The organism is Novosphingobium sp. BL-S-32 (assembly GCF_056857055.1).
Map to the genome: position 1 here is coordinate 2988767 of NZ_CM166476.1, position 56762 is coordinate 3045528.

Below are 56762 nucleotides of genomic sequence, written 5' to 3' on the forward strand. Positions count from 1 at the left end.
CTTCGGGCTTCATCATGGAGTTGCCGAAGTACCAGATGCCCCGGATCAAGGACATGGCGATCGGCCTGTGGCAGCGCGCGTGGATCTTCCTGCGCCGGGCGGGCACGATCATCTTCACGGTCACCGTGGTGCTCTGGGTCCTGCTCAACTTTCCGCAGGCCAAGCCGGGCGAGAGCCAGGTGGACGTCTCGATCGCGGGCAAGATCGCCAATGGCCTTGCCGTGGTGGTGGAGCCGATCGGCTTCAACCGCGACATGGCGCTGGCGCTGATCCCGGCAATGGCCGCGCGCGAAGTGGCCGTCTCCTCGCTGGCGACGACTTACGCGGTCGACGCGGGCGACGACGAGAACGCGCAGGCCGTCGAACTGGGTGACCGGCTGAAGGGCCGCTGGACGCTGCCGATGGCGCTGGCGTTCCTGGCATGGTTCGTCTTCGCGCCGCAATGCATGTCGACCATCGCCGTGACCCGGCGCGAGACCAATGGCTGGAAGTGGCCGGCCTTCATGCTCGCGTACCTGTTCGGCCTTGCTTACGTGGCGGCGGGGGCGACTTACTGGATTGCCGTGGGCGCGGGGCTTTAGCGTTTCCCGGCTTCGAGTCGGAGAGCTGAAAGAGAGCAGGGGAATCGCGCAAAGGCGCGAAGGCGCAAAGATGCCGAACCGCGCCGCATGCTCTCTCCAACCGGCCTTTCGACCGATGCCTTTTATGAGGTAAGCGCGCCTGCGCCGCGAGCGCTTCATCTTCGCGCCTTTGCGCCTTTGCGCGAAATCTATTTTCCAGTTTCGCGCGGAGGCGCGGAGACGCGGAGAAATTCTAGCCGGACGCTGCCGCATTTTGCCCTCGAACCTTGCCGCAGCTGCTCCTATCTAGAACAGGACGGAAGGCCGCCACGCGGCGCGACATTCCTCCGCGTCTCCGCGCCTCCGCGTGAAATCCATTTTCGATTGGGGAAACGCGGCGCATCAGACTCGCGCCCGGGCGCCCCATTCGCTACCCCATTCGCCAAGATTCAGAAGAAAGCGATTCCATCATGGCAGGCAGTGTCAACAAGGTCATTCTGATCGGCAACCTGGGTGCCGATCCCGAGGTGAAGTCGTTCCAGAACGGCGGCCGCATCGCCAACCTGCGCATCGCGACCTCCGAAAACTGGAAAGACCGTGCAACCGGCGAACGCAAGGAGCGTACCGAGTGGCACTCCGTCGTGATCCAGAGCGAAGGTCTCGTCGGCGTGGTCGAGCGGTTCCTGCGCAAGGGCTCGAAGATCTACATCGAAGGCCAGCTGCGCACCCGCAAGTGGCAGGACCAGAACGGTAACGACCGCTACACCACCGAAGTCTCGGTCGGCGGCGTCGGCGGTGTGCTGACCATGCTTGACGGCGCCCAGGGCGGTGCCGGTGGCGGCGGCGCACGCAGCGGCGGTGGCGGCTGGAACGAAGGCGGCAGCAGCGGCGGCGCGTCGGGCGGCTTCGGCGGCGGCCGCTCGGGCGGCGGCGCGCGCAGCGGCGGCGGTGACGACTGGGGCCGTTCGGGCGGTTCCACCGGCGGTGCTACGGGCGGCGGCGACGATTGGGGCCGCACGCCCTCCTCGTCGGGCGGCGGCTTCGGCGACGATCTCGACGACGATATCCCGTTCTGAGATCGCCCTGCATTGCAGACATGAAAAAGGCCCGCATTCGCAAGAATGCGGGCCTTTTCACTGCCCGTGCTGCTATCGCTGACGGGTTATTGCCGCGTCAGGGGCACTTGGCGAACTTGCCCTTGTTCGGGCCGGAGGTGTAACGGCACTTGCCGTCCTTGCCCTTGGCCGTTGCGGCGGCGGGCGGCGCCTTTTGGGCGGAGGCAGTCGGGCACTTGACGAACTTGCCATGGGCATCCCGGCAACTGCTGGCGGCCATCGCCGGGGATGCGCCCAACAGTCCTGCAACAACGGCGATCGCGAATATCTTGCGAATCATAGCTGCTCTCCTTCGGCCGCACCCGTCGTGCGGCAGACGGTGCCCCCCGCCGGCTTTCGGCTTCCTGAACTGCCGCTGCGGGGTTTCCCGCGCGTGAAACGTCAGGAAGGGGCGTGCAGTTCCCTGATAAGACGCTCGATCTCGTCCAGGCTGGCGTCGATTTCGGCAACGCTGCGCCCGATCAGCGCGCGGCGCTGTCCGCTTATCAGGCTTGAGTAGATCGCAGTGTCGAGCGGCGATAGCTGATCGCCCATCGCGCCAAGCCGGGCTGCCAGTTGCAGGCCGCTGGTGCGGCCGCGCAAGTAGCGCAGCTGCGGCCCGAACGCGATCAGCGCGGGATCGCGCGCAACGGCCAGCGTCAGTTCCTCGATCGCGAAAATCCCGCGCGGCTGCGAGGGAAAATCGCGCCATGACGCAATGATTTCGTCGCGCGCGGGTGCCGGGTGCACGCTTTCGCGCACGACCTCGGTGATGCCGAGGTAAATGGTTTCGAAGGCCGCTTCCGCCAGATCGGAACTGGTGCGGAAATTGTAGGAGACAACGCCCAGCGTCACCCCCGCGCGCGCGGCAACGGCCCGATGGGTGAGGGCGGACACTCCGCCATCCTCGACAACGGCGGCGGCCGCCCGGGCAATGGCGGCGGCAGTGGCGCTGCGGCTCGGCGCCGCAGGCGTGGCTTCGGCAGCGGTTTCGCGCGCGAGGCGGCGCCACGGCGTTTCGGCGGTCAGTTTTCCGTTCAGCCAGTGGCCCCAGCCGTGGCACAGTTCGCCAAGCGCGGCACGGTCGATGGTCGGATGCCAGCGGATCAGGTGGAGCTGCGCGGTGCCTTCGAACATGTGGCCGGTGACCGCGCCAAACGCCGCGAGCCCGGCGCGATGGCAGATCTCGCGCCAGAAATGGCTCCAGATATCGCGCCATCCTTCGAGCGCGGGCAAATAGGCGGCATCGTCATAAGCGAGCAGGTGACACTGCGCCCAGGCGAAGGCGAGCGGGCGCGAATCGCGCGCCCAATCGTCGATGAGCAAGGCCATCATGGCCGCCAGCGCCTCTGGCCCGCCACCTTCGGGCCAGCGGGCCAGATCGTCGAGGCGATGTGAACACCAGTTACGCGCGGCCTTCAGGGCATGGTCTTGCGCGGAGTGGAACAAGTGTTCCATTGATCCGAAGTGATGGTAGATGCTGGAAGTCGGCAACCCGGTTGCACGGGACAAGTTGCGCGCGGAAATCGCGGCATGACCTTGCGTGGCCCACATATCGAGGACCGTCCCGATCAGGCGCTCCTGCGTCGAAAAATCTTGGAAAACAGCATCCATGACGTGAAGTGGCTCGTCGTCTCTTTCATGCGCGGCCTGTATCGGCGCTACAGGGTGTACCATGCCACACGTGACAGCCGTGCGACAACCGTAACTGCCAGAGTGTCTTCAAACCTCAATACAAGTGTAACGGCAGCGCCATACAGGCGTTCTAGAGGCCCCCTCGACAACAGCTCAGGGGCTTGCACATGTCCGTTCGTATTTCGCATTCCTTCCGTTCCGCCGCGCTTGCCGGTACCGCGCTTTCGGCACTCCTTCTCGGCGGCGCCGCGCATGCTGCGGACGTTCCGGCTGATGCTGCCGCTTCTGCCGCAGCCGATGCCGCACCCGCAGCTGAGGGCGCCGACGGTGAAGGCGGTTCGGGCCTTACCGACATCGTCGTCACCGCGCAGAAGCGTCAGACGAACCTCCAGACCACGCCGATCTCGATCTCTGTCGTCAATTCGCAAGATCTTCAGAACCGCCACGTCGTCAGCCTCGAATCGCTGGGCGATGGTTCGATCCCCTCGCTGCGCATCGCGCCGATGTTCTCGCGCAGCTCGGCCCTGACCGTGGGCATGCGCGGCGTCGGCACGCTGGGCGATGCCAACCAGCCCGCCCGTGACCAGGGCGTGGGCGTCTACATCGACGGCGTGTTCCAGGGCCGTGCGCAGGGCCTGGGCTCGGCGCTCTACGACGTCGAGCGTATCGAAGTGCTCAAGGGCCCGCAGGGCACCCTGTTCGGCCGCAACACCGAAGGCGGCGCGATCAGCATCGTCACCAAGAAGCCCAGCGGCGAATTCGCGGCGCGCGGCAGCGTCGGCGTGGGCAACTACGATTCGCGTGAAGCCAGCCTGCACGTCGATCTGCCGAGCTTCGCCAATATCTCCGTCAAGCTGGACGGCGTGATCAACACGCGCGGCGGCACGGTGGACAACCCGCTCGCCAGCGCGCGCGATTTCAACGCCTACAACAAGAAGGGCGCACACGCGGCTGTTTACTGGGAGCCCAGCAGCAACTTCAACGCGCTCTATTCGTTCGACATTTCGCGCGACGAGACCACGCCGTACTACCTCCAGCTGCTGAGCAAGACCACCGGCCCGCTGCTGCAGATGCAGGACGAACGCGCCGATACCGCCAACATCGGCGTGCCGCAGCCCTGGGCGCTCGGCAAGACGCACGGCCACCTGCTGACGCTGGACTGGACGATTTCGCCCGAACTGGAAGTGAAGTCGATCAGCTCCTACCGCCAGCTCAGCCAGACCCAGAACGACAACGGTTCGAGCAACCTTGGCGTCTTCATCAAGGGCTACAGCAACAACACCGCGTTCAGCCGCTTCAGCCTCGCCGATACGTGGCAGAAGCAGTACAGCCAGGAACTCCAGCTGATAGGCACGCTGAAGGAGCTGACCTTCGTGACCGGCGCCTTCTATTACCACGAGAAGGTCAACGACAACGCCTGGACGCCCTACACCAACCAGTGGAACGCGGACGGCACGGCCTATACCATTCTCGCCACGCCGACCTCGTCGATCCCGTTCCCCGACCGTGCCAGCCACGCGAAGACGGAAAGCGTCGGCGTGTTCGGTCAGGCGACCTGGACGCCCGAGATGCTGAATGAGATCGTCCACCTCACTGCCGGCGGCCGCTATACGCATGACGCCAAGACCGGCGGTCTGGACGAAGTGAACGGCGTTGCCACCGACTACACGCTCGACAAGTCGTGGGATCATTTCGACCCGATGGTGAACCTTGCGGTCGACGTGGCGCCGGACGTGCACGTCTACGGCAAATACAGCACCGGCTATAAGGCCGGCGGCGCCAACAGCCGCTCGCTCACCTATCGCGCCTTCAACCCGGAATCGGTTGCGACCTTCGAAATCGGCGCGAAGACCGAGTTCCTCGACAACCACGCCCGCTTCAACATCGCTGCCTATACCTCGGCCTACAAGGATATGCAGATCGACTTCAACGCGCCGGTCGCCAACACCACGCGCGGCACGATCGAGACCACCAATGCCGATGGCAACGGCCGCATCAAGGGTATTGAAGCCGACCTGACCGTCACGCCGCTGGAAGGCCTGACGCTGAGCGGCTCCTATGCCTATACCGACGTGCACCTGCCGCCCGCGCCGAACCCGTTCATGGGCAATGTGCTGACGCCGGTCTACGCCGTCTACACGCCTGACCATGCCGCCAGCGGCGCCGTCGATTACCAGCTGCCGGTGGACAACGCCTCGCTGCACTTCCACCTCGACGGCAACTATTCCTCGGGTCAGTACTCGATGGCCAACGATCCGACGAAGACCGGTTCCTCGTTCGTCGTCAACGGCCGCATCGCGCTGGGCGACATGGAAATGCCCGGCACCGGCGCCAAGCTGGAACTGGCGGTCTGGGCCCGCAATCTCTTCAACGAACAGCATACTTTCGTGAAGGCCAACGGCGGTGCGTCGCTCGGCTACTACGGCATCTTCAACGACCCGCGCACCTTCGGCGTGCAGGCGACCATCCAATACTGAGCCTGAGAGAACATAAGGAAAAACAATGAAGATCCGTCAGATCGCCATCCTCGGGGCAGCGCTTGTCGCGCTGTCCACCCCGGCTTTCTTCGCCGTCCAGGCCGCTGGTGAAGCACCCGTCACCGCTGCTGCTCCTGCAGCGCACCAGCGCCTGCTGCCGCTCGAAGGCGGCCGCAACTTCCGTGACCTTGGTGGCTATCGCACCGCCAACGGCCACACCGTGAAGTGGGGCCTGTTGTTCCGCTCGGGCTCGATGGTGGATCTGACGGCGGGCGATCTTGCCTACCTCAACAAGCTGGGCCTCAAGACCGTCTGCGACTACCGCGACAAGAACGAGCGCAAGGCCGAGCCGATGCCGTGGGCGGCCGGAACCGGCCCGACCATCTTCGCCGATGATTACGACGGCATGGCAATTGGCCTGATGCCCAAGGACATGGGCAAGATCACGCCGGAAGGCGCGACCGGGATGATGGCCAAGAGCTATCCGATGATGCTCAAGACTTTCGGGCCGCAGTACAAGCGCATGTTTGCGCAGTTGCTGGCGGGACAGGCGCCGCTGGCCTTCAACTGCTCGGCCGGCAAGGACCGCACCGGCGTTTCCGCCGCGCTGCTGCTCACCGCGCTGGGCGTGCCGCGCGAGACGGTGATCCAGGACTACCTGCTCACCAACCAATATCTCCCGGCGGCGATGGCCAAGGCGAAGACTTCGCCGAATGCTGCCACCGGACAGGCCTTCCTGTCGCTGCCGCCTGCCGTGCAATCGGCGTTCATGAAGGCAGACCGCAGCTATATCGAGGCCGCGCTCAGCCAGCTCGACGCGCACCCGGGCGGCGCCATGGGCTACTTCAAGGACGAGATGGGCATGGATCAGGCGCAGATCGAAAAGCTGCGCGCGATGTACCTCGACTGATCGAGGGGAACTTCCCGGGCGGGCTTTCGCATGGGGGCAGGGGAATGATTACCTTGCGGGGCCTGCCCGGGAAGTTTCAGCAGATGCACGACCTTTCCAGCGAGACTTCCCGCCCACACACCGCTCATCCTGAGCTTGTCGAAGGATAGGAGCTTCAGCGCCACGCCGCAGGAGGCTTCGACACGCTCAGCCTGAGCGGGATTGGGCGCAGGTCGGAAAAAGCAAATCGGATCACGCGGAGACGCGGGGGCGCAGAGATGTCGCTCCGGGCCGCGATCTCTCCTTCTTCACCCGACACTGCGGCAACCGCAGCCTTGCAGCGCAAAACGACTTCTCCCGAAGCGCTACACCTTTGCGCCTCTGCGTGAACCCGTTTTTCTTTTGCGCAGCGTTCGATGAACGGAGAAAACTGCCTCACTTTCTCACGCACCGCTCATCCTGAGCTTGTCGAAGGATAGGAGCCACAGCGCCACGCCGCAGAGGGCTTCGACAAGCTCAGCCTGAGCGGGATCGAAACGATGGTCGGGAGGAGAGGAAAGCAGTGATGTCCGCTTTTGAAGCATTGCGGCACCGTGCCGAAGGGCTGATGTGTTGGGGAAGCAGACATAATCAGGAGTGGCACGCCCAAGCTGATTTAAACCCGCCGTGGGCGGAGCTTACGCAAAAGGCGTCGAACTAGGTCTCGCTCGTATTCGCTGATGTAGAACGAACTTTCGGCAATCGCGAGGCAGCGGAGTGCTGCCTGCACGTCGCGCCTGACGCCGCGCCCTCGAAAGTAACACTTCGCCATTTCCAATTGAGAGCTTCCATCACCGGTTTCCGCAACCCGCTGCCACCATCGGAACATGGACCGCCACTCTTTTCGTTCACGATATAGTATGGCGATGTTCGAGCCCGCCACGATATTATGCTCCTTGCGCCAAGCACGTTGGTAGAGCCGCATTGCGGTAGATTTGTCCGCTTCGACGCCAGTTCCAGTTTCGAAAAGGTAAGCGAGGCGTGTGAGACAATCTCCGTCGCCGAGAATAGCGCCGCGTTCAAAGGCTGCACGAGCGTGTGCGAAGTTTCCGGCCTCTTCAGCGGCGTCTCCGATTTGGAAAAGGGCTCTGGTGTTTACCATTGGCTGAGAATGCCACTCGCCTACCGAAATGCCAACGTCCGCTTTGGTTGGCGATCCGGAACAGCAGTTATCCGGCAGAAAGTCCGCATCCCGGACATAATCCGATCCGCCTCGCACCTACCGCAACAGCCCGGTCGTCCTGCCGTTGCTCCCGCCCGAAAAGCATCATCGCCCCGGCGCCCCGGCGCCTGATGTTCCGTGCGCTCGCCGCACGCTAGGCTCTCCCCGACTACAGGAGAGTATCAGTGCGCGAATTGGGCTTCGGTTACCTCTACGACATGCGCAACCCGGCGCCCTGGCGCCGCTCGTCCGAGGTGCTTCATGCTGAAGTGCTCGACGTGGTTGCCGAAACCGAGGCGCTTGGCTTCGATGGTGCGTGGGTGCCTGAGCATCACCTTGCCGAGGACGGCTACATGACCTCGCCGATGGTCATGCTGGCAGCGATTGCCGCGCGTACGAAGCGGATGGCGCTGGGGGCGGGGATCGCGCTTGGCCCGCTTTATGAACCGTTGCGCTTTGCCGAGGACTGCGCGGTGCTCGATGCGATCTCGGGCGGACGGCTCAGGATGGGCCTCGCCATCGGGTACCGGGCGCGCGAATATGCGGCGCACGGGCTCGACTTCCGCAAGCGCGGCGCGCGGTTCGATGAGTTCCTGCACGTGGTGCGCCGCCTCTGGGCGGGCGAGACGGTCGATTTTTCGGGCGATCACTTCCGGCTGGAAGGCGCGCGGGTTGCTGCGCTCTCAAGCCGGGGGCAGGTGCCGCTCTACATCGGCGGCTTCGCGCCCAAGGCGATGGAGCGCGTGGCGAAGTATGGCGACGGCTACTTCGGCAATGCCGATGTCTGGCCGCTCTATCGCCAGAAGCTGGAGGCGCAGGGCAAGGACCCGGCCGAGGCGAAAGTCTGGGTGCAGGAACTGATGCTGGTGGTGGCGCATGACAAGGCGGCGGCCATGGACGAACTGGCCCCGCATTTCCTGCACGTCGCCAATTCCTACGCCGCGTGGATGGCCGAGGACGGGGCGATCGGCATCGACGATCCGCTGTTCAAGCCGTTGACGCTCGATGCCTTCAAGGCCAGCGGCACGCTGCGCATCCTTACCCCCGCCGAGGCGGTCGATCATTTTCGTGGGCTGCGCGAAGCCGCCCCGATCGAACATGCCACGATGATGATGCCGCCCGGGCTTCCTGCCGAGCGCTTCCTTGCCTATGCGAAACTATTCGCGGACGAAGTGATCCCGGCGTTTCGGTAGGACCAGATGAGCGACACGGTGCAGGAGGGAGAGCGACGGGCGGCATCGCCGCAGTCGGTGACGCGGGTGATCCGCCTGCTCGAAGTGCTTTGCGCCAGCAGCGAGCCGGTCTCGCTGGCCGATCTCAGCCGCCGCCTCGCCACGCCCAAGAGCAGTCTGGCGGCGCTGTTGCGGGGGCTTGCGGACGAGGGGTTCGTGACTGGTCTGGACGGCGCATGGCGGCTCGGGCCCGGTGCCTTCGGGCTGGGCAGCGCGCTGACCGAGGCGCGGCGGCGGCTGCAAAGTTCCGACCTCATCCGCGACGGCATGCGCCGCCTCAGCCGCGCCAGCGGCGAGACGGTGCTGCTCGGCGTCGGTGAGCCGCAGGGCGACAGCATGACCTATGTCGACCTTGTCGAGAGCAGCCATGTCGTCCGCTACCTCGTCAGTATCGGTGACCGACGGCCGTTCTACGCCACGGCGGGCGGGCGGGCGCTCTTGGCCACGTGTTCGCCCGAGGCGGTGGACAGCTATCTCAAGCGGCTGGTCGCCCAGCGGCTGGCACCGGCCACGCAGGTCGACCGGGCGGCGCTCAGGGCGGAGATCGGCATCGCGCGAGAGCAGGGTTTTGCGCAGACCGTCGATCAGGCGGCCGAGGGCGTCACCGGCACGGCGGCCGTGATCCGGGATGCGGCGAGGCAGGTCGTCGGCGCACTGGTGATCGCCGCACCGACCGCGCGGGCACGGGATCGGCTTTCCGAACTGGCGCAGATGGTGGTGGCGGAAGCGGCGCTGATCTCGCGCAGTCTGGGGTTCCGGTAGCGCATCAGCGGCAAGGTCGGGTGAAATCAGTTCGCTCTAACCCCGTCGTCCCCGCGAAGGCGGGGACCCCGCTTTTCTCGGCGAGCGAGGCGAAAAGGTAGCGGGGCTCCCGCCTTCGCGGGGGCGACGGAGTAATGAATCGGAAAGTCCTGATCCGCCCCTTCAAGCCGCGCTGAGCAGCCCGCGATCGCCTTCCAGCGCCGCCGTCAGCGCCGCGAGGAACTGGTCGGTCGCGCGTTCCCATGAGAACTGTGCACCCAAAGCCGCAGCGTCCACCCGGTTGATGCGCAGCGCCTTGCGGATCGCGACGGCAAGGTCATCGTCCACCGCTCCGGCGGGCCGATCCAGCGGCTCGTCGACGCCGCAGCCATGATGGCCGAGGATGTCGACCGGGCCCGTCACCGGGAAGGCGGCGACCGGGGTGCCGCAGGCCAGTGCCTCGATCACTACGAGGCCGAAAGTGTCGGTGAGGCTTGGAAACACGAAGCAGTCGGCAGTGCGATAGGCGCTCGCCAGTTCCTCTCCGCCGAGGGCGCCGAGGAACAGCACGTGCGGATAGCGGCGGCGCAGGCTTTCCAGCGCGGGGCCGTCTCCCACCACAACCTTGCTGCCGGGCACGTCCGCGTCGAGGAACGCCTCAAGGTTCTTCTCGGGCGCGACGCGGCCGACGTTGAGCAGGACCGGGCCGGGCAGGGCACCCATCGCCGGGTGGCGCGGGCCGTGGGGGCGGAACTGGCCGTGGTCGATGCCCCGGCTCCAGCGCCGGGTATGGCCGATGCCGCGCTCGCTCAGTTCCTTGGCAAGGCTGGCGGTGGAGACCAGGACGGCCTGGCTCGGCGCGTGGAAGCGCTGCATGATGGGCCAGAAGCGTTCGGCGCTGATCCCGGTGCGCACGGCGGCATATTCGGGAAAGCGGGTATGGAAGGCCGAAGTGAACGGCACCCCGCGGGCAAGGCACCAGCCGCGCGCGGCCCAGCCGATCGGGCCTTCGGTGGCGATATGGACGATGTCCGGCCGGGTCCGGTCGAGCATCCGGCGCACCCCGAAGCGCGGCGCCATGGCCAGACGGATCGAGGGATAGCCGGGCATCGGCACGGTCAGGAACTGTTCGGGCGTCAGCGTTTCGACCTGATGACCGCGCCGGACCAGCTCATCCAGCGTGGCCGAGAGCGAGCGGACGACGCCGTTGACTTGGGGAAGCCAGGCGTCGGTCGCCAGCGTCAGCTTCACTCGGCGGCCTCCGCCAGCGCATCGGCTGAAACGGTGTGGCCTCCCGTCTCGGCAATCCAGTCGATGATCGAGATATGGCCGCTGGCATCCTCGACCAGCGCGGTGCAGCTTTCCACCCAGTCGCCGTCGTTATAGTAAGTGATGCCGCCGAACTGGCGGATCTCGGCGCAGTGAATGTGGCCGCAGACCACGCCGTCGAACCCGCGCGAGATCGCCTCGTTTGCAACAGCTTCCTCGTAGCTGCACACGTACTGGACGGCGTTCTTGACCTTCTTCTTCATGTAGGCCGAGAGCGACCAGTACGGCAGCTTCAGGCGGCGGCGCACCGCGTTGAACACGATGTTGGCGCGCAGCAGCATGCCGTATGCCTTGTCGCCCAGAAACGCGAGCCAGCGGGCATAGAGCACCACGCCGTCGAAAGCATCGCCGTGGGTGACCAGCAGGCGGCGACCGTCCTTGGTTTCGTGGACCGCTTCCAGCACCAGTTCAACGCCGCCGAAGGTGAGGCCCGCGTAATCGCGCAGCATCTCGTCATGGTTGCCCGCGACGAAGACCACGCGGGTACCGCGATGGGCCATCTTGAGGATGCGGCGGATCACTTCGTTGTGGGCGTCGGGCCAGTACCAGCCCTTGCGCAGGCGCCAGCCGTCGACAATGTCGCCAACGAGGTAGAGCGTCTTGCATTCGATGGAGCGCAGGAAATCGACCAGCATCTCGGCATTGCAGCCGCGTGTGCCGAGGTGGACGTCGGAGATCCACACGGTGTCGTACTTGCGCTTGGGGCGGAAGCCCTTGGGATCGGGCAAATCGAGCCAGGCGGGAATCTTGCCGCCGGGTTCGTCGCCGCTGTCGTTGCCGACAGCAAGGCCCGTGGTGCGTTCGAAGAGTGCCTGCACGTCGTTGCGCATCGTTCCAAAACCCCCGTTTCGCTGTGTCATATTTGGCATCTTCGCGTTGCGCGGGCGTGACGGTTGCGGGTCAATTCGATGACAGGAAATTTGTGTCTCTGTGCCAACTGTCGGCAGGCTTCTGTTTTGACGGCAGTATTGTCCGAATTGTCACGTGATCGTCACAGTCACCGGGCAATTAGCCGCGCGTGCCCCTGAACATCGGGGCAAAAAGGCGCGGGGGCCATGCAGCGGATCGACATCTTCCTGACCAGCGAACTCTCCGGGGGGCTCGCCGCCTTCCGGCATGACGACTTCGATGTCGTGCTGCACCGCTGGAGCGACTTTGCCGAGCTTCCGCTGCTGGAAGGCGCGCTCTGGCTCTTTATCGACTGGGTGCTGCCGGAAATGTCGGGCCTTGAACTGTGCCGCCGCCTGCGCGCCGATCCGCTGACGCAGACCGCGCACGTGACCATGGTGCTTGAGGAAGACAACCAGGAGGATCGCAAGCGCGCGCTGCGCATGGGCGCGGACGACTATATCGTCGGCCCGCTAACCCGCGCGACGCTGCTGGATCGCGTGCTGGGCGCCAATATCGGCGAACAGGAAAGCACCGGCCTGCGCGTGCTGGCGCAAGGCGAACTGACGGTGGACGTGGCTGCGTTCCAGGCCCGCTGGCAGGGCAAGCCGATCTCGCTGATGCCCAACGAACTGCGCTTGCTGCGCTATTTCATCGAGCATCCCGGCCGCGTGTTCACCCGCACCCAGCTGATCGCCGCGCTCGGCAAGCAGGAACCGGCGGTGGACGAGCGCACCGTGGACGTCTGGATCGGCCGCCTGCGCCGCGCGCTCAAGGGCGTGGGTGCCGGCAATCCGCTGCGCACCGTGCGCTCGTTGGGGTACGTCTTCGACACGGTGTGAGCGGGGCTCACGCGCCGAGCTTGATCTTGCCCCGCGCTATCTTGCGGAAGACCTCGGCCGGATAGAACTCCTGATTGTCGCCCCAGTAGGTTTCGCCGGCGACATCCCATTTTTCGAGCGACCAGATCACGGTGTGATCGGTGTAGCCGGTGAACACCAGACCGGGTTCGATGGTCCCGGTCGCGGTGATCCGGCGGCCCATGGTATCGGTGCCTTCGAAGATCACGCGGCTGGGTCCGAAGTGGCCGTATTCGAGCACGGTGCGCTTGCCCGATGCGAGTGACGCCATGACGCCGTCCCGCATCAGAAAGCCGCCCATGGTCTGCACTTCGCGGGCCTTGCCGATACAGAGCGTCAGGAAGCTGCCGCTCTCGCCGATGCCCCAGAAATAACCGCCGGTCGGCCAGTGCTCGGTGTCGTAGGGGCCGGACGAACAGTCCCGCATGGACCAGCAATCGATCGGATAGAGTTCGCCGCCCCGCCGGATCGTGCCGGTCATCCGGCCCGGCTGCTCGATATGATAGGCGGCGGTCTTCGCCTGATCGGGATCGCCGGTTTCCATCCGGTGATGCCGGCCCACGGCTTCCCACAGCAGGTCCATCCGGAACCCGTCGCGGTCGTAATCGATCTTGTACCGGTTGAGCGGTTCCAGAACCCTGACGGAGAGCGAATTGCGGGCCGTCACGTCGAACTTCCCGGCGCCCTCCGGGATCGCCTGCAAATGGCTCCAGTTGTAGTAGAGGCAGTTCCACTGCGTGGTTCCGGTGCGATCCCACAGCACCGGGCCGCCGTTCAGCAGGCCCATATTGGGCCGGAAGAAATGCTGGATCAGGCCGTGAATGCCGCGTTCGGGGATCGAGACGGAGAACCAGCTGTTCTCGTTCCAGTAGGGATTGTCGTCAGCGCCGTCGCTGAAGCGGTCGGCGGCGGGGAATTCGGTCACCTGTCACATTCTCCGGTCTCGAATGGCGAGCAGGATCTCTCTGTGCGCATTGGCCGGTCAGGCGAACGCATGCCCGGGAAGGCTGTCTTGACCATGCGGGCAGCGCCGCCGGATCGGGCTCGACCTGCCGGAAGGCGCGTTCGTACTGCGGATCCCGTGAGGACGGAGGCAATCTTGGACAGAATAGCAAGGCTGGAAGCCATCGAGGACATCCGCGCCCTCAAGGCGAAGTACTTCCGGTGCATGGACTGCAAGCTGTGGGACGAGCTGGCCTCCGTTTTCACCCGCGACATGACCGTCGTGACCCCGGCGGGGGACATCTATTCGGAAGGCGGGGCGAACTATGCCGCCAGTCTTCGGCACAGTCTGGAGCACGCAGTGTCGTGCCATCAGGGGCTGACGGCCGAGATCGAGATCGTCGATGCGGCGAATGCCCGCGCGATCTGGGCGATGCAGGACGTGATCGAATGGGAGGATCGCCATCCCCGGCAGGGCTGGAAGCGCATCCTCGGGCGCGGTCATTATCACGAGACCTACCGCCGCGAAGACGGTGCGTGGCGCATAGCGACCCTGAGCCTGACGCGGCTGCGGCTCGATATCGAATGGCCGGAAGACGGCGCTCCTCTGCGCGGGGAATAAACGGGCGCTTATTTCTTCTTTTTCGTCGTCGCTGCGGCGGCTGGTTTCGCGCCGGGGCAGGCCCATGCCTTGCGCGTTGCTGCATAGACTTGCGAGGAGGCGGAGGCGTTGCGGGTCTCCGGATTGTCGCGCAAGTAGGCGACCGTGACATCCTTGAGCTGGCTGATCGTCACGTCCGGCGGGATGCAGCTCTTGAGCTTGGCGGCCTCCCGCGTGGTGTTGAAGGCATCGACCGCGCCGGTGATATAGGCGAGGCACTGATAGGCGCTCTCGACATAGCCCTTGTCGCCCTTTTCGGCGGTGCAGACGTCGTAGAGTTCATTGCCGCTGTAAAACCCCGCATCGGCGGCCACGGGGATCAGCCCGAAAGGCACCACGGCGGCGATGCAGGCCAGGTATCTGGGTTTCATGCGCGAGTCTCTCCAGCCAAGGTGCAAACACTTGAGGCAAATGGAGAGCCCGTCAATAACCGCTCTGCGGCGATGGCATCCGACGGCGCGGAAAATGCGGCCACCGAATGATAGACAGAGCATGATCCGCTTCCGTTTGAACGGATCATGCTCTGCTTGCACCTCACGGCGCGGGTGGACCTGTCAGCCGCCCAGCAGGCCGGAAGTCTGGGCCAGCAGCCAGAGGCCGATCACCAGGAACAGCAGCGCGGCCACCGTGCGGACCATGCCCAGCGGAACGCGTTTGATAAGCGCATCGCCAAGGAACACGGCGGGCACATTGGCGATCATCATGCCCAGCGTGGTGCCGGCCATGACCGGCAGAACGCTCTGGAATCGGGCGCCCAGTGCGATCGTGGCGATCTGCGTCTTGTCGCCCATTTCGACCAGAAAGAAGGCGATCGCGGTCGTCAGGAAGGGGCCGAAGCGGCTGGGCTTGGGCGCTTCGTCATCGTCGAATTTGTCGGGAACCAGCGTCCAGGCGGCCATGGCGATGAAGCTGAAGGCAATCAGGTAGCGGAACCAGTGGCCCTGAAGGAAGGCAGCGGCCTGTTCGCCGACCAGCGCGGCGAGGAAGTGATTGGCCAGCGTCGCCACGAAAATGCCGCCGACAATTGGCCAGGGCCGCTTGAAACGCGTGGCAAGGAGGATGGCGAGCAACTGGGTCTTGTCGCCGATCTCGGCGAGTGCGACGACGGCGGTCGACGTGAGCAGGGCTTCCAAGGCGAATTCTCCGGGCCGGGCGACAGACAAGACAATAGCGCGGCAGAACCCGCCCGGCCGGACGGAGCTGCAACGCCATTGGTCTCGCCCGGACTGGTCCGAAATCGTTCGGTCCGTCCTCCTGTGCGCCACGGTCTCTCGACCAAGTATGTTGACGACAGGTCCCGCGCGGGAAACGCGGGCGGCTACTCCCCAGATGACGCCCCGCCCTTACCCGGGGGCGGGCGTGGAGGCAAAAGAAAAAAGAGGGCGGGAAAAAGAGGGCCCGGTCGCGATGCTCGCGGCCGGGCCCTTCAAGGATAGTCCGGAGGGTCAGGGTCCTCCGGGTGAGAGAAGCGATCAGAACTTGGCCGAGGCCGAGATCGTGAAGACGCGGCCGAGGTCGTAAGTATTGTAGTCCACCCGGCCGTCTTCCATTTGCTGGTATTCCTGATGGCCGCGACCGGTGAGGTTGCGGCCCTCGAACTTCAGCTCGATTTCCTTGTTCTCGGAGAGCCTGATGCCCTGCCGCACCACCAGATCGATGGTGAGGCCCGGATTCTCGACCACGTCCGGCTGGCCGGAGTTGGCCAGACCGCGGCTGACCGCGCGCTTGCTGGCGTAGTTGAACAGCAGCGTCTGCTGCGAAAGGTGGTCGGTGTCTTCCAGCCCGATCTGCACGTTGCCGATATGCTTCGACTGACCGGTCAGCGGGGCGCCGTTCATGAAGTAATCGGTGGCGAGCGAGGTGGCGGTACCGGCGCCGTAGATGCGCACGGTATCGGTATCGGAGACCTTCAGTTCCGACTTGGTGAAGGTGTAGTTGCCGATGAGCAGCAAGCGGCGCGTCTCGAAGAACTTGCCCATGCTTTCGAGGCGTACGTACTTCTGCGCTTCCAGTTCGACGCCGTAGAGGTTGGCCTTGGGCGCGTTGCCGTAGGACGTGATGAAGCTCTCCGAACCGGTCAGGAACGATTCGATCGGCTTGTTGATGCGCTTGAAGAACCCGCCAAGCGACACGCGCTGTTCGGGCGCGAAGTACCACTCCCACCGCGCCTCGGCATTATAGAGCTGACTGTCCACGAGGAACGGGTTGCCCTGATACGTGCGGTTGGTGTCGGGATCGAAGTACGGTTGATAGAGCAGCTCGCGGAACTGCGGGCGGGCGATGGTCTTGGACGCGCTGGCGCGGACCTGCATGCCGGGCTGGACTTCGTAAGTCAGCGTCAGCGCGGGCAGGAAGTACTCGTTCTTGAGGTCGGTGGGCTGCGAAGCGGCCTGGCCAACCGGGCGCAGGATCGTCGAAAGCTTGGCGTATTCCCAGCGCACGCCAAGGTCGAAGCTCAGCGCGTCGGTGATCTCGCCGTCCAGCTTGCCGTAGAAGGCGTGGTTGAGCAGCCGCGAATCGAACACCGAAGTCGCCGCATCGGGTTCGCGCAGTTCGAGGCCGTAGTTCACGCCGTTGTCGATCAGGTTCCAGGTGCCCGGCTGCAGCAGCACGTCAAGGCGCAGCAGGCCGAAGTTCGAGATCTGGTTCTGGTCGCCATAGGCATAGACGCCCAGCGAACGGCGGGAGTTGGTGCGCGAGTTGATCTGGTAGGAATAGCCTACCGTGCCCGTCCAGCCCGGCACGAACATGTGGCTAAGGTCGGCCCCGGCGGACCACACGTTCTCGTTTAGGCGCGAGAAGGTGATGGTCGTCGGCTCCTGGTTGCCATTGCCCAAACGGTTGACGAAATCGGCACCGAACTGGTCGGTGTCGGTATTGGTGCGCAAGTATTCGGCGGTGATTTCGAACGGGGCGAGGCGCTTGGAGTTGGCGTAGCCGGCGCGCACATCGATCGTGGTGTTGTCGGCCGGCTTGAACTCACCGACGAACTGGGTGTCGATCAACTGGCGTTCGTACCACGCCGTGGTCTGGTTCATGTAATCGGCCTGCGCGTTGTTCTCGCGGTGGCCGATGCGCAGGCCCGTGTGCTTGTCGGTGTCGTGAATGTACACGTTGGTCCAGCGGATCGAGTTCTCACCCCATTCCAGACCAAGGCCCAGCAGGGCATTGCCGACAATGCGGTTGTCGGTGTTCACGGCAGTAAAATCCTCGAACAGCTGCTGGGACGTCAGCCCCTGCGCGCGCTGCTGGGTGATCTGCTTGGTCTGCGTCTTGTTCGAGTACCCGGCCGCGCCGATCACGCCGAGAGTACCCCAGCCGAGATCGAACTTGGCGCCGGCCGACAGGTCCGCAGACCAGTTCGGCTGGGTATGGTCGACCCGCTGGATCACCGCGTTGCGGCCGTTGACCAGCAAACCGCCCAGCTGCTGGGCCAAGTCGCTGGTGGGATTGATGACCTGATCGCTGTTGAAATAGTCCTGCAGGGCCGAGGGGATCGAACGGTTGCCGTTGTCCCAGCCCGTCCAGTCGGTCTTCGAGCCGTAATACGTGTAGCTCAGCTGGTTGGTCGTCTCGGTGTCCCAGCCGATGCCGCCGCCGATTTCCAGGAAGTTCTTGTCCGGAATCGCCTTGGTGGTGAGGTTGATCACGCCGCCGCCGAATTCACCCGGGAAGTTCGCCGAATAGCTCTTCTGCACGAGCGAGGACGCCACGATGCTGGTCGGGAAGAGGTCGAGCGGGACCACGCGCTTGAGCGGTTCGGGGCTCGGCAGGGGGGAGCCGTTGAGCAGGGCCAGCGAATACCGGTCGCCAAGGCCGCGCACATAGACATAGCCGTTGCCGACCACCGACAGACCGGTGACGCGGCCGAGCGCGCCGGCAATGTCGCCTTCGCCGGTGCGGGCGATTTCCTCGGTGGAAAGGACCGAGATCACCTGCGGCGCGGTGCGCATCGCGTTGCGGCTGCGCTGGCCGGTGACGATGATGGCGCCGCCGGGCACCGAGATTTCGGGAGCCTGGCCTTCCGCGTCGGCTTCGGTTTCAGCCGATGCGGAGGGCGGGGCGGGGCTCTCGGGAGCGGGAGGTGTGCTGCTGTCCTGTGCCCACGCCAGCGACGGCGTGAGGATCGTGGTGGAAAGCAGCAGCAACGAGGCGAGCCGCGGCTTGGTCATGTCTGGTCCCCCTGGAACGCGTAGGATGTCGTTGAGGCTTTGGAGTGTGACAAAGGGGGCGGCCCGCGATGGACCACCCCCCGAAGTCACGGGTGGCCCGTTCAGGTCGTCGGCAGCGAGGTGCAGCTGGCGTTCGAACCGAAGTTGGCGGTCGAGTTGTCGCAGGTCCAACCCTTGTACCAGGTGTCCGAAGCGTTCGCGACGGCGCCGATGTAGGCGACGTTGTCGAAGAAGCTGGAGAGCGTGGTGAGGTTGGCGTAAGCGGTGCGGGCACTCTCGTTCGCGCCGTTGACGAAGGTGCTCGTCAGCGTCGAGGTGAAGGTGTCGCTGTTGTTGGTGCCTGCGGCGAACATGGACTGGGCGGTGCCGGCGGCATAAGTGCCGGTGTCCAGATACTTCGTCGCGTTGCAGGTCATGACCACCGAATTGGCCGTGAACGTGGCTTGATCTGCCGGATTCGCGCCCGAACCGTTGACGCGGATGCACTCGTTGTTCGGCGTGTAGATGATGCCGTTGACCAGCGCGATGTCGGCGTTGCCGCGGATCAGCAGCGAGGCCTTGTCATTGCTGTCGTTGTTCGAGCTGGCCGAAGGCTGGATCATCGTGAAGTTCGCGATGGTCGTCTTCTGGCGGGGGAACTGCGCTTCGAAACCGTCGGAGTCGGCTTCGACCAAGGCGTCGCCGCCGCCATTGCGCTGGAGCAGCAGGACGTACTGGAAGGCGCCCTGGAGGCCGGTGTCGATATCAAGGCTGTCATCGTCGGCGTTGACCGAGATGTAGTGCTTGAAGTTCACCGCGCCGCCGAAGAACTCGGCGCCGTCGTCCGAACTGTTGACCGACTGGAAGTAATCGAGCGTGGTACCGGTGCCGACGCCTTCGGCGGTCAACGACTGGAGTTCCTTGCCGTTGCCCAGGATGAAGCCCGAGTAGCGGATCTGCACGTACTTCATGGCGCCGGCGCTGTAGGTGTTGTCGCTGCCGCCGAAGACGGCCTTGTTGGCCGAGCCTTCGGTGTCGCGTTCGCAGGTGCCGTTGCCGGTCGGAGTGGTGGCGGCAGCGCCGTAGTTGCAATCCGTCACCTTGCCGCGGCCAAGTAGCACGACGCCGCCCCACTGGCCCTGCGACGAATCGTCGTTCGTGCCGACGACATTGTCGCGGCTGGTGAAGATGATCGGCTTGGTGGCGGTGCCGACAGCGTTGATCTTGTTGCCGCGGTTGACCGCAAGCCAGGCCGGCTCGGCAGAGTTTTCGCCGTAAACGATCACGCCCGGATCGATCGTCAAGGTGACGTTGGTATCCGCCGAGAGGACCTTGCTCTTGCAGCTGGCGGTGGTGGTCGTGAACGTCGCCGAGGCCGTCGGCGCCGCAAAGCCGCCGTCGCAGCCGACGTCGACGCGACCATTGAGGCGGTAGATTACGCCGGTAACCTTGGGAAGCGTGGCGTTGACGTCAACCAGCGCCGGCAGCGTGCAGACGCGCCAGCTGCCCTGCGGGACGGTGAGGACGCCGCTGTCGGTCAGGCCGCCGGTGGCGTTGAAGCTGGGGCAGCTTGCCGCCGCAACGACGGTGCCCGGCGTGGGTGTCGGCGTGGGCGAGGGGGTTGGCGTCGGATTGTTGATCACGATGCTGCCTGCGCCCGGCGAGGAGATGTCGTCGGCACCGCAACCGGCGAGAGCAAGAGCGCTGCACCCAAGCAGCATGCCATGAATAGTCTTCACGTGAATTTCCCCCCTTGGACAGGTCGGTACGAAACGGCGAGTCCGTTTTCGTTGTCAGGGGCGTGTAGGTTGATGAAGTGACACTTTGTTGGCGTCACGGTGACAGAAATATACCGATTGATGACCGTGATATGACAATTGCTGTGCGATGCAGGCGCGCAGCGGCCTCGAAGGGACGGCGACTCGCGATTGTCCGGACGCTTCATGCGTTAATTGCAGTTTTATGACACTTACGTCATTTTCTTGCGGAGTGCCGAATTGCGGCGGATGTTGCTCTCAATCAACATATCCGTCCGGGAGAAGAATCATGTCGCTCGTCGCTGCATTTGCTTCGGTTCTGCTGGCTCAGAGCCCCGCTGCGCTGGCTACGGACCTGCCTACGCACGACACTGTGGATGTCGCTTATCAGGACCTCTCGCAGGGCCGTGCCGACGCCGCGCTGCGCAAGCTGGAGGCCAATGGCGCCGCCCATTCGGACGATCCGGCCACGCTAATCAACCTCGCCGCCGCCTATGCCGCCACGGGTCGCACCGACAAGGCCTTGATCAGCTACCGTGCGGCCATCGTCAGCCCTCAGCGGTATGACTTGCAACTGGCCGATGGGACCTGGGTGGACTCGCGCGCGGCGGCTCGCATGGCGATGCAACAGATGCTTCGCGCCAATGCGCAAGCCGCGCGCTGAGGCCTGAAAAGCGCCGTTTTCTTGCATTCTGTCTGGCGGGCCGGGCCCCGGATCGTGCACTGTGGACGGTGCAGGATCGGGTGTAGGCGGAACGCGTGCCCTGACGTATAGTTCGCTCGCCCGTGCGGGTGGGGTCGGGGGAAATCTGCATATCTCCTGACGCTGCGCGGAGCGCGACGGCCCCGTGCAAGGCTGGTGACAGGTACCTCTGGCGGGAGGTGGATCGAGGGGCGGAACCCGGGTAGGGTCGTCTTCTCGTCACACTCTTGTCATCTGGACGGCGCACTGGGCCCTCATACGGAGGGCAATGGTGATTCGACTCGTTCAGGTTCAGGTCCGTGCGTTGCGCGGTGTTCTTTCGGTTTTTGCCGGTGCGTTCGGCATGTTTGCCGCCACCGCTGCGCAGGCGCAGCAGGTGACGCGCGCCGATCCGGCTGGTTCTGGCCCGATTGTGGCAGCTCTTGGATGGTTGCAAGGCACGCTGCTGGGCAATGTCGCCACCGCGGTTGCGGTCATGGCAGTCGCCGCTGTGGGCTTCATGATGCTGACGGGCCGCATGAACTGGCGCTTCGGCGCGACGGTCATCATCGGCTGCTTCGTGCTGTTCGGCGCCGGGGCGATCGTTTCCGGCATCCAGTCGGCGGCAGGGTAAGGGGCGTTTGATGAGCCTGGCGCGCTTCCCGGTCCATCGGGCACTCACCCGCCCGCAGATGTTCGCGGGGGTGACGTTCACGTTCTTCATCATCAATGGCCTGGTGACGACGGAGATCTTCCTCATCACCAAGAGCTTCTGGGCTCTGCCGGCGGCGCTGGCGATTCACGGCGTCGGCTATGTCGCCTGTCTTCGCGAGCCGAGGATTTTCGATCTCTGGCTTGCCAAGGTCAGCAAGTGCCCGCGCGTGCCGAACTGGCAGCGCTGGGGCTGCAACAGTTACGCGCCCTGAGCGCGTGACGGGGGGAAGCGGTACGATGTCGGGGAAGAGGAAATCGGGCCTGAAAGGTTGGGGGGCCAAGGAGATGCTGGTCGGTGACCGGCTGCCTTACCAGTCCTTCGTGGACGAGAACGTGGTGCTTCTGCGCGACGGTTCGGTCATGCTCTCGCTGGTGGTGCCGGGCCTCGCGTTCGAGACCGCCGACAGCGAGGAACTGAACGCCCACGTTGCCACGCGCGAAGTGCTGCTGCGCTCGTCGCTCGATGCCCGCTTCGTGCTGTACCACCATGTGATCCGCCGCCGCGTCGAGATCGCCATGGACGGCCAGTTCGACGATCCGCTCGCCGCGCATATCGACGCCCGCTGGAAGGTGCGCACGGGTTCCGGCGCGCTGTTTGTCAACGACCAGTTCATCACGCTGGTCCGCCGCCCCGCGCGCGGCAAGGCGGGCTGGGCGGACAAGCTTTCCCGCTTCATGAGGAACAAAGGGAAGGCGCCCGCCGAAGCTGACGTGGCCGATGTGCGCGCGCTGCGCTCGGCAGCGACGGCGATGGTCGCCTCGCTCGGCTCCTACGGCGCGCGCATCCTTGGCGATTACGAGGGCGGTGCGGGCAACTGTTCCGAAGTTCTCGAACTGCTCTCGGCGCTCTACAATGGCGAAATGCGCCCGGTGCGCCGCCCGGTCGAGGGCACCGACCTTGGCCACATGCTGCCCTATCGCCGCGTGAGCTTCGGCATGGACGCGCTGGAACTGCGCGGCGCCGAAGGCTCGGGCTTCGCCTCGCTGGTGAGCCTGAAGGACTATCCGGATTCGACTTCGCCGGGCCTGACCGACGCACTGTTGCGTCTGCCGACCGAACTGGTGCTGACCGAGACATATGCGCCGTGCGACCGCCAGATCGCCCGCGAACGCATTGACCTTGCGATCCGCCGCCTGCGCTCGGCGGACGAGGAAGCCATGGCCGAACGGCGCGAGATGTCCGCCGCGCGCGATGCGCTCGGCACCGGCGCGGTGGGCTTCGGGGACCATCACCTCTCGGTTTTGGTGCGCGCGCCGTCGCTGGAAGGGCTGGACGACGTCACGGCCTCCTGCGCCGCCGCGCTGGCCGATGCCGGTGCCGTCGCGGTGCGCGAGGATGTGAACATGGAGCCCGGCTTCTGGGGCCAGTTCCCCGGTAACGAGGCGATGATCGTGCGCCGCGCGCTGATTTCCAGCGCCAACATGGCCTGCTTCGGCTCGCTGCACGGTTTCGCGATGGGGCAGGCAGGTGGCAACCACTGGGGCGACGCGGTCACGCTGCTCGCCACCACCAGCGCGACGCCGTTCTTCTTCAATTTCCACCAGGGCGATCTCGGTAACTTTACCGTTATCGGTCCGTCGGGCTCCGGCAAGACGGTGGTCATGAACTTCCTGGCCGCGCAGGCGCAGAAGTTCAGCCCCCGCACCGTGCTGTTCGACAAGGATCGCGGCGCCGAAGTGTTCCTGCGCGGCATTGGCGGCACCTACAGCCGCGTCGCTGCCGGGCACCCGACCGGCTTCAATCCGCTCTCGCTGCCCGACACCGCCGCCAACCGCGCTTTCCTGCGCGACTGGCTGGGCGTGCTGCTGGAAGCCAAGGGCCCCGAGGAACTGGCGATGATCGCCGGCGCCGTCGATGCGGCCTATCACAACGATCCCTCGCTGCGCCGCCTCTCGCATTTCCGCGAACTGCTGGCCGGTGCCCGCCGTCCCGAGCCCGGGGACCTTGGATCGCGCCTCGATGCGTGGATTCAGGGCGGCGAGCACGGCTGGCTGTTCGACAACCAGCAAGACCGGCTCGACCTGTCCGCCCGCGTACTCGGCTTTGACATGAGCGCGCTGCTGGAAAGCCCGCGCCTGCGCACGCCGGTCATGATGTACCTGTTCCACCGCATCGACGAGCGTCTCGACGGTGAGCCGACGATGATCCTCATTGACGAGGGCTGGAAGGCGCTCGACGACGAAGTCTTCGCCGCGCGCATCCGCGACTGGCTGAAGACGCTGCGCAAGCGCAACGCATTGGTCGGTTTCGCCACCCAGTCGGCGCGGGACGCGCTGGACAGCAAGATCGCGACGGCACTGGTCGAACAGACCGCGACGATGATGTTCATGCCCAACGCCCGCGCGCGCTATGAGGATTATTGCGAGGGCTTCGGACTCTCGCAGCACGAATTGGACGTCATCAAGACGCTGCCCGCGCATTCGCGCTGCTTCCTGATCCGCCAGTCCGATGCCTCGGTGGTGGTGCGCCTTGATCTCTCGGGCATGCCCGAAGTGCTGACGGTGCTGTCGGGCCGAGAGAGCACGGTGCGCAAACTGGACCAGCTGCGCGAACGCTACGGCGATGCGCCCTCGGCGTGGTATCCGCTGCTGACCGGCTTCCAATGGCCCGGAGAATTCGAGGAAGGCGAGCACGATGCCGCCTGGGGCCAGGCGGCGGAGTAAGGCGGATGAGCGCCGCCTGCGAGCAACTCACCGAACTGGCCTCTCAGGGCGTCGCCCCGGCGCTCCGCGCGGTCGATTGCGTGTCCAACGAGATGGCGGCGGCTGCTTTCGGCCGCCTGTTCGGCGCCAACGGGGCGATGGCCCCGGTGCTGATCCTCGTCCTGACGCTCTATATCGCGTTCCTCGGCTTTTCGCTGCTTTCGGGCCGGTCGAGCCTCAGTGTCTCGGCGCTGACGCCGCGCATGCTGACGATCGGCTTCGTGCTGACGTTTGCGACGAGTTGGATCGCCTACCAGAGCGTGGTCTGGAACCTTGCCATCGGTGGGCCGGACTGGATCGCAGGCGCGGTGATGGGGGCCAAGGGATCGGCCACGCAGATCTTCGGAGACCGCATCGATATCGTCTTCAATGCCATTGCCGAGGCCTCGCAGGCCGCGACCCAGAGCGGCGGTGAAGCGGCTCAGGGAGCCGCCCAAGGCGCCGCTGCTGCGGGTGCAGGCGCTGCCAAGACCGCAGTGGCAGCCGGAGGGGCGGGCCTGTTCTCGCCCGACAGCGTCATGTGGATGGGCGCGCTCCTGCTGCTACTCGGGACTGTGGGCGTACTGTTGACGGCCCGCATCGCGCTGGGCGTGCTGGTCGCGCTTGGGCCGATTTTCGTGCTCCTCGGCCTGTTCGGCGGTACGCGCGGACTGACCGCCGGCTGGCTGCGCGGCGTTGCGCTGACGGCGATGACCCCGCTCTTCGTCGTGCTGGGCGGCGGGATCACGCTGGAACTGCTGGTGCCGATCGTCTCGTCGCTAGTGAAAGGCGCGGAAATGGGCGAGATCGATGGGCGCGCGGCCATGGCGCTGTTCGTGGTCGCCGCCGTCCATCTCGCGCTCATGGGCATGGTGCTGAAAGTCGCGGGCAGGCTGGTTTCCGGTTGGCGGGTGTTCGGCCTGGCCGACAATGAGCAGGCGAGGGGCCGGAGCGACAGCGGCGCACAATCGGCTTCGGCGCCCATGCCCTCGGTTCAGGTTCAGCCTTTCGCACCCGCTTCGGCGCAGGGACGGGCCCCGGCGATTTCCGCCGCCAGCGCGGCGGCCATGGTGGCGGCTTCGGGCGGCGAGGGTGGTTCGGCTACGCATTCAAGCGACCGGCGCACGGTGATCACACAAGTTTCGGGGGGCGGGATCGAGCCGCTGGCGCAAGGCGCGGCGGCGCGCGCGCGCGGCATCGGCAGCCGGTTCCGCAGCGCCTCCAACGATACGTCGAGGGACATCGGCCGCACGGCCGCAGGAAATACCGGCTCCGGGCCGGCGAAGGAGAAGTCGTGATGATCCGCCGCAAGGCCCATGCCCTCGCCGCGACCGCAGCCCCGGTGCTTCTTGCCCTGGCGGCCCCCGCTCTGGCGGACGAGCGCCTCGTGAGCCACGCCTACGCAGATAACGAGGTGGTGCGCATCGACGGACGGACCGGCGTGCAGGCGACCATCGCTTTCGGCAAGAACGAAGCGATCGAGAACGTGGCGGTCGGCAATTCCCAGACCTGGCAGATCACGCCCAACAAGCGCGCCGACCTGCTGTTCGTGAAGCCGCTGGAACCTGCCGCGCGCACCAACATGACGGTGGTGACCAACCGCCACACCTATTTCTTCGACCTCGTCGCCTCGCCCAAGTCGCGGCCGCTCTACATGCTGCGCTTTACCTACAAGGACGAGCCGGTCGAGACGGCGGCGCCTGTGCCTGCCGCGCTGGCTTCGCTCGATTCGTCGGAACGGGCGATTGCGGAAGGCGATCCGCTGGCGATGCCTTCGGACGCGGCGGCGCTGAACTTTGCGTGGAAGTCGGCCGGTGTCGCCAAGCTGCTGCCCGCCCGCGTCTACGACGATGGATTGTCGACGTATCTGCTCTGGCCGGCAAACACGGCTGTCCCGGCGATCCTCGTGCAGGACGAGAAGGGTGACGAAGGCCCGGTGAACTATGCCGTGCGCGGCCAGACCATCGTTATCGGTGAAGTGCCCCGGCTGATCATCCTGCGTTCCGGCAAGTCCAGCGCGACGCTGGAAAACAACCGCGCGGCCATGCCAGCTGCGGCTCCCGTTCCGGCCGCCGCCGCAGTTGCGGCCAATACGGCCGGCACCGCTCCTACTGCCGCTTCGTCTCTGGGGAACTGACACATGGCGCCCAATTCCTCGCCCAAATCCTCGTTACGCGAACGGATCGCGCCCACCACCGCCACCGATCCGCGTGACGGGCAGGGCGCAGAGGTCATCGATCTCACCAGCCGCAACGTCCTGCCGCGCGTCACCCAGCGCAAGAAGGCGGACGGGCTGGGTCTGGCTGCCGGTGTCGTGTTCGTCATGGCTTTGGGCGGACTGACGCTGTGGTCGATGGACTCGGTGCGCAAGGCGCCGGCTTCGACTTCCGCGCCGCAGGCCGCCGTCGTGCCGCAGCCTGCTGCGACCCCCGCAATCGCGGCGCCGCAGCCGGCTCCCCAGCCTCAGGCGACTCCGTCACCGCTTCCCGCCCCGGCCCCGGCACCCGTTCTTGCCGCCGCGCCCGGCGCTGCCACGGCGACCGCCGCCAATCCCTATGCGACGCCGACCGTGGTCTTCGACGTCGGTAGCGGCACCGGGGTCCCGCAGCTCGCGGGCCCGGCCGGTGAGGGCAAGTCCGGCGGCAATGCCAATGACGATTTCGCCGCGCGCATCGGCGGCTCGGGCTCCACGGCGACGGCCTCGCGCACGTTTGACCCTGCGACTACGGTCACGCAGGGCACGCTGATCCCGGCCGTGCTGGAGACCGCGATCGATACCGACGTTCCCGGCTATGTCCGCGCCATCGTCTCGACCGATGTGCGTAGCTTCGATGGCAAGCGCGTGCTGATCCCCCGTTCCTCGCGCCTGATCGGGCAATACAAGAGCGGCCTCACGGCGGGGCAGAAGCGCGCCTATGTGATCTGGAGCCGGTTGATCCGCCCGGACGGCGTCTCGGTCAATCTCGGCTCGCCGGCCATTGCCTTCGGCGGCGAGACCGGCCTGCCGGGCAAGGTCAATTCGCATTTCTTCGAGCGGTTCGGTTCGGCGATGCTGCTTTCGGTCGTGGGAGGCCTGTCCACCATCGCGTCGAGTGGGGCGAGCGTCGTGGTTGGCGGCGGCCAGTCGGCAGCGGCGGCCGCTATCCAGCAGACCGGCAGCGTTGGACCGACCATACGCGTGCGTCAGGGGGAACCGATCCGCGTGTTTACCGCCAAGGACCTCGATTTCAGTCAGGCTCAGTGACCAAGCATGGCGGACGTTCTTTCGCTTCAGGGCGCACAGGCGCCGACGGGCCCGACCATGACTGAGGGCGTGTCGCCGCATCAGGCCGCGCCGCGCAGCGTCTATCTTGACGCCTATCTCGCGCCGCTGCGGCCCTGGCTCGACCGGGAGACGGTGACCGAGATCCTGATCAACCGCCCCGGCGAGATCTGGGTCGAGGATGCCGAGCACTCGGGCATGCAGCGCGTGCTTCTGCCCGAGATGGACGACCGCCTGCTCCAGCGCCTCGCCGAGCAGGTGGCGCGGATCAGCCATCAGGGCATCAACCGCGAGCATCCGCTGCTCTCGGCCACGTTGCCGGGGTACGGCGGCCAGTCCGGTGCGCGTATCCAGCTTGTCGGGCCGCCAGCGACGCGGGCGAACTGGGCCATGGCGATCCGCCGCCATCGGTTGCTCGAACTCCCGCTGGATGCTTACGATCGCGGTCCGATCACGCCTCCGGTCGAAGAGCCGACGCCCGATCCGATGGCCGAGCCTATCGCCTTCCTGCGCGATGCGATCCGTCGTCGCCGCACGATCCTGATCTCGGGCGGTACGTCCACCGGCAAGACGACGTTCCTCAATGCCATGCTCGGCGAAATTCCCGCGCATGAGCGTGTGGTTCTGGTCGAGGATACCGCCGAACTGCATCTGCCCGGTGCGAATGGCGTGGGCTTGATCGCCGTGAAGGGCGAACTGGGCGAGGCGAAAGTTTCGGCCAACGATCTCCTGCAAGCCGCGCTGCGTTTGCGGCCCGACCGTATCGTGCTGGGCGAGCTACGCGGCACCGAGACGGTCTCGTTCCTGCGCGCGATTAATACCGGCCATCCGGGTTCGTTCTCGACCGTTCACGCCAATACACCGCGCGGTGCGCTGGAACAGATCGCGCTGATGTCGATGCAGACGGGTATTGGCCTTACACGGGCCGAGACGCTGGAATATGCGGCTTCGGTGATCGACATCGTCGTCCAGCTGGATCGGCAGGACGGCAAGCGCGGCATCAGCCAGATCGCCGAAAGCGCGAGCCTGCTGAGCTGACGTTCCTCCCCTGCAAGGGGAGGTGGCAGCCCGTCAGGGCTGACGGAGGGGTGTAACGCTCTTGACGTGGCGCCCGGCCGAGGGGCTGACACCCCTCCACCACCCTTCCTTCGACAAGCTCAGGATGAGCGGGGGCGGTCCCCCTCCCCTTGCAGGGGAGGAATGAGGGGGCTCAATCGACGATCGCCAGTCCCGCTGGATCGTGAACCTCGCATGCCAGCCCAAGCCAATCGGCCAGCGCCTTGTGATCCTTGGCGACGCCGGGGCTGTAAAGCGGGCGCATCGCCTCGGACAATGTCAGCACAAGCGCCCCGTCCGCGATCCGGATCGAGGTCTGCGAGAGACCGGCTTCGGAGCAGCCCGTCAGGCGGCGGCACAGGCGCACGGCAAGGCCCCAGCCAATCGCCCGGTCGAGGTCTTCCTTGCAGGCAAGGCGGTCGAACGCTTCATGCACATCGGTCTGGCCGGAATTGGCGAAGACGGTCATCGCCATCATCGCGCGGCCGTGCATGTCGAGGCCGATCCAGCGCTTGCGGAGTGCCCAGGTCATGGCTTCTTCGGTGCGCAAGTTCGGCTCGGTGCGCATCGCGGCCAGTGCCAGCAAGCCGGAGGCTTGACGCAACTGGCGGTCCTGCGGTTCCTCGCGGCAGACCGGCGCGGTCCACTTCGCCACTTCGACCGCATCGTCGGCCGTGACGCGGGCGCTGGCGGAGAAGCCGGCGACGCTGGCCAGCATCGGATCCTCGGCCTGAACTTCCGCATCGAGCTGTGCGTGGAGCAGGCCTTCGCGCAGGCCCCATGACGAGAACACCAGCTTCGAAGGCTTGATGCGGGTGATCACTTCCACCATCAGCGCCGCCGCGTCGGGAAGCGAGGCAAGGCGCGAACTGGAGATGCGCGGATCGACCTCGCCCAGTTTGCCTCTGGCGAAATCGCGCGCCAGATGCAGCGCTTCGGAGGCGGGAAGTTCGAAGCCGTGCGGATCGTCCACCGGCCAGTCGAGCACCCGCATGGCCTGGAGCGCTAGCGCGCGCCACGATCCGCCGACGATGTAGAGCGGCAGCCCGCGTCCCTGCTCCCAGCCCGCGTTGTGAAGGCCGTTGTGTACGGTTTCGGAGAACTTCGCGGGACCTTCGGTGCGCAAGTCCGGCAGGCGCAGAGTGCCGAAGGGCAGGGTGATGCCGTGCCAGCTTTCGCCCTCGGCAATCTCGACGAGTTCGAGGCTGCCACCGCCAAGGTCGGCAGCAACGCCGCGCGCGCCCGGGAAAGCGGCGATCACGCCGGTGGCGCTGGCGCGGGCTTCCTCCTCGCCCGAAAGCAGGCGCGGGAACAGGCCAAGCGCACGCACGGCGTCAAGGAACGCGGGCCCGTTGCTGGCATCGCGCGCGGCGGCGGTGGCCACGCATTCGACGTTGCGGACGTCGAGCAGGCGCAGCAAGCCGGCGAAGCGCGCCAGCGTGGTGAGCGCGCTGCGCATCGCCTTGTCCGAGATCGCCCCGGTCTTGCCGAGGTCGCGGCCGAGGCGGGCGCTGACTTTTTCATTGAGGACGACAACGGGCGCACGCGGCGGCCCGTTGTAGACGACCATGCGCACGGTATTGGAACCGATATCGATGATCGCCCGCTTTTCGCTTTTGAGGCTTATGCCGATCATAGGAAGGCCAGGCTGATGCCGATCATAGGGGGGCTTTGGACGAATCGCCTTTGAGCCCATTACGGGCGGACGCCCCCCTTATGTCAGATGTTGCCGCGTCTTAGCGAGAGCTTTGGCACCTTCCGTCCACTGGCAAGCGACGCACCGCGCCCGGAAAGCGACGGGTTGGTCATGAAATAGCGGTGGATATTGAAGGGCATGTCCACTTCTCCCACCCGATCGTAACTGCCGTCCGGATGGAGCACCCAGGACTGTTCGGTATCGAGCAGATTGGCCAACATGACCTGATCGAGCACCTGATCGTGCACGGTCTTGTTGGTAATCGGCACCATCACCTCCACCCGGCGGTCCAGATTGCGGCTCATAGCGTCGGCCGAGGTGATGTAGACCTTGGCCTTGCGATTGGGCAGTTCAGCGCCGTTCGCGAAGGCCCAGATGCGGCAGTGTTCGAGGAAGCGACCGATCACCGACTTCACGGTGATGTTCTCCGAAAGCCCGGTGATGCCGGGGCGCAGGCAGCAGATGCCGCGCACCACCAGTTCGATGTCCACGCCCGCCTCACTGGCGGCATAGAGCTTGTCGATCAGGTCAGGGTCGGTCAGCGAGTTCATCTTGGCCCAGATCTGCGCAGGCTTTCCGGCGCGGGCATTGGCAATCTCGCCATCGATGTTCGTATAGAGCGTCGAGCGCAGCGAGATCGGCGAGATCGACAGGCACTCGGTGCCCTTGGGTTCGACATAGCCGGTGATGAAGTTGAACAGGCGGCCGACATCGCGCCCCATCGCCGGATCGGCGGTGAAGTACGACAAGTCGGTATAGATGCGTGCGGTGATCGGGTGATAGTTGCCGGTGCCGAAGTGGCAGTAGGTGCGATACCCTTCGCCTTCGCGGCGCACGATCATCGATGTCTTGGCGTGGGTTTTCCAGTCCACGAAGCCGTAGATCACCTGAACGCCCGCGCGTTCGAGCTGGCTGGCCCAGAGCAGGTTCTGCTCCTCGTCGAAACGGGCTTTCAGTTCGACCACCGCCGTCACCGACTTGCCCTGTTCGGCCGCGGCGATGAGTGCCGAGATGATCCCCGACTGCTTGCCGGCGCGGTAGAGCGTCTGCTTGATCGCGATCACGTCCGGATCGCGGGCGGCCTGGCGCAGGAAGTCGATCACCACCTCGAAGCTTTCGTAGGGGTGCTGGATGACGATGTCCTTCTCGCGGATGGCCGCGAAAATGTCTCCGTCATGTTCCAGGATACGCTCGGGATAGCGGGGGGAATAGGGTTCGAACTTCAGTTCGGGCCGGTCCTCGTCGCAGATCGCCGAAAGGCCGGAGAAGCCGATCAGCCCCTCGGTCTTCATGATAAGCGCCTTGTCGAGGCCGAGCTGGTTGCGCAGCAGCTCCTCGGCCGCCGGATCGAACTTGCCCTGAAGCTGTAGCACGATGACCAAGCCGCGACGGCGGCGCTGGATCGCGGTGCGGTAATAGCGGACCAGATCTTCGGCATCTTCCTCGATCTCGATGTCGCTGTCGCGCAGGATGCGGAATACGCCGTGGCCGTGGAGCGTGAAGCCGGGGAACAATTCACCCGCGTTGCGGTAGATCAGGTCCTCGATCGAGATCCACGCCGCTTCCTCACCGGGAATGCGCACGAAGCGGGGCAGCGGGGCGGGGATCAGCACCATTTCCATGACCGGCGCGTCGTCGGCCATGCGGGTCAGCGAGAACAGGATGCCGATGCCCTGATTGGCCACGAAGGGGAACGGGTGCGCGGGATCGATCGCCTGCGGCGTGATCACCGGCATGACGAGGTCGAGGAAATAGGTGCGCAGCCACGCCTCGCGCTCCGGATCGAGCGTTTCCTCGGCCACGACGCGGATGCCTTCCTCGGCCAGCTGGACTTTCAGCCCGGCCCAGGTTTCCTGCTGGATCGCCTCCAGTTCGAGGACTTTCTCGTGCGTGGTGGCCATCGCCTGCGTCGGGGTGAGCCCGTCGATCGAGATTTCCTCGATCTGGCGGCGGACTTGCCCGGCGATGCCGGCGACGCGCACCATCAGGAACTCGTCGATGTTGCTGCCCGAAATCGAGAGGAAGCGCAGGCGTTCGAGCAAGGGATAGTTCGGATTGGTCGCTTCGGCGAGCACGCGCTCGTTGAAGGCCAGCCAGCTCTGCTCGCGGTTGAAGTAGCGCGCGGGCAGCGTGGTGACGTCCGTCACCGGGCTGCTTTCGCCGGCGGGCTGAGCTTCGTGAATGTCCAGCATGTCCTTCGTTTTCATCCGAGCTTGTAGGCGGGAATTGTCCCCGCGCGGGGAGAGCCCGCAATGGAGCACCCGTGGACCCCCTTGCATGCCACGATGACAGTTTTGCTGCAATCGGGGAGGTCATTTGCGCAATCTAACAAGTTCCCGGCGCCAGACCAATGGAAGATCATTGCAGTGCAGCATTGTTTCAAGCAAAGTCGCACGCGATGATCAAGGCGGCCCTCCACCATCTCACGCGCTACCGTTATTCACGGCGGGTGCGCCTCGGTCCCCAGGTTATACGGCTGCGCCCGGCGCCGCACAGTCGGACGGCAGTGCCGAACTATTCGCTGAAGATCAGCCCGCCCGAGCATTTCCTGAATTGGCAGCAGGATCCGCACGGCAACTGGCAGGCGCGGGTGGTGTTCCCCGATCCGATCGACCACTTCTCGATCGAAGTGGATTTGCTGGCCGAACTGGCGGTAATCAACCCGTTCGACTTTTTCGTTGAGCCTGAGGCCGAGAATTACCCCTTCGCCTATTCGGAAGCGATGGCAGCCGACCTTGCCGCCTATTTCGAGGTGGAGCCGCAGGGGCCGCTGTTCGAGGAACTGGTGGCCAGCCATACCGGCTATGCGGGGCGGACGGTCGATTTCCTTGTCGAGGTGAACCGCCAGCTCCAGCAGCGCATCGGCTATGTGATTCGCATGGAGCCGGGGGTGATGACCCCGGAAGAGACGCTGGGCGTGGGCATCGGATCGTGCCGCGATTCGGCGTGGCTGCTGGTGCAACTGCTGCGCCGGCTTGGTTTTGCCGCGCGGTTCGTCTCTGGCTATTCGATCCAGCTGGTTGCCGACGTGATCCCCAAGGAAGGCCCCAAGGGCGTGCAGGACGACGTGGTCGACCTTCATGCCTGGGCCGAGGCCTATGTACCCGGCGCGGGCTGGATCGCGCTCGACGCCACATCGGGGATGTTCGCGGGAGAGGGGCATATCCCGCTCTGCGCCGCCCCGCACTATCGCTCCGCCACCCCGATCGAGGGCATGGCGGAACCTGCCGAAGTGCAGTTCCAGTTCGAGATGGGCATCAGCCGCATTGCCGAGGCGGTGCGCATCACCAAGCCCTTCACCGAAGAGCGCTGGCAGGCCCTGCTGGACCTTGGCGACAAGGTGGACGCGGAACTGGATGCCGCCGGGGCCAACTTGACGATGGGCGGCGAGCCGACTTTCATCGCCGACAGCGATTTCGAGGCGGCCGAGTGGAACGGCGCTGCCGTCGGCCCGACCAAGGCGGCCTATGCCGACAAGCTGATCCGCCTGCTGCGCGAGAAGTTCGCGCCGGGTTCGCTGCTCCATTACGGACAGGGCAAGTGGTATCCGGGCGAGAGCCTGCCGCGCTGGGGCTTCTCGATCTACTGGCGCAAGGATGGCACGCCGATCTGGCGCGACCCCGCGCTGATCGCGGGTGAAAAGCCGCGCGCCAAGGATGCCGAGGCGGAGCCGGTTCCCACCGTGGATGTCGCCGTGGCGGAAATCCTCCTGCGCGAAACCGCGCGGGGGCTGGGCGTCGAGGATGGTTTCGTCCAGCCGGTCTACGAGGATAGGGGCGAATGGGCGGAGAAGGAGGCCGAGCTTCCGCTCAATGTCACCCCGCTCGATCCCAAGGTCGATGACGAGGAACTGGCGCGCCGCTTCGTGCGGACTTACCGGCGCGGGCTCGACAAGGCGGTGGGTTACGTGCTGCCGGTGCAGCGCTGGAACGCCGCCGATCTCTCGGTGCCGCGCTGGAAAAGCGAGCGCTGGCGCGTGCGCAAGGAAGTGCTGACGGCGGTGCCGGGCGATTCCGCGCTGGGCTACAGATTGCCGCTGGGTTCGCTGCCGTTCGTGCCGCCGTCCGATTATCCCTACATCCACCCCCGCGACACGGCCGAGCCGCGCGAGCCGATGGCCGATTTCCGCGAACAGGTGATCGAGCGCGGCAGCGAGGCGCGCGTGGCCGGTGCGGAACGGCACGGCCAGCGCATGCAGCAAGTGGAGCAGGCGGAGGGCAGCCACGCCGCGCAGGACGTGGTCGAGCAGCATATCATCGAAGGCGCCGTGCGCACTGCGCTCACGGTCGAGCCACGCGGCGATTACCTCGCGGTGTTCATCCCGCCCACCGAGCGACTGGAGGACTATCTCGAACTCGTGGCCGCGGTCGAAGTGGTGGCCGAGACGCATCGCATGCCGATCAGGATCGAGGGCTATCCGCCGCCGCCCGACCCGCGCCTGCAAGTGCTCAAGGTCACGCCCGATCCCGGCGTGATCGAGGTCAACATCCACCCCTCGGCCTCATGGCGCGAGATGGTGGAGATCACCGAGACGCTCTACGACGCCGCGCGCGAAGTGGGGCTCACGGCCGACAAGTTCATGCTCGATGGCCGCTCGATCGGCACCGGCGGCGGCAATCACATCGTGCTCGGCGGGCCAAGCCTGCTCGAAAGCCCGTTCATGCGCCGCCCGGACCTGCTCAAGAGCTTCGTCACGTATTGGCAGCGGCATCCTTCGCTCAGCTATTTGTTCTCGGGCCTGTTCATCGGTCCGACCAGTCAGGCCCCGCGCATCGATGAGGCGCGGCATGACGCGCTTTACGAGCTGGAAATTGCGCTCGCGCAGGTTCCGGGTCCCGAGCACCAGCAACCGGCGCCGTGGGTGGTGGACCGGCTGTTCCGCAACCTGCTGGTCGATGTGACCGGCAATACCCACCGCACCGAAATCTGCATCGACAAGCTGTTCAGCCCCGACGGGCCGACCGGCCGCCTTGGCCTTGTCGAGTTTCGCGGTTTCGAGATGCCGCCGGATGCCCGGATGAGCCTTGCCCAGCAGCTTCTCCTGCGCGCGCTCACCGCGTGGTTCTGGAAGGAGCCGCAAGGCGGCGGACTCGTGCGCTGGGGCACGCAGTTGCATGACAAGTTCATGCTCGGTCACTTCGTCTGGGCCGATTTCCTCGACGTGCTCGATGACCTTGGCCGGGCCGGATACAGCTTCGATCCGGCGTGGTTCGAGGCCCAGCGCATGTTCCGCTTCCCGGTCCACGGCGAGGTCGAGGGCGGCGGCGTCAGCCTTGAGATCAGCCACGCGCTCGAACCGTGGAACGTGCTGGGCGAAACCGGCGCGATCGGCGGCACCGTTCGTTATGTCGACAGTTCGACCGAGCGCCTCCAGGTCCGCGCCTCCGGCCTCGTTCCCGGCCGCCATGTGATCTCGTGCAACGGGCGGGGGGTGCCGCTGACGATGATCGGGCCCGACGAAGGCGTCGGCGGCGTGCGCTACAAGGCATGGGCCCCGGCCGAATGCCTCCACCCGATGCTCCCGGCCAACGCGCCACTGACGTTCGACATCTACGACTTGTGGAACAGTCGCTCGCTGGGCGGCTGCGTCTATCACGTGGCGCATCCGGGCGGGCGCCATTACGACGACGTGCCGGTTAACGGCTATGAGGCCGAAGCAAGGCGCAAGGCACGTTTCCAGCCGCACGGCCACTCACCGGGGACCATGCAGACCCCGCCGGAGGAAAATCCCGGCGAGTTCCCGCATTCGCTCGACTTGCGCCGCCCGGCGCGCGGGATCTGAAACCGTGGCCACCGCCCCGCCTTCCGGACCGGATTCCACGCTGACCGAAAGTGCACCGGGCTGGCTGGATTCCTATCCGGTCGAGGTTTCGGGCGGAGACCTCTTCGGCGATGCCGCCGAACCGGTGGCGGCACGCTGGAAGGCCGTGGCTGCGGGCCTTTCCGCCCTGTCGGAAGGCGACCCCGTTGCCTTGCAGGAGAACGCGGCGCGCAATGCCGCCGATCTTGGCCTCACCTTCCGAGTCACCGGCGAGGAGGAGGAGCGCGCCTGGCCGCTCAATGCCATGCCGGTGGTGATCGGCGCGGGGGAATGGGAGGTGATCGAGCGCGGGCTGATCCAGCGCGCCGAACTGCTCGAACACCTTGCCGCCGATATCTACGGACCGCAGCGAATGGTCCGCGAGGGGCATCTGCCAGCGGCGGCGATTGCCGGGAATCCCTTCTTTGCGCGCAAGATGCTCGGCCGGGCGGGGCGGTTGGGTGAGGGGCCGGGGAAGGCCCACTTCATTCAGGTCTATTCGGCCGATCTCGCACGCGGGCCGCGCGGACAGTGGCGGGTGCTGCAAGACCGTGTGCGGATCGCCAACGGCATCGGCTACGCGCTCGAAAACCGCCTCGCGATGACGCGGCTGGCCGGCCACTTGCTGGCCGATCAGCAAGTGCGGCGCATTGTCGATTTCTTCGGGCTCATGCGCGAAGGCATGATCGCCGCCTGCGGGCGGGAGGCCCCGCGCGTCGCGCTGCTCACGCCCGGCCGCTTCAACCAGACTTATGCCGAACAGGCCCACCTGGCGCGCTATCTGGGCTTTCCGCTGGTGGAAGGGCGCGACCTTTCGGTGGTGGATGACCGGCTCTGGGTCGGCACGATCGCCGGGCCCAAGCGCGTGGATTCGATCTGGCGCTGGATCAATACGACCTCGCTCGATCCGCTGGCCTTCGATGCCCGCTCGCAGCTTGGCGTGGCCAATCTCTTCGAAGCATGGGCAGGCGGCGGGGTCGGCATGATCAACTGGCCGGGTACCGAAGTGCTGGAGAGCCCCGCCTTCGCCGCCTTCATGCCGCGTCTCTGTCAGGTCCTGCTGGGCGAGGCCCCGATCCTGCCCAACATCGCGACGTGGTGGTGCGGACAGGCGGCCGAAAGCGCCACTGTTGCCGCGCGGCTCGATGAACTGGCAGTTCTCCCCGCCTTCGGCCAGCCGGTCGAAGGACTTGAACGTCGCGAGCCGGTGGCCGGGGCCGATCTCGACGGCGCGCAGCGCTCGGCCTTGCTGGATGCGCTGGCGCGCCGGCCGATGGACTATTGCGGGCAGGAGATCGTCCACCTGTCCACCGTGCCCGCCATCATCGACGGCGAGATCGTGCCACGCCCCTTCACCGTGCGCGCTTTCGTCGCGCGCGATGCCGATGGGGTTTGGACGGTCATGCCCGGCGGTTTTGCCCGCCTTGCGGCGAGCCAGGCATTGCCGACTTCGCTGATGGGCGAGGGCGAGATTTCCGCCGATGTCTGGGTGGTGGACGAAGTGCCGAACCCGGCCCAGTTGGCCGGCCGCGCGATCCCCGAGCCGCCGATTTCGCGCGGGGGCGGCATTCTTGCCAGTCAGGCGGCGGACAATCTCTACTGGTTCGGGCGCTACAACGAGCGAGCCCAGCTCGTTACCCGTGTGCTGCGCGCGCTGCTCGACGGTTCGGTCGAGATCGACGGCGCGCCCGAGGAACAGGGCGGCGTGGTTGGCGCGTTGGTGGCGCTGCTGGTCGAGGCGGGCAGCATCGAGCAACCGACAGGAACGCCCGATGTTCAGGCCATCGCTGCCGCCGTGCTGGCCGAAGCGGGGCTGCCGGGCGGCGTAACCACGCTGATGCGGCGGCGTCAGGCCGTTGGCCTCTCGCTGCGCGAACGCTTCGCGCGGGACTTCTGGCGGCTGGTGAGCCAGGGCGTGCCGCAAGTGGACGTGCACCGGCCGGCGACACTGCTGGGGGCGGTACGGCGCCTGACCGAGCATTTCAGTGCGCTTGCCGGGCTTGTCTCGGAAAACATGGTGCGCTCGGCCGCATGGCGCTTTCTGGAGATCGGCCAGCGGCTCGAACGCGCGCAGGGGATCTGCCGCATGGTCCGCCAGCTTGGCGATACCGTTGCGGAGGGGGCCGATCCCAAGGAGACGGGAGGCGCGCTGGGCGTGCTGCTCGACTTGTGCGATAGCCAGATCATCTATCGCACGCGCTATCTGACCGGGCCGATGGCGGGGCCGGTGCGCGATCTGGTCCTGCTTGATCCGGACAACCCGCGCGCACTGGTGTTCCAGATCGCCGGGATCGTCGAGCATCTGGCTGCATTGCCGAGCGGGCGGGACGATAACTTGCCCGAACCGCCGATGCGCGCCGCCCGCGCGCTGCTGGGCAGGCTTCAGGCGGCCACCGCGCAGGACATGACGGGTGAGATGCTCGAAAGGATCGAGCACGAACTCTACGACCTCTCGGACGCGCTTTCGGCGCGGTACTTCCTTCAGTTCGACCCCGAGCAGGCCGAACGACGGACTTTGCTCCTGTGATGCGCTATTCGGTCAGCCATATCACCACGCTGCAATATGCCGCCCCGGTGCGCCTTGCGCAGTTCAATGCGCGGCTGCGCCCGAAGGCATGGCCGGGGCAGACGCTGAGCGACTATCTGCTCACCGTCGATCCGCAGCCGGCACAAGTGCTGGAGCGGGAGGGCGGTTATTACATCAACGAGGCGCGCTTCTCGTTGCACGATCCCATTTCGGAACTTCAGATCGAAAGCCGCTTCACGGTCGAGAAGGAGCCGCTGCCTTTCTTCGTCACCGATTCCACCGGTCCGGGCCTTGCCGATTTGCGGGAACGGGCGATGCAGAAGCCCGATCTGTCGGCGCTGGGCCCGGCCTCCTACAGTTTCGCGTCGCCCATCGCGGTGCCGGAGCGCGACATCGCCATGTGGTCGAGCGGGTTCCTCAGCGAATCGATGCCGGTGGTGGAAGCGGGGAGGGCGCTCATGGCGGCGATCCACCAGCAGTTCGCCTACGAATCGGGCGCAACCGTTGCCGACACGCCGCCGATCGAGGCGTTTCGTGCGCGTCACGGGGTGTGTCAGGACTTCAGCCACATCATGATTATCGCCGCGCGCGCGCACGGCATTCCGGCCGCCTATGTCAGCGGCTATCTGCGCACGCTGCCGCCACCGGGGCAGGAGCGGCTGGTCGGTGCCGACGCCATGCATGCATGGGTGAACTTGTGGTGCGGGGACGATCTCGGCTGGATCGGCTTCGACCCCACCAACAACATGCTGGCCGATACCGACCACATCTTCATCGGCATGGGGCGCGACTATACCGACGTGGCTCCGCTGGACGGGACGTTTCGCGGCTCTTCGCAGCAGACGATGATCTTCTCGGTGGACGTCGCGCCGCTGGATTGACTAGGCGCTGCCACATGAATGCGCCTCTGCTTGTTGCCGCCGGCCTTTGCGGCCTCAACCTCTGGACTTTTGCGGTGTTTGGCTACGACAAGGCGCAGTCGCGGCGCGGCGGCGGGCGCGTTCCCGAGCGGCATCTGCTGACGCTGTCCGCGCTGGGCGGATCACCGGGTGCGCTGCTGGCAAGGCGCCTGTTCCGCCACAAGACGCGCAAGCAGCCCTTCGTGAATTACCTGAAGGCGATCGTTGTCCTGCAATGCGCGGGAGTGGTTGGGCTGGCGGTTCTTGCGGCCAAGTGGGGCGGGGCAGCGGGCGTCTTCTGAGCGCCCGCCTTCCGCTCATGCGGCGCGAATTGGTTCAGCCCCGACCCTGAACCCCGCGTGCTTCGACTGGCTGTCCCGGGAAGATCCCGGCGATCGCCAGCGCCGCGCCCAGCTTGGAGAGCGTTTCGAGCACGTCGCCCACGGCGTCTTCCTGCACGACCAGTTCCAGCGTTCCGCGCGTCTCCTGCGCACCGCGATCGCGCAGCGAGGTGACGAGTTCGAGGATCACGGCCTCATGTTCGGACACGTGGTCGCAAGCCATCGGGCAAAAAGCGAAAGTTTCCAGCGCGTCGCGGTTGAAGATCAGCATGGCACGGTGGAACGGCTGGAGCCCGCCGATCATCCGCCAGCGGGCGAAGGCGGGGGCAAGCGCTTCGGCCGGGCAGCGGCGCTGGGCAAGGGTCGTGACCCACGCGCGCATCGACCAGACGAGGAAGCGGCAGCCCTCGTCGAGTGTGCTCAGGGGGCGATCGACGTACTGGTACATGGCGGGCTCTCCAGGTTGCGAAACGGGCTATACGAGATCATGCTTGCAATTGCGAATGATTATCATTAGCCATTGATACGCAGCTTGTCCTGGCCGTCAAGCCTGCACCCGAGGACCCAGGTTCGGCGCTTGTCATGGGGCGCCGAGACTGCCCTTCCTGTCCAACTGGGCCGGGCCGGATTTCGTTTCTTGCGGAACCGCCCCGGCCCATTTTTTAACGGCTTTTACCGGGGTTGTGCCGGACTTTTCCTCCGGACGGTCCACAGGGTTCTCCCCGTGGCATCCACAAGTCATGCACTGTCTGTCCTCTGCATATCCCGGAATAGTACCGGACTTGTCCACAGACATGTCAACGCGCGCCGCCCATGGGCAGCGCGCGCTTCATTTTGCTATCGAGTGAAAACCGCGCCGTGGGCGGCGGTAAATTAGCGGTAGTCGAAACCGCCCTTCGGCTGGATTTTCAGCGTGTTCTGCTGAAGTGCCGTCATAAGATAAGAGCCGACCAGCATCGGTGCTTCGAGCATCTGCTTCTCGTCCCAGGTCTTTGCCAGCGTGTCCCAGGTCGAATCGGCCATGCAGTGATCGGCCACGAGTTCTTCCACCGCCCGCAGTATTGCGGCCTCGTGCTCGCTCCAGCCCGGGTCGGAAGAACCCTCCAGCACGCGGTCGAGATCTTCGGCGGTGATGCCGAAGGCCTTGCCGATATCGACATGCTCGCACCATTCGAACGGCGCGCCTGCGATTCGCGCCAGGCGCAGGACCATCAGCTCGCGCTCGCGTCCGGGGATCGTGCCACGTGCCGCCAGTTCGATGCCCAGCACCATCTGGCCCTTGAACATGCCGGGATGGCGCAGCGTGATCAGGCTGACATCGGGGAAGGGGCGGCTTTCGGGAATGTGGAAGGCGGCCCGAATCGCGTCGACCTGCTCCTGCCCTTCGGGGCTGACATCCTCAAGGCGCAGCGGCGCGTAGCGCGGCCCGCCTTCCACCGTCTGCGCCATCCGTGCGGCCTCGTCGAAATTCACCCGGCCGCTGTTCGCCTTACTCATTGTCTGGTCACCTGTGTCTGGATGGAAGGATCATGCCGTCGCATCGAACGGCGCCCAGCGCTCCATGCGCTCGAGATAAGGGGTGAAGCGCTGGCGCACGGCGGCGAGGTCGAGCCCGAAATGGGCCGGATCCGGCTTGGTCATGCGCTCAGCACTGGCGTTGCTGTTCCACCAGTCGGCCATGGCCTGCGCGAAAGCGGGTGAGACGTCCTCGCCCAGCCAGGCGTAGAGCGCGCGCACTTCGCCCAGCGGGTCCTTGTGCATGGCGCGGAAGTGGATGTCGTGGAAACGGTGGTCGTTGCCCTTCTCGCGAAAGGCGATGGCGCGGTTCATTGCCTCGGACCAGCAGCGCAAGTTGAGCGCGCCGAGGTATTCGAGGTCGAGATGGTCGGTGAACTTGCCGATGATGTCGGCATAGACGGTCGCCACCGAGAGGATGACTTCGGCCGGATCGCGGTGCGTCATCACGAAGCGCGCATCTGGAAAGGCCGAGACCAGCGCATCAAGGTAGAGCATGTGGGTCGGCGCCTTGAGCCGCCACGGCCGCGTCGGCGCGCCCCATTGCAGTAGCTTGAGCACGCGCTTTTCATAAGCGTAAGTGCTGGAAAGATCGGCATTGAGCAGCCAGTCCGAATAAGTCGGCACTTGCGCGAAAGCCTGGAAGATCTGGCTGCGGAAATCGAGCGCCATGAGGTCCTGGCACTCCATGGCGCCATCAATCCCCGAAGGTGTGCGCTTGCCGCCTTTGAGCAGGGCATCGCCGCTGGTCGCTGCTACGCCGCGACGCGGATCCGGTCCGGTGACTGTCGAGGGAGGAGGGCAGGGCTGCGAACTCTCCCAGACCCGCAAGTAACGGATTTCCGGGTCGCTGGAGAGCAGGAACGACAGCGCCGAGGATCCCGTGCGCGGCAGACTGACGCCGAACAGCGGGGCGACGATCTGCTCTTCGTCGATTTCGGGATGGCGGCGGTACCAGTCCTCGATCAGCAGGCGCTGGCGAAGGTGCAGCACGATCCGCTCGGTCAGAGCCTGCTCGCCCGCCGCATTCAGACGGGCCTCGCTCTGAAGCGAGGTGGTCAGAATCTCCAGCCCTTCGCGAAACGTGTCGGCGCCGAAATCGCTCAGGCCGGTCTGGCGTTTCGCCTCGTCGATCAGTTCCTGATGGCCCAGCATCGCATTCTCCCGGCGTCCGGCTTGGGCCGGATCGTTACGGGAAGACTATGCGTGGCCGGAGCGGCGGGTGCCAACCGCTGGGGCGATGAAGGCGCCGCTTTCAGCCGCGCGCGGTTCGTACCGCCGCGCCGCCTGCGAAGGGTGCGATAGCCAGCAGCACCAGGCTGGCTGCTGCCGTCAGGGCAAGGCCGCTGGTCCCGCCAGTTCCAAGGCTTCCCGCCCCGAAAATCAGCACCGGCACCGCCAGCGGGATCACCAGTAGCCCTGCGAGCGCGGCGCCTCCGCGCAGCCCCGCGGTGAGCGCGGCAACGGTGACGCCCAGCGCGGCAAGGCCGGGCGTTCCCGCCAGCAGGCCAAGCTCGACGATGGCGAGCGTCCGCCCCGCAATTCCCAGCAGCGCGGCAGCCGGCAGGGCGGCGAGCATCAGCGGCGGTCCGAAGCTCAGCCAATGGGCCAACACGCGCACGGCGATGACCATTTCCTCGGAAATACCGCGCAGCGCCCACTGGTCGAACATGCCCGCCTCGATATCGGGTTCGACAAGGCGGTCGAGCGGCAGGATCGCCGCGAGCAGCGCTGCTACCCAGATCACGCCGCCGCCGGTACGCGCCAGCAGTGGTACGTCCGGGCCGACCGCGAAGGGGTAGAGCATGGCGACCGAGAGGAAGAACAGCACCGGCATCATCGCTCCGCCGCCGCGCCCGCCCAGCAGCAGGCGCGCAAGGTCGCGCTTGAGCAGGGGGGCGAAACGTCCGCTCATGCTGCGTGCTCGCCGAGCGCGAGGGTGCGCTTGTGGGCGAGGGCAAAGGGCTGGTGCGAGGCGATCAGGGCAATTCCTCCACCGGCGCAATGCTCGGCAACCAGTGTCTCGGCCAAGGCTGCCGCATCGCCGTCGAGCCCGTTGAGCGGCTCATCCAGCAGCCAGATCGCCGCATTCTGCCCGATCAGGCGGGTAAGGGCGGCACGCTTCTTCTGGCCGGTCGAAAGATAGCGGACGGGAACGTCGAGCAGGGCGGGAAGGCCAAGCCGCTCCAGCGCGTGATCGCCCGCGCTGTCCAGCCCCCGCCAGAAGGCCAGCGCCCGGCCGAGAGGAAGCGCGGGGTCGAGCGCGTGGCGCTCGTCGACAAGGCCGATCGTGCCGCTGGTTTCCACGCGTCCGCCAAAAGCCGGGGCAAGCCCGGCGACGATGCGCAGCAGGCTGGACTTGCCCACGCCGTTGGCCCCGGTGACGTGAAGCGCCTCTCCGGCAGCAAGACGCAGCGAGAGTCGGCGGAACAGGACCCTGTCCCCACGCCGACACGAGAGATCTTCGATTGCTATGGATGCCCCTTGCATGCGACCCTGCGATAGTAGAAAGGCGCGGGGCTGCCAAGCAGAGCCCAACGGGCCAAGGTGTGCCATAACTACCGGTGGCAGAGGAGGATTCCATGTCGATCGCCCGTCTCACCGATGCCGAGCGCGCGCAGGCGCTGGAAACGCTTCCCGGCTGGACACTGCGCGATGATGGTATGGCCATCGTCCGCACGCTGAAATTCAAGGATTTCAACGCGGCTTTCGGGTTCATGACCCGCGTCGCCATCGAGGCCGAGAAGCGCGATCACCACCCGGAGTGGTTCAACGTCTACAACCGGGTGGAAATCACGCTGACCACGCACGACGCCGGAGGGCTGAGCGAGCGCGATGTGGCGCTGGCCGGCTTCATCGACGGCATCGCACCCCCGGCCTGAGGCCGTGCCCGACCCCATATCGAACCTTGCACCGACGGAAGCCGATGCGCGGTTCCTGACCCGGCCGCTTTCGGTCCTGCTCGATTTCGTGCGCTTCGGCGCGGCGTTGCTGGTGGCGGTGGGCCATGCCGTGCAGCTGGGGATCTATCGGGGGCCGTTTCCGTTCGGCCTGCGCATGCAGCATTACTGCGTGATCGTGTTCTTCGTGCTTTCGGGGCTGGTCATCAGCAGCTCGGTGCTCGGCGGTCGGTCCAGCCTGCCGCGCTATTTCGTCGCCCGCGTCTCGCGCATTCTGCCGGTGGCGATCCCGGCGCTGCTTTTCGCGGTGCTGGCGGCTTATGTGCTGGCAGGGACGCTGCCCGTGGCCATCGATAACAGCCCGAACGATCCTATCGCGGTGGCCAGTCGTCTGCTGCCGCCGATGGCCTTCGTCAGCGCCTGGCCGGGCATGCCCGCGCCGGTGTGGAACCCGCCATATTGGTCGCTCTGCTACGAGGTGTGGTTCTACGCGATCTTCGCGATGGCAATGTTCCTGCGCGGCTGGGCTCGGGTGGCGACCGTCATCATCGGCTGCTTCAGCGCGGGCGGGGCCATCCTCTTGCTGATGCCGGTCTGGCTGCTTGGCGTCGTGCTGACGCATACACCGGCCGCGAGGCGGTTGCCGCTGCCGATTGCGCCGGTCGCGATGGCGGTGAGCCTTTGTCTTGCGCTCGCCTTGTTCGAGGTCGACCGTGCGGTGCTCAATCCGCTGCTCAAGGCTTGGTGGCCGGGCGAAGTGCAGTGGTCGGAGTGGGCGCTCGCCGATTTCGCGATGGGGCTGATCATGGTCATGGCCCTTGTTTCGCTGCGACCGGTGGCGGAGCGTTTCGCGGAGACGGTCATGCGGATGAAGGAGCCGGCGGCGCTGCTCGCCGGGTTTTCCTTCACGCTCTACCTGTTCCACTGGCCGCTGCTGCAACTGGCGCGTTCGCATGGGCTGGTGGCCGGGCGCAGTCCCATGGCCTTTGCAGCGCTGCTGGCGGTGGTGGTGGCCGCCTGCGCGCTGATCTCGCTGCTGACCGAGCGTCAGTCCCCGCGCATCCGCCGCTGGATGGAGGCGCGGATGTTCGCGCCGGCACCGGACGTCGTGAACGCTTAAAGCGCCGGGTTGTTATAGCAGTGCCAGGTGAAGATCGCCGCCGCGCCGCGGTGCGGCCGCCATTGCTCCGCCAGTTCGCGGGCTTCCTTCTCGCTGGGCCGGGCATCAAGGCCGAGGATCTTGTGCAGCCCGGCCTGCACGGCAAGGTCGCCCGCGGGCCAGATGTCGGGCCGTCCTTCCGCGAAGAGCAGGTATATCTCGGCCGACCAGCGCCCGATGCCCTTGATCCGCACGAGCTGTTCAATGGCCTCCTCGTCATCCCTGGGCAGGTTGTCGAGGTCGAGCGATCCCGCCATCACCAATTCGCACAGTGACCGCGCATAACCCTGCTTCTGGCGGGAGAGGCCGCAGGCCCGCAGCGCGTCGAACTCGGCGGCCAGAAGCATCTCCGGTGCGATGCCTTCGCCCAGAAGTATCTCCAGCTTGTTCCATACCGAGGCCGCAGCGGCGACCGATACCTGCTGGCCAACGATCGTGCGCAGCAGCGTGGCATAGCCTGTCGCGCGGATTCGCGGTTCCGGATAGCCCGCGCGTTCGAGCGCAAGGGCCATGGCCGGTTCGCGTGCGGCGATTTCGTCCAGTCCAAATTTCAGTGCGTCAGCGCTCAAGCCCATTCTGCGTCTTTCTTGCCAAAGGGGGTTGCAGCCTTTAGCAGCCACGGGCAAAGGCCGGAATGGGCCTGTTATGATACATGCTGTATCAGAAAAGGATGGACGAGAATGCCGCAGATCATCGTCATCAATCAGTCGGGTGAAGAGTCGGCCGTTGAAGCAAGTGTTGGCCGCACGCTGATGGAGACCATTCGTGACAGTGGTTTCGATGAACTGCTGGCGCTGTGCGGCGGCTGCTGCTCCTGCGCGACCTGCCACGTTCACATCGACCCGGCTTTCGCGGACAAGCTTCCCGCGATGAGCGAGGACGAGAACGACCTGCTCGACAGCTCCGATCACCGCAACGAATACTCGCGCCTGTCGTGCCAGGTGCCGATCACCGACGCGCTCGAAGGCTGCAAGGTCACGATCGCTCAGGAAGACTGAGCCGTGGTTCCAGGCCCGAAGCGATGCCGGACAGGCGCCGCTTCGGGTATCGGCTCACCGGAAAACGATCCACGCTTTATGTGCCTAAAGCGCAATTCATTTGCGCCTTGGCCTTCGCGTTCCTAGGTGTGCGGACATGACTGCTCCCGTACCTCAGCGCTCCACTCTCGACCTCATCGGCAACACGCCGCTCGTTCTGCTCAAGGGCCCCAGCGAAGCTGCCGGCTGCGAGATATGGGGCAAGTGCGAATTCGCCAATCCCGGCGCCTCGGTGAAGGACCGCGCGGCGCTGTGGATCGTGCGCGACGCCGAAACGAAAGGGCTGCTCCAGCCCGGCGGCACGATTGTCGAGGGCACGGCAGGTAATACCGGCATCGGCATCGCGCTTGTCGCCAATGCGCTCGGCTACAAGACGATCATCGTCATGCCCGAAACCCAGTCGCGCGAGAAGATGGACACCTTGCGTGCGCTCGGGGCTGAACTGGTTCTGGTCCCGGCCGCGCCGTTCTCGAACCCCGGGCACTTCGTCCACACCTCGCGCCGCCTCGCCGAAGAGACGCCGGGCGCGATCTGGGCCAACCAGTTCGACAATATCGCCAACCGCAAGGCCCATATCGAGAGCACTGCGCCCGAGATCTGGGAGCAGATGGACGGCCGCATCGACGGTTTCACCTGCGCGGCGGGCACTGGCGGCACGATCGCGGGCACTGGACTTGGCCTCAAGGCCTTCGACGAGAACGTCACGATCGCACTTACCGATCCGCACGGCGCTGCGCTGTTCAACTACTACGCGCACGGCGAGTTGAAGGCGGAAGGCAATTCGGTGGCCGAGGGTATCGGTCAGGGCCGAATCACCGCCAATCTCGAAGGCGCGCCGATCGATACGCAGTACCGCATTTCCGACGAGGAAGGCCTCGAATGGGTGCGCCGTCTGCTCTCGGAAGAAGGGCTGTGCCTGGGCCTGTCCTCGGGCATCAACGTGGCGGGCGCGATTGCGCTCGGGCGCGACCTCGTGGCGTCCGGAAAGCGCGACGTGCGGGTGGCGACGATCCTGTGCGATACCGGCTTCCGCTACCTTTCCTCGCTCTACAATCGCGAATGGCTGGAGGCGAAAGGCTTGCCGGTCTTCCCTTGGCTGGCAAGCTGAGGTAAACGGCCTGCCGATGGCAGGAAACATTCCGCCCAGTCTGGTCGAACCGGTCGTGACCGTGCAGCACTTCGCGCCGCCGTCCGCGCGCGAACTGCGCGCGCAGGCCGTGCACCGCCTGCAAGTGGGCCTTTTCGGCCTTTGCGCGATGCTGCTCATCGTCGGCTTGGCCAATATCATCATGGACCGCGCGCGGCTCGTCGATGCCGAGGATCCGATCCGCGCGGTGGTCGCGGTCGATGCCAAGCCCAAGCGGCAGGTCGCCGATCCGCTGGCCGACATCGGCGTGGTGCCGGCCTCCGATCCCTCGCCGACGCCGAGCGCAACGGGCTCTGCCGCAGATACTACCGGGAATCCCCCGCTCGACGCGCAGTAAGCGCGCGATCGCCGGCGCATGGTCGCCGGCCTTCCTGATTCCCCTGTCCTTGCCCGCTGGTATGCCGCCGCGGATTCCCGGATTCGTCTATTGGGGATTTCCGGGGAAGGTATCGCGCTCCGGGGAAATGACGGGATGGCGCTGATCGGGTCGTTTAGGGGAAATCCGGGGATGCACATGTCCTTGCTCTCCCGAATCTGCGGTGTCCCTTCTTGCCGTCCACCGACGGGGCCCGCCTCGATATCGTGTTTTTCCGCGGGTCTCGGCGCGCCGGGATCCTGCTGATCCGCCGGCGGTGTGCGATATCCTGCTCTGCCGCCTGAAAAGTGGGGATCGAACGGGGGCGTTTGGGGACGATCCGGGTTAGGTATTTTACCGGAGACTCAACTACATAAAATCAATCACTTATGGAGTTAATGCCAGGTTAATCGACGGGTTCTTGCGGATATGAGCCCACTCCAATTCGGAGAGAAATCGGGGAATTGTTCCCATTGATCCCCAAATTTCCCTTTTATCCCCCGCCCTCCCGTTATACAAAGGCGGTCAATCGGAATGGCTGAGTCTTGCCGTGCTCCTGCAAGGGAGCCGGACCTTGCTGCATTGGCGGCGGCGGGGGCGGATCGGTCATGTCGAGGCGGACCCGGCCGTGCCGGGCGAACCGGCCGAAACACATCGACCGGAACAGGGCAGGAAAGGGCGGGCGGCATCGTCATGGCGGGGCGGCCATACATATACAACGGACAAGGCTTCTCGCTTCTGCGCGACAAGAACCGGTTCGTGCTGCCCAACGCATTCCGCCCCACCGTGCGCGAATCGAGCGGGAAGGACCTGCTCTGCCTGACCACGCATGACCGCTGGCCCTGCCTTGTCGGCTTCGGCCTCTCGCGCATCGACGAGTTCGAGGAAGAGCTCAAGGAACAGCAGGACATGGCCATCCGCGCCGGCAAGGAATTCGATGCCGACAAGCGGGCAAGCGACATTTACGCCTCTTACGAGGTTCCCTTCGACGGCTCGGGCCGCTTCGTCCTGCCGGAAGACCTCTCCGCGCTCGCAGGCGTGACCGACCAGCTCTACTTCCGTGGCAATGGGCGGTTCTTCACCGTCTGGTCGCCCGAGAGCCTCTACGAAATGGATGAAGGATGGAAGGCGGCACAGACCGCCTGCCGCAGCCTCGCCGCCAAGGATCTGGCCAAGGTGGGCCGCAAATGACCGCATCACGCACTATTCCCGTGGGAGTACCCCACGTGCCCGTCCTCCTGGAGGAGGTCGTCGCCGCCCTGAACCCCCGGGGCGGCGACGTCATTGTCGACTGCACGCTGGGTGCGGGCGGCTATACGCGCCGTCTGCTCGATGCAGGCGCGACGGTTCATGCCTTCGACCGCGATCCCGACGCGATTGCCGCGATCGAGGAAAACCGCACCAAGTGGCCGGAGCTGGATGCTAGCCCGCCGCGTCTGGTGCTGCACGCGCGCCGCTTTTCAGAGATCGTCGCCGGTCTCGATGAAGTCGGCGTGGCAGAAGTGGACGGCGTCGTGATGGACATCGGCGTGTCCTCGATGCAACTCGATCAGGCAGAGCGCGGCTTCTCGTTCGGTTCCGATGGCCCGCTCGACATGCGGATGAGCCAGGACGGCCGCTCGGCCGCCGACTTCGTCAACGAGGGTGACGAGGCGGAGATCGCCGACGTGCTGTTCCAGTATGGCGAGGAGCGTCAGTCGCGCCGCGTCGCCCGCGCGATCGTCGCGGCCCGGCCGCTGGAAACGACCGCCGAACTGGCCCGCGTCGTGCGCAAGTCACTTGGCTACAACCCGGCCTACAAGGGCGGCAAGGGCGCGCCGCCGAAGGACCCGGCGATCCGCACCTTCCAGGCGATCCGCATCCACGTGAACGGTGAACTGGATGAGCTGGACCAGGGCCTTGCCGGCGCGGAAACCGTGCTGCGCGCAGGCGGACGGCTTGCCGTCGTCACGTTCCACAGCCTTGAGGACCGCAAGGTGAAGCGCTTCCTGCGCGACGCGGCGGGGCAGGGCGGAACCACCTCGCGCCATCTGCCGCAAGTCAGCGGCGGTGCGGAGCCCACGTTCGAGAAAGTCGCCAAGGCGGTTCGCCCCGGCGAAGCCGAACTCGAAGCCAACCCCCGCTCCCGCTCGGCCACGCTGCGCAGTGCCGTGCGGACCCAAGCCCCCACAACGACCAAGCACCGGCCCAAAGACAGGAGTGCAGCATGAACCTCACGCGCGACCGCGTCCATTCGATCGGGTGGATTTCCGTGCTGCTGGTCTGCGGCGCGGCAACCATTGCGCTCACTCTCCGTGTCAACGCCATGAAAAGCGAGGTCCATTCGACCGAGAACCACATCGTGCGCGTGCAGCAGTCGATCAACTTCCTTGAGACTGAGTTCCAGACCCGCTCCAACCAGCAGGCGCTGAACCAGCTCAACGATCTGGAGTTCGGCTACAAGGCGCCTTCGGCCGGTCAGTACATCGAGGGCGAGCGCCAGCTTGCCGCGCTGGGCAAGCCGATGGGTCCGGGTGCGCCGCAGCCGATCCGCTATGCCAATGCCGAACAGGCGGCCCCGGCAGAGACCGGGGCGAAGGAAGGCACCGGCCTGCTGGCGATGGTCTCGCCGGTGGACCCCGCGCATGCGGCCACGCCGTCGCAAGCCTCGGCGGCGCGCGCGGTGGGCGTCGGTTTGAAGAGCCGCGATCCCGAGCGTGAGGAAATGCTGCGTGACGCCGCCGGTCTCGGCAAGCGTCTGGCACGCATCGAAGTGGCGGAGGCTGCCCAGCAGTGAACGCTCCCGCCTTCCCCATGGGCGCGATCCCCACCACGGTATCCACCGGGCGGCGCAAGCTGGTGAACGTACGGCAGCGCTCGCTGCTCGTCGCCAAGCTGCGCACGCTGTGGATCCTGGGGGTTTTCGCGCTGGTGGGGGTTCTGGCGTTGACGCGTATCTGCTGGCTCGGCGTGACGGGCCCCGGCGGGCGTGACGGCGATCTTTCGAGCCTGCTGGTGCCCCAGCGCGGCGAGATCGTCGATCGCAACGGCGTGCCTCTGGCGCGCGAGTTCAGCACTTATTCGCTTTGGTTCAATCCCAAGGCGATGAGCGAAGGCTCGGCGCTGATCCACACGCCGGAGCAAGTGGCGGACGGCCTGATCCGTATCTTCCCCGATCTTGACCGCAAGGACCTGATCTCCAAGCTGTCGTCGGGCAAGCCCGGCTATCTGCGCAAGTCGATCCTTCCCGAGGACGCGAACAAGGTCCACGCGCTGGGCGAGCCCGCGCTGGAATATCCGCTGGAGGCCACCCGCTTCTATCCGCAGGGATCGATGGCCGCATCGGTGCTTGGCTATGTCGATAGCTATGGCAAGGGCCAGGTCGGCATGGAAGAGGCGTTCGACAAGCAACTCACCAGCCCCGAAGGCCGTGCCCAACCGGCGCAGATCTCGATCGACTTCCGCGTGCAAAGCGCGCTGGAGGACGAGCTGGCACGCGGCATGGGCCTCAGCAAGGCCAAGGGCGCGGCGGGCGTGGTGCTCGATGTCGATACCGGCGAAGTGCTGGCGCTGGCTTCATTGCCCTCGTTCGATCCCAACCACGTCCAGCCTTCGGACATGATGATCACCCCCGAGCAGGCCGCGCAGGGCGATGTGCCGCACGGTTTCAACCGCGTGACCAACCAGGTCTACGAACTGGGTTCGACCTTCAAGCCGATCACGATCGCGGCCGCGCTCGATGCCGGCACGATCACCAATCTCGGCCGCCGTTGGCCGGCCACGCCGCTTCATGTGGCGGGCTTCACCATTCACGACAGCCATAACTTCGGCGCCTCGCTGAACGTGCCGGAGACGCTGATCCACTCGTCCAACGTCGTCACCGCGCAGATCGCGGACGAACTGGGCGGGGTGAAGTTGAAGCAGACGATGGAATCGCTCGGCATGAACGAGCGCCCCCAGATCGAGCTGCCCGCGCGCGGTTTCCCGCTCTGGCCGCGCGGCGTATGGCCGCGCCTGCGCACGATGACGGTCGCTTACGGGCACGGCATCGCGGTGACGCCGCTCCATCTTGCCTCGGCCTATGCGGCGCTCGTTAATGGCGGCATCTGGCGTCCGGCGACGCTGAAGAAGCTGGATGCCTCGCAAGTCCCGCAAGGTCGCCGCGTATTCACCGCCGCCACCAGCGCGCGCATCCGTCAGTTGCTGCGCATGATCGTGGCTTACGGTACCGGCCGCAAGGCGGATGCTCCGGGCTTCCGCGTCGGCGGCAAGACCGGATCGGCCGAAAAGCCCGGCGCCGGCGGCTATCGCCACCACTCGCTGATCGCCACATTCGCCTCGGCCTTCCCGATGGACCGCCCGCGTTACGTGGTCATCGCCATGATGGACGAGCCGCAGGGCACCGAGGCCACTTCGTTCCAGCGTACGGCGGCCTTCAATGCGGCGCCGGTGATTTCTCGCGTCATTCCGCGTATCGGGCCGCTGCTGGGCATCATGCCGGACGAAACCCGCGACATCGATATTTCCGACCTCAAGCCGCTGGTTCCGGCGGGGAGCGACAAAGAATGAAGTTGAGTGCCCTCTGCGCTGTTGTGAATGATGGAGCCGGTATCCCGGCTCCCGCAGGCGCGGACGTGAATGTGACCGGATTTGCGATCGATCATCGCAAAGTTGCGCCCGGAACCGTCTTCGGCGCCTTCAAGGGCGCGAAGTTCAATGGCGAGGACTACATCGCCGCCGCCATCGAGGCTGGTGCGGTCGCCATTGTTGCTCGCCCCGAGGCGAAGGTGGAAGGCGCGATCCATTTCGCCGATCCGGAACCGCGCCGCCTGTTCGCCGCGCTCGCCGCATCGTTCTTCCAGCCGGTGCCCGAAACGCTGGTGGCCGTCACCGGCACCAACGGCAAGACTTCGACGGTGGAGCTGACCCGCCAGCTCTGGCGCATGGCCGGGCAACGCGCCGCCTCGATCGGGACGCTGGGCGTGACCACCAGCGACGAGACGGTTTCGACCGGGCTCACCACGCCCGATATCGTCACGTTCCTCGCGAACCTGACCGGCCTTGCCCGCGAAGGCGTGACTCATGTCGCTTACGAAGCGTCGAGCCATGGTCTTTCGCAGTTCCGCATCGAAGGGCCGCATGTGGCGGCAGGCGCTTTCACCAACCTGTCGCGCGATCACCTCGATTACCACGCCGACATGGACGACTATTTCGCGGCCAAGATGCGCCTGTTCGACGAAGTGGTCGTCGAAGGCGGCACGGCCGTGATTTGGGCCGACGACGAGTGGTCGGACAAGGCCATTGCCCACGCCGAAAAGCGCGGGCTCAAGTGTTTCACCGTGGGTGCCAAGGGCACCAGCATCCGCCTCTCGGGTCGCACGCCGGGCGGACTCGGCCAGAAGCTGGAGCTCGAGTACGACGGGAAATCCCGCGTGCTCGAGCTGCCGCTTATCGGGGCCTATCAGGCGGCGAACGCCCTTGTTGCGGCGGGTTTGGTGCTGGCGACCGGCGGCGATCCGCATACGACTTTCGACGCGATGAAGCGCCTTGTCACCGTGCGCGGGCGGCTTGAGCGGGCGGCGATCTCTTCGGTTGGCGCGCCGGTCTATGTCGACTATGCGCATACGCCCGATGCGCTGGAGGCGGCGATTGCCGCGCTTCGGCCGCATGTGAACGGTCGTTTGATCGTGGTCTTCGGCGCCGGTGGCGACCGTGATCAGGGCAAGCGCCCCGAAATGGGCAAAGTGGCGGCAGAGGGGGCAGACCTCGCCATCGTCACCGACGACAACCCGCGCGGCGAAGACCCTGCCGCTATCCGCGCCATGGTGCTTGCCGGCATGGACGGAAAGGGACGCGAAATCGGCGACCGGCGCGAGGCGATCCGCGCGGCCGTTGCCGAGGCCTGGCAAGGGGACATCGTCCTCGTTGCCGGCAAGGGGCACGAACAGGGGCAGATCATCGGCAGCGGCGATACTGTTCGCGTGCTGCCATTCGACGACGTCACCGTAGCCAGGGAAATGGCCGGTACGGTTGGAAGGTAGGAATGCCATGAACGCGCACGCCCGGATTCTCGAATGGCCCGCCGAGGGCGCCGAGGACTTGACCCAAGCACTGTGGGATTCGGCCACACTCGCGCGGGTGATGAAGGGTGAGGCGAGTGGTGACTTCACCGTCTCCGGCGTCGAGATCGACAGCCGCGACGTGCAGCCGGGAGACTTGTTCTTTGCCCTGAAGGGCGAGACGATGGACGGACACCGCTTCGTCGAGGGCGCTTTCGCGAAGGGCGCGGGCGCCGTGGTGGTGGACCGCCCGGTCGATGGCTCGCACATTCTTGTCGAGGATACGACCGAGGCGCTCGAACGGCTTGGCGCGGCATCGCGGGCCCGCGCGCGCGGCCCGGTGATCGGCGTGACCGGCTCGGTCGGCAAGACCGGCGTCAAGGAAGCGATCTTCGACGCGCTGGACCGTGCAAGCCGTGGCGACGCCCACCGTTCGGTCAAGAGCTACAACAACCATGTCGGCGTGCCGCTCAGCCTTGCGCGCATGCCGGCGCGGGCGCGTTTCGGCATTTTCGAGATGGGCATGAACCACGCGGGCGAGATCGCCGCGCTGACCCGTCAGGTGCGCCCGAACGTCGCCGTCATCACCACCATCGCGCCGGCCCATATCGAGATGCTGGGCTCGATGGAGGCGATTGCCGATGCCAAGGCGGAGATCTTCGAAGGCCTCGAACCGGGCGGCGTTGCCGTGATTCCGGCGGACAGCCCCTATTTCCATCGCCTCAAGGAAGCGGCTGAGGCGTTGGGCGTCCAGATCGTCTCGTTTGGCAAAGCGGCCGATGCGGGCGTTCGCCTGCTGGACACCGTGCCGGCCATCGGCGGCGGCTCGCTGGTGACGGTGGACATGCGCGACCGGCGCGTCTGCTACACGGTGGCGACGCCGGGCGAACATCATGTGATCAATTCTCTCGCGGTCATGGCCGCGGTGCGCGCGGTCAAGGGTGACCTCGGCGCCGCTGGCGTGGCGCTCGCCGAAATGGGCGGGTTGCCGGGGCGCGGCGCGCGGCTCCAGATCGACGTTCCGGGTGGGGAGCCCGACGCCGAGGGCCGCCGCCGCGCTTTGCTTATCGACGAAAGCTACAACGCCAACCCCGCCTCCATGCGGGCAACGCTGGAGCAGCTTGGCCGCACGCCCGCCACGCGCCGAATCGCGGTCCTGGGTTCGATGAAGGAACTGGGCGCGCATGGCCCGGCCTTCCACGCCGAACTGGCCGAACCGCTTGCCGCTGCCGGGATCGACTACGCCGTGCTGGTCGGCGACGAGATGGGCGCGCTTGCCGAGGTTCTCGGCGCGGACGAATCTGCGGAATCGGGGAAAACGGGCCGCGTTCCGCTTGGCAAGCGCGTGCCCTTCGCGCATTGCCTGAGCGTGCGGGAAGCCGTCGACGCGCTGCGGGCGTTCGGGCTGGAGCAGGGCGATGTGATCCTGGTCAAAGGCTCGAACTCGGTTGGGCTGGCTTCTCTGGTGACGGACCTCGGTAAACAGGAAGGGTAGGGGGGTTCCCCCAGAAGATGCTTTATCTCATCGCAGAGTGGTTCCACTTCGAGGGACTAGCCAACCTCTTCCGCTACCAGTCCTTCCGTTCGGGCGCGGCGCTGATGACGGCGCTAGGCATCGGCCTGCTGATCGGTCCGCGCTTCATCAACATGCTGCGCGTCCGTCAGGGCAAGGGCCAGCCGATCCGCGAGGACGGCCCGCAAAGCCACCTTGCCAAGCGCGGCACGCCGACCATGGGCGGTTTGATGATCCTGACCGCGCTGGTTAGCGCGATGATCCTGTTCATGGACATGTCGAACCCGTTCATCTGGGCCTGCTTGGCCGTGACGGTCGGGTTCGGAATCATCGGTTTCCTCGACGATTACGATAAAGTCGCCAAACGCAGCACCGCCGGGCTTTCCAGCAAGCTGCGCCTTGGCCTTGAGTTCGTGGTGGCGGGCATTGCCGCCTACATCATCGTTCGCCAGCTCAATACCAACCTCTACGTGCCGTTCCTTTCGGGCCGGTACATTCCACTGGGGCCGTTCTACTACGTCTTCGCCGCTTTCGTGATCGTGGGCGCGGGCAACGCGGTGAATCTGACCGACGGGCTCGATGGCCTTGCGACTATGCCGGTGATCATCGCCGCAGGTACGTTCGCGATCATCTGCTACCTCGCCGGCCGCGTCGATTATGCGACCTACCTCGGCATTCCGCACGTGCCGGGTGCGGGCGAACTGGCGGTGTTCTGCGCGGGGATCATCGGCGCCTGCCTGGCCTTCCTGTGGTTCAACGCGCCGCCCGCAGCCGTGTTCATGGGCGATACCGGCAGCCTCGCACTTGGCGGCGCGCTCGGCGCCATTGCCGTTTCCGCGCATCACGAGATCGTGCTCGCCGTCGTCGGCGGGCTGTTTGTGCTGGAGGCCGTTTCGGTCATCATCCAGGTTGTCTGGTTCAAGCGCACCGGCCGCCGCGTGTTCCGCATGGCACCCATCCACCACCACTTCGAACAGAAGGGCTGGAAGGAATCGACCGTCGTCATCCGCTTCTGGATTATC

General features: G+C 65.7%; 50 protein-coding genes (2 of these 50 running past the window's edge). 32 read left to right on the top strand and 18 right to left on the bottom strand.

Features of this window, described 5'->3' with window-relative positions; genetic code table 11:
• Together feoB and ssb are read left to right on the top strand one after the other, a co-directional pair.
• Positions 1–581: the end of a ferrous iron transporter B gene (feoB, locus tag AC1VVK_RS14190; protein ID WP_482903473.1), read on the top strand. 1264 nt of this gene lie to the left of the window's left edge; 581 of the gene's 1845 nt are visible here — the last part of the coding sequence; its start codon lies beyond the left edge, outside the window; its stop codon occupies positions 579–581.
• Between the two features lie 449 nt (positions 582–1030).
• Positions 1031–1636, top strand: coding sequence for a single-stranded DNA-binding protein (gene ssb, locus AC1VVK_RS14195; RefSeq protein WP_482903474.1), 606 nt, complete (start codon positions 1031–1033; stop codon positions 1634–1636).
• Between the two features lie 97 nt (positions 1637–1733).
• Here the strand turns inward: ssb and AC1VVK_RS14200 are convergent, their stop codons facing one another.
• Both AC1VVK_RS14200 and AC1VVK_RS14205 read right to left on the bottom strand, forming a co-directional pair.
• On the bottom strand, positions 1734–1955 hold the full coding sequence (locus tag AC1VVK_RS14200) for a hypothetical protein (protein ID WP_132389262.1): 222 nt from the start codon (positions 1953–1955) through the stop codon (positions 1734–1736).
• A gap of 101 nt (positions 1956–2056) precedes the next feature.
• Positions 2057–3268, bottom strand: coding sequence for a TetR/AcrR family transcriptional regulator (locus AC1VVK_RS14205; protein WP_482903475.1), 1212 nt, complete (start codon positions 3266–3268; stop codon positions 2057–2059).
• Positions 3269–3456: 188 nt separating this feature from the next.
• On the opposite strand from AC1VVK_RS14205, the gene AC1VVK_RS14210 reads away from it, so the two are divergent.
• Both AC1VVK_RS14210 and AC1VVK_RS14215 read left to right on the top strand, forming a co-directional pair.
• Positions 3457–5766 carry a TonB-dependent receptor gene (locus tag AC1VVK_RS14210; protein WP_482903476.1) on the top strand — a complete coding sequence of 770 codons (2310 nt, stop codon included), beginning with the start codon at positions 3457–3459 and terminating at the stop codon, positions 5764–5766.
• Between the two features lie 25 nt (positions 5767–5791).
• On the top strand, positions 5792–6676 hold the full coding sequence (locus tag AC1VVK_RS14215; protein ID WP_482903477.1) for a tyrosine-protein phosphatase: 885 nt from the start codon (positions 5792–5794) through the stop codon (positions 6674–6676).
• Positions 6677–7310: 634 nt separating this feature from the next.
• On the opposite strand, the gene AC1VVK_RS14220 is transcribed toward AC1VVK_RS14215, so the two are convergent.
• Entirely contained in the window at positions 7311–7796 is a 486-nt protein-coding gene (locus AC1VVK_RS14220; protein ID WP_482903478.1) for a tetratricopeptide repeat protein, read from the bottom strand.
• Positions 7797–8041: 245 nt separating this feature from the next.
• Between AC1VVK_RS14220 and AC1VVK_RS14225 the strand changes: the two genes are divergently transcribed.
• Positions 8042–9049, top strand: coding sequence for an LLM class flavin-dependent oxidoreductase (locus AC1VVK_RS14225; protein WP_482903479.1), 1008 nt, complete (start codon positions 8042–8044; stop codon positions 9047–9049).
• 6 nt (positions 9050–9055) lie between these two features.
• Positions 9056–9850: an IclR family transcriptional regulator gene (locus AC1VVK_RS14230; protein ID WP_482903480.1), complete on the top strand. Its 795-nt coding sequence runs from the start codon at positions 9056–9058 to the stop codon at positions 9848–9850.
• 162 nt (positions 9851–10012) lie between these two features.
• Here the strand turns inward: AC1VVK_RS14230 and AC1VVK_RS14235 are convergent, their stop codons facing one another.
• Entirely contained in the window at positions 10013–11080 is a 1068-nt protein-coding gene (locus AC1VVK_RS14235) for a glycosyltransferase family 4 protein (protein WP_482903481.1), read from the bottom strand.
• Positions 11077–11988 (bottom strand): UDP-2,3-diacylglucosamine diphosphatase, encoded by a 912-nt coding sequence (locus AC1VVK_RS14240; protein WP_482905175.1) that lies wholly within the window; start codon positions 11986–11988, stop codon positions 11077–11079. The genes AC1VVK_RS14235 and AC1VVK_RS14240 overlap by 4 nt, the downstream gene beginning before the upstream one ends.
• Before the next feature lie 225 nt (positions 11989–12213).
• Here AC1VVK_RS14240 and AC1VVK_RS14245 point away from each other — a divergent pair, with 225 nt between their 5' ends.
• Complete coding sequence (locus AC1VVK_RS14245; RefSeq protein ID WP_482903482.1) at positions 12214–12888, top strand: response regulator transcription factor; 675 nt, start codon at positions 12214–12216, stop codon at positions 12886–12888.
• A 7-nt stretch (positions 12889–12895) separates the two neighbouring features.
• Here AC1VVK_RS14245 and AC1VVK_RS14250 read toward each other — a convergent pair whose 3' ends face one another.
• Positions 12896–13831: a hypothetical protein gene (locus AC1VVK_RS14250; RefSeq protein WP_482903483.1), complete on the bottom strand. Its 936-nt coding sequence runs from the start codon at positions 13829–13831 to the stop codon at positions 12896–12898.
• A gap of 174 nt (positions 13832–14005) precedes the next feature.
• On the opposite strand from AC1VVK_RS14250, the gene AC1VVK_RS14255 reads away from it, so the two are divergent.
• Positions 14006–14470: a nuclear transport factor 2 family protein gene (locus AC1VVK_RS14255; RefSeq protein WP_482903484.1), complete on the top strand. Its 465-nt coding sequence runs from the start codon at positions 14006–14008 to the stop codon at positions 14468–14470.
• A gap of 8 nt (positions 14471–14478) precedes the next feature.
• Here the strand turns inward: AC1VVK_RS14255 and AC1VVK_RS14260 are convergent, their stop codons facing one another.
• From AC1VVK_RS14260 to AC1VVK_RS14275, 4 genes are all read right to left on the bottom strand, one after another.
• Positions 14479–14880 (bottom strand): Rap1a/Tai family immunity protein, encoded by a 402-nt coding sequence (locus AC1VVK_RS14260; protein ID WP_132389282.1) that lies wholly within the window; start codon positions 14878–14880, stop codon positions 14479–14481.
• Positions 14881–15063: 183 nt separating this feature from the next.
• Positions 15064–15642, bottom strand: a complete 579-nt coding sequence (locus AC1VVK_RS14265; RefSeq protein WP_482903485.1) for a TMEM165/GDT1 family protein — start codon at positions 15640–15642, stop codon at positions 15064–15066.
• A 339-nt stretch (positions 15643–15981) separates the two neighbouring features.
• Positions 15982–18681, bottom strand: a complete 2700-nt coding sequence (locus tag AC1VVK_RS14270) for a TonB-dependent receptor domain-containing protein (protein ID WP_482903486.1) — start codon at positions 18679–18681, stop codon at positions 15982–15984.
• Positions 18682–18782: 101 nt separating this feature from the next.
• Positions 18783–20399: a hypothetical protein gene (locus tag AC1VVK_RS14275; RefSeq protein WP_132389288.1), complete on the bottom strand. Its 1617-nt coding sequence runs from the start codon at positions 20397–20399 to the stop codon at positions 18783–18785.
• Positions 20400–20706: 307 nt separating this feature from the next.
• Here AC1VVK_RS14275 and AC1VVK_RS14280 point away from each other — a divergent pair, with 307 nt between their 5' ends.
• The 8 genes from AC1VVK_RS14280 to virB11 all read left to right on the top strand — a co-directional run bounded on the left by AC1VVK_RS14280 (position 20707) and on the right by virB11 (position 28795).
• Positions 20707–21081 (top strand): hypothetical protein, encoded by a 375-nt coding sequence (locus tag AC1VVK_RS14280; RefSeq protein WP_132389290.1) that lies wholly within the window; start codon positions 20707–20709, stop codon positions 21079–21081.
• A gap of 307 nt (positions 21082–21388) precedes the next feature.
• Positions 21389–21733 carry a TrbC/VirB2 family protein gene (locus AC1VVK_RS14285; RefSeq protein ID WP_482903487.1) on the top strand — a complete coding sequence of 115 codons (345 nt, stop codon included), beginning with the start codon at positions 21389–21391 and terminating at the stop codon, positions 21731–21733.
• Positions 21734–21743: 10 nt separating this feature from the next.
• The gene (locus AC1VVK_RS14290; RefSeq protein WP_132389294.1) at positions 21744–22025 is read left to right on the top strand and encodes a VirB3 family type IV secretion system protein; all 282 of its coding nucleotides are present in this window, start codon (positions 21744–21746) and stop codon (positions 22023–22025) included.
• 25 nt (positions 22026–22050) lie between these two features.
• Positions 22051–24477: a VirB4 family type IV secretion/conjugal transfer ATPase gene (locus AC1VVK_RS14295; protein ID WP_482903488.1), complete on the top strand. Its 2427-nt coding sequence runs from the start codon at positions 22051–22053 to the stop codon at positions 24475–24477.
• A 5-nt stretch (positions 24478–24482) separates the two neighbouring features.
• The gene (locus tag AC1VVK_RS14300) at positions 24483–25793 is read left to right on the top strand and encodes a TrbL/VirB6 family protein (RefSeq protein ID WP_482903489.1); all 1311 of its coding nucleotides are present in this window, start codon (positions 24483–24485) and stop codon (positions 25791–25793) included.
• Positions 25793–26632, top strand: a complete 840-nt coding sequence (locus AC1VVK_RS14305) for a TrbG/VirB9 family P-type conjugative transfer protein (RefSeq protein WP_482903490.1) — start codon at positions 25793–25795, stop codon at positions 26630–26632. The genes AC1VVK_RS14300 and AC1VVK_RS14305 overlap by 1 nt, the downstream gene beginning before the upstream one ends.
• Before the next feature lie 3 nt (positions 26633–26635).
• Positions 26636–27739 carry a TrbI/VirB10 family protein gene (locus tag AC1VVK_RS14310; protein WP_482903491.1) on the top strand — a complete coding sequence of 368 codons (1104 nt, stop codon included), beginning with the start codon at positions 26636–26638 and terminating at the stop codon, positions 27737–27739.
• A 6-nt stretch (positions 27740–27745) separates the two neighbouring features.
• On the top strand, positions 27746–28795 hold the full coding sequence (virB11, locus tag AC1VVK_RS14315) for a P-type DNA transfer ATPase VirB11 (protein WP_482903492.1): 1050 nt from the start codon (positions 27746–27748) through the stop codon (positions 28793–28795).
• Between the two features lie 172 nt (positions 28796–28967).
• On the opposite strand, the gene AC1VVK_RS14320 is transcribed toward virB11, so the two are convergent.
• Positions 28968–30449, bottom strand: coding sequence for a Ppx/GppA phosphatase family protein (locus tag AC1VVK_RS14320; protein WP_482903493.1), 1482 nt, complete (start codon positions 30447–30449; stop codon positions 28968–28970).
• An 83-nt stretch (positions 30450–30532) separates the two neighbouring features.
• Entirely contained in the window at positions 30533–32701 is a 2169-nt protein-coding gene (locus tag AC1VVK_RS14325) for an RNA degradosome polyphosphate kinase (protein WP_243652659.1), read from the bottom strand.
• Positions 32702–32907: 206 nt separating this feature from the next.
• Between AC1VVK_RS14325 and AC1VVK_RS14330 the strand changes: the two genes are divergently transcribed.
• The 4 genes from AC1VVK_RS14330 to AC1VVK_RS14345 are packed head-to-tail and all read left to right on the top strand — an operon-like array spanning position 32908 to position 40037.
• Complete coding sequence (locus AC1VVK_RS14330) at positions 32908–36291, top strand: transglutaminase family protein (RefSeq protein WP_482903494.1); 3384 nt, start codon at positions 32908–32910, stop codon at positions 36289–36291.
• 4 nt (positions 36292–36295) lie between these two features.
• Positions 36296–38836, top strand: a complete 2541-nt coding sequence (locus tag AC1VVK_RS14335) for a circularly permuted type 2 ATP-grasp protein (RefSeq protein WP_482903495.1) — start codon at positions 36296–36298, stop codon at positions 38834–38836.
• Entirely contained in the window at positions 38836–39717 is an 882-nt protein-coding gene (locus tag AC1VVK_RS14340; RefSeq protein ID WP_482905176.1) for a transglutaminase family protein, read from the top strand. Before AC1VVK_RS14335 ends, AC1VVK_RS14340 begins: the two co-directional genes overlap by 1 nt.
• Positions 39718–39731: 14 nt before the next feature.
• Positions 39732–40037 carry a DUF1294 domain-containing protein gene (locus AC1VVK_RS14345; protein ID WP_482903496.1) on the top strand — a complete coding sequence of 102 codons (306 nt, stop codon included), beginning with the start codon at positions 39732–39734 and terminating at the stop codon, positions 40035–40037.
• Between the two features lie 34 nt (positions 40038–40071).
• Here the strand turns inward: AC1VVK_RS14345 and AC1VVK_RS14350 are convergent, their stop codons facing one another.
• The 5 genes from AC1VVK_RS14350 to ccmA all read right to left on the bottom strand — a co-directional run bounded on the left by AC1VVK_RS14350 (position 40072) and on the right by ccmA (position 44081).
• Positions 40072–40524: a hypothetical protein gene (locus AC1VVK_RS14350; RefSeq protein WP_132389318.1), complete on the bottom strand. Its 453-nt coding sequence runs from the start codon at positions 40522–40524 to the stop codon at positions 40072–40074.
• Between the two features lie 425 nt (positions 40525–40949).
• On the bottom strand, positions 40950–41573 hold the full coding sequence (locus AC1VVK_RS14355; protein WP_482903497.1) for a carboxymuconolactone decarboxylase family protein: 624 nt from the start codon (positions 41571–41573) through the stop codon (positions 40950–40952).
• Between the two features lie 30 nt (positions 41574–41603).
• Positions 41604–42746: a sulfotransferase family protein gene (locus AC1VVK_RS14360; protein ID WP_482903498.1), complete on the bottom strand. Its 1143-nt coding sequence runs from the start codon at positions 42744–42746 to the stop codon at positions 41604–41606.
• A 100-nt stretch (positions 42747–42846) separates the two neighbouring features.
• Complete coding sequence (locus AC1VVK_RS14365; protein ID WP_482903499.1) at positions 42847–43506, bottom strand: heme exporter protein CcmB; 660 nt, start codon at positions 43504–43506, stop codon at positions 42847–42849.
• A complete protein-coding gene (gene ccmA / locus AC1VVK_RS14370; protein WP_482903500.1) occupies positions 43503–44081 on the bottom strand; it encodes a heme ABC exporter ATP-binding protein CcmA in 579 nt (192 codons plus the stop codon). Before ccmA ends, AC1VVK_RS14365 begins: the two co-directional genes overlap by 4 nt.
• 92 nt (positions 44082–44173) lie before the next feature.
• Here ccmA and AC1VVK_RS14375 point away from each other — a divergent pair, with 92 nt between their 5' ends.
• Positions 44174–44473 (top strand): 4a-hydroxytetrahydrobiopterin dehydratase, encoded by a 300-nt coding sequence (locus AC1VVK_RS14375; RefSeq protein ID WP_132389328.1) that lies wholly within the window; start codon positions 44174–44176, stop codon positions 44471–44473.
• Between the two features lie 4 nt (positions 44474–44477).
• Complete coding sequence (locus AC1VVK_RS14380) at positions 44478–45611, top strand: acyltransferase family protein (RefSeq protein WP_482903501.1); 1134 nt, start codon at positions 44478–44480, stop codon at positions 45609–45611.
• Here AC1VVK_RS14380 and AC1VVK_RS14385 read toward each other — a convergent pair.
• On the bottom strand, positions 45608–46225 hold the full coding sequence (locus tag AC1VVK_RS14385; protein WP_482903502.1) for a DNA-3-methyladenine glycosylase family protein: 618 nt from the start codon (positions 46223–46225) through the stop codon (positions 45608–45610). The genes AC1VVK_RS14380 and AC1VVK_RS14385 overlap by 4 nt on opposite strands.
• 105 nt (positions 46226–46330) lie before the next feature.
• Between AC1VVK_RS14385 and AC1VVK_RS14390 the strand changes: the two genes are divergently transcribed.
• The 10 genes from AC1VVK_RS14390 to mraY all read left to right on the top strand — a co-directional run.
• Complete coding sequence (locus AC1VVK_RS14390) at positions 46331–46648, top strand: 2Fe-2S iron-sulfur cluster-binding protein (protein WP_132389334.1); 318 nt, start codon at positions 46331–46333, stop codon at positions 46646–46648.
• Between the two features lie 136 nt (positions 46649–46784).
• The gene (locus tag AC1VVK_RS14395) at positions 46785–47795 is read left to right on the top strand and encodes a cysteine synthase A (protein WP_482903503.1); all 1011 of its coding nucleotides are present in this window, start codon (positions 46785–46787) and stop codon (positions 47793–47795) included.
• A gap of 16 nt (positions 47796–47811) precedes the next feature.
• Positions 47812–48171, top strand: coding sequence for a hypothetical protein (locus tag AC1VVK_RS14400; protein ID WP_482903504.1), 360 nt, complete (start codon positions 47812–47814; stop codon positions 48169–48171).
• A 711-nt stretch (positions 48172–48882) separates the two neighbouring features.
• Complete coding sequence (locus AC1VVK_RS14405) at positions 48883–49380, top strand: division/cell wall cluster transcriptional repressor MraZ (protein WP_132389338.1); 498 nt, start codon at positions 48883–48885, stop codon at positions 49378–49380.
• Positions 49377–50399, top strand: a complete 1023-nt coding sequence (rsmH, locus tag AC1VVK_RS14410) for a 16S rRNA (cytosine(1402)-N(4))-methyltransferase RsmH (RefSeq protein ID WP_482903505.1) — start codon at positions 49377–49379, stop codon at positions 50397–50399. Before AC1VVK_RS14405 ends, rsmH begins: the two co-directional genes overlap by 4 nt.
• Positions 50396–50965: a hypothetical protein gene (locus AC1VVK_RS14415; RefSeq protein ID WP_482903506.1), complete on the top strand. Its 570-nt coding sequence runs from the start codon at positions 50396–50398 to the stop codon at positions 50963–50965. The genes rsmH and AC1VVK_RS14415 overlap by 4 nt, the downstream gene beginning before the upstream one ends.
• A gap of 17 nt (positions 50966–50982) precedes the next feature.
• Positions 50983–52737: a peptidoglycan D,D-transpeptidase FtsI family protein gene (locus AC1VVK_RS14420; RefSeq protein ID WP_207904733.1), complete on the top strand. Its 1755-nt coding sequence runs from the start codon at positions 50983–50985 to the stop codon at positions 52735–52737.
• Positions 52734–54209, top strand: a complete 1476-nt coding sequence (locus AC1VVK_RS14425; RefSeq protein ID WP_482903507.1) for a UDP-N-acetylmuramoyl-L-alanyl-D-glutamate--2,6-diaminopimelate ligase — start codon at positions 52734–52736, stop codon at positions 54207–54209. The genes AC1VVK_RS14420 and AC1VVK_RS14425 overlap by 4 nt, the downstream gene beginning before the upstream one ends.
• A gap of 7 nt (positions 54210–54216) precedes the next feature.
• Positions 54217–55722 (top strand): UDP-N-acetylmuramoyl-tripeptide--D-alanyl-D-alanine ligase, encoded by a 1506-nt coding sequence (locus AC1VVK_RS14430; RefSeq protein WP_482903508.1) that lies wholly within the window; start codon positions 54217–54219, stop codon positions 55720–55722.
• A gap of 17 nt (positions 55723–55739) precedes the next feature.
• Positions 55740–56762: the 5' portion of a phospho-N-acetylmuramoyl-pentapeptide-transferase gene (mraY, locus tag AC1VVK_RS14435; RefSeq protein WP_132389350.1), read on the top strand. The gene runs 48 nt beyond the window's last position; the window shows 1023 of its 1071 coding nt (coding positions 1–1023); its start codon is at positions 55740–55742; its stop codon lies off the right edge, out of view.

Excerpts from the sequence above, each read along its gene's own strand:
- AC1VVK_RS14340 (WP_482905176.1), top strand. The coding sequence starts at position 38,836 with ATGCGCTATTCGGTCAGCCATATCACCACGCTGCAATATGCCGCCCCG.
- AC1VVK_RS14240 (WP_482905175.1), bottom strand. The coding sequence starts at position 11,988 with ATGCGCAACGACGTGCAGGCACTCTTCGAACGCACCACGGGCCTTGCT.
- AC1VVK_RS14230 (WP_482903480.1), top strand. The coding sequence starts at position 9,056 with ATGAGCGACACGGTGCAGGAGGGAGAGCGACGGGCGGCATCGCCGCAG.
- AC1VVK_RS14355 (WP_482903497.1), bottom strand. The coding sequence starts at position 41,573 with ATGAGTAAGGCGAACAGCGGCCGGGTGAATTTCGACGAGGCCGCACGG.
- AC1VVK_RS14385 (WP_482903502.1), bottom strand. The coding sequence starts at position 46,225 with ATGGGCTTGAGCGCTGACGCACTGAAATTTGGACTGGACGAAATCGCC.
- AC1VVK_RS14365 (WP_482903499.1), bottom strand. The coding sequence starts at position 43,506 with ATGAGCGGACGTTTCGCCCCCCTGCTCAAGCGCGACCTTGCGCGCCTG.
- AC1VVK_RS14285 (WP_482903487.1), top strand. The coding sequence starts at position 21,389 with ATGGTGATTCGACTCGTTCAGGTTCAGGTCCGTGCGTTGCGCGGTGTT.
- AC1VVK_RS14400 (WP_482903504.1), top strand. The coding sequence starts at position 47,812 with ATGGCAGGAAACATTCCGCCCAGTCTGGTCGAACCGGTCGTGACCGTG.
- AC1VVK_RS14360 (WP_482903498.1), bottom strand. The coding sequence starts at position 42,746 with ATGCTGGGCCATCAGGAACTGATCGACGAGGCGAAACGCCAGACCGGC.
- AC1VVK_RS14405 (WP_132389338.1), top strand. The coding sequence starts at position 48,883 with ATGGCGGGGCGGCCATACATATACAACGGACAAGGCTTCTCGCTTCTG.
- AC1VVK_RS14415 (WP_482903506.1), top strand. The coding sequence starts at position 50,396 with ATGAACCTCACGCGCGACCGCGTCCATTCGATCGGGTGGATTTCCGTG.
- AC1VVK_RS14395 (WP_482903503.1), top strand. The coding sequence starts at position 46,785 with ATGACTGCTCCCGTACCTCAGCGCTCCACTCTCGACCTCATCGGCAAC.
- AC1VVK_RS14280 (WP_132389290.1), top strand. The coding sequence starts at position 20,707 with ATGTCGCTCGTCGCTGCATTTGCTTCGGTTCTGCTGGCTCAGAGCCCC.
- AC1VVK_RS14430 (WP_482903508.1), top strand. The coding sequence starts at position 54,217 with ATGAACGCGCACGCCCGGATTCTCGAATGGCCCGCCGAGGGCGCCGAG.
- AC1VVK_RS14245 (WP_482903482.1), top strand. The coding sequence starts at position 12,214 with ATGCAGCGGATCGACATCTTCCTGACCAGCGAACTCTCCGGGGGGCTC.
- AC1VVK_RS14260 (WP_132389282.1), bottom strand. The coding sequence starts at position 14,880 with ATGAAACCCAGATACCTGGCCTGCATCGCCGCCGTGGTGCCTTTCGGG.
- AC1VVK_RS14330 (WP_482903494.1), top strand. The coding sequence starts at position 32,908 with ATGATCAAGGCGGCCCTCCACCATCTCACGCGCTACCGTTATTCACGG.
- AC1VVK_RS14270 (WP_482903486.1), bottom strand. The coding sequence starts at position 18,681 with ATGACCAAGCCGCGGCTCGCCTCGTTGCTGCTGCTTTCCACCACGATC.
- AC1VVK_RS14390 (WP_132389334.1), top strand. The coding sequence starts at position 46,331 with ATGCCGCAGATCATCGTCATCAATCAGTCGGGTGAAGAGTCGGCCGTT.
- AC1VVK_RS14295 (WP_482903488.1), top strand. The coding sequence starts at position 22,051 with ATGTCGGGGAAGAGGAAATCGGGCCTGAAAGGTTGGGGGGCCAAGGAG.
- AC1VVK_RS14300 (WP_482903489.1), top strand. The coding sequence starts at position 24,483 with ATGAGCGCCGCCTGCGAGCAACTCACCGAACTGGCCTCTCAGGGCGTC.
- AC1VVK_RS14220 (WP_482903478.1), bottom strand. The coding sequence starts at position 7,796 with ATGGTAAACACCAGAGCCCTTTTCCAAATCGGAGACGCCGCTGAAGAG.
- virB11 (WP_482903492.1), top strand. The coding sequence starts at position 27,746 with ATGGCGGACGTTCTTTCGCTTCAGGGCGCACAGGCGCCGACGGGCCCG.
- AC1VVK_RS14425 (WP_482903507.1), top strand. The coding sequence starts at position 52,734 with ATGAAGTTGAGTGCCCTCTGCGCTGTTGTGAATGATGGAGCCGGTATC.
- AC1VVK_RS14320 (WP_482903493.1), bottom strand. The coding sequence starts at position 30,449 with ATGATCGGCATAAGCCTCAAAAGCGAAAAGCGGGCGATCATCGATATC.
- ccmA (WP_482903500.1), bottom strand. The coding sequence starts at position 44,081 with ATGCAAGGGGCATCCATAGCAATCGAAGATCTCTCGTGTCGGCGTGGG.
- AC1VVK_RS14345 (WP_482903496.1), top strand. The coding sequence starts at position 39,732 with ATGAATGCGCCTCTGCTTGTTGCCGCCGGCCTTTGCGGCCTCAACCTC.
- AC1VVK_RS14310 (WP_482903491.1), top strand. The coding sequence starts at position 26,636 with ATGGCGCCCAATTCCTCGCCCAAATCCTCGTTACGCGAACGGATCGCG.
- AC1VVK_RS14210 (WP_482903476.1), top strand. The coding sequence starts at position 3,457 with ATGTCCGTTCGTATTTCGCATTCCTTCCGTTCCGCCGCGCTTGCCGGT.
- AC1VVK_RS14200 (WP_132389262.1), bottom strand. The coding sequence starts at position 1,955 with ATGATTCGCAAGATATTCGCGATCGCCGTTGTTGCAGGACTGTTGGGC.
- AC1VVK_RS14325 (WP_243652659.1), bottom strand. The coding sequence starts at position 32,701 with ATGCTGGACATTCACGAAGCTCAGCCCGCCGGCGAAAGCAGCCCGGTG.
- rsmH (WP_482903505.1), top strand. The coding sequence starts at position 49,377 with ATGACCGCATCACGCACTATTCCCGTGGGAGTACCCCACGTGCCCGTC.
- AC1VVK_RS14215 (WP_482903477.1), top strand. The coding sequence starts at position 5,792 with ATGAAGATCCGTCAGATCGCCATCCTCGGGGCAGCGCTTGTCGCGCTG.
- AC1VVK_RS14290 (WP_132389294.1), top strand. The coding sequence starts at position 21,744 with ATGAGCCTGGCGCGCTTCCCGGTCCATCGGGCACTCACCCGCCCGCAG.
- AC1VVK_RS14420 (WP_207904733.1), top strand. The coding sequence starts at position 50,983 with ATGGGCGCGATCCCCACCACGGTATCCACCGGGCGGCGCAAGCTGGTG.
- AC1VVK_RS14350 (WP_132389318.1), bottom strand. The coding sequence starts at position 40,524 with ATGTACCAGTACGTCGATCGCCCCCTGAGCACACTCGACGAGGGCTGC.
- AC1VVK_RS14205 (WP_482903475.1), bottom strand. The coding sequence starts at position 3,268 with ATGGATGCTGTTTTCCAAGATTTTTCGACGCAGGAGCGCCTGATCGGG.
- ssb (WP_482903474.1), top strand. The coding sequence starts at position 1,031 with ATGGCAGGCAGTGTCAACAAGGTCATTCTGATCGGCAACCTGGGTGCC.
- AC1VVK_RS14375 (WP_132389328.1), top strand. The coding sequence starts at position 44,174 with ATGTCGATCGCCCGTCTCACCGATGCCGAGCGCGCGCAGGCGCTGGAA.
- AC1VVK_RS14305 (WP_482903490.1), top strand. The coding sequence starts at position 25,793 with ATGATCCGCCGCAAGGCCCATGCCCTCGCCGCGACCGCAGCCCCGGTG.